The organism is Klebsiella sp. 7-CIP_Kleb. (genome assembly GCF_050378655.1).
GTDB classification, from domain to species: Bacteria; Pseudomonadota; Gammaproteobacteria; order Enterobacterales; family Enterobacteriaceae; genus Klebsiella; species Klebsiella quasipneumoniae.
This window is the reverse complement of record NZ_JBNRLJ010000007.1, coordinates 171,708-227,931: the sequence shown is the minus strand read 5'-3', so window position 1 is coordinate 227,931 and position 56,224 is coordinate 171,708. Positions and strand designations below refer to the sequence as shown.

The following is a 56,224-nucleotide window of genomic DNA, read 5'->3' as shown; positions in this document are numbered from 1 at the left end:
CGCAGCCGCAGCTCATGCTGCTTCTCAGTGCCTTTGGCATTGAGCTGCACCAGGCTGATATTCACCCCCGGCTGGCTGATGCGATCCACCCGTACGTCCAGGTTGCCGCCAATCTGATCGGTGGATTTCACATCCCCTTTGACGTTGACCTGGGCGATGGTCAGCTCCTGCCAGCGCAGCGCCCGGGCGGTGATGTCCGCCAGCAGCTGCGGCGCATCGACAGTGCCGCGCACTTTCACCAGCCCCTTCGCCGTCCCGCCGAGCCCCGGCAGCGCATTATCCAGGTGCGGCGCATCGATGGTGGCGTCGAGATTCAGATCCTTCACCCCCAGCTCGCCTTTGATATCGGCGCTGTTCGGGCCTAACGCCAGATGCAGCCCCGGGATTTTCCACTGCAGATAGCTGTTGCCCTGCAGCGAGCCCGAAACATCCACCTTGTTCTGTTTCACGTTGCCGGTAATTTTCAGCTCCGGCACCGACATCTGCCAGCTGCCGCCGTACAGGCTGCCCTGGGTCTTGATCCTGCCATTGAGCTTCGATGGCCAGTCCGGCACCTCTTTGGCGGTGTTGATGCCGTCGAGGGTCAGCTCGCCGCGCCAGCTGATCGCCTGCTGCCAGTCGAGGAGCGCTTTCAGCTCGGTTTTCCCTTCCAGGGCATTGACCGTCAGCTTGTCGAGATTGATCTGCCGCTCATTGCCTTTGGCGTTGAGGGCGATTTTCGCCGGCGGCAGCGACTGGCCTTTCACCGCGGTGGAGAAGGCCAGCGCATAGTCGGTCATTTTGCCGCTGAACTTCAGCTGGACGTCGTCGGCCTGGAACTGCTTCTCGCCGCTGAACGGCCAGGCGAGCTGCTTACTTTTCAGCTCCATATTGAGCGGCAGCCCGGCCTCCGCCAGCTGCGCGTCCGCCCGCATCGTGGCCGCGACCGGCCCGCTTAAGTCCACTCCGACCTTAAGCGTTTTACGTATCTCGCCGCCCACCTTCAGCTGCACCTTCTCCCCTTTCATCGGGTCGACGTTCAGCGTTCCGGCGAGGGTGATGTCTACCGGCCAGTTATCCTGTAGCTGGGCGCTGCCCGAAGCGCTGACCTTGCCCTGATCGGAGTCGATGTCGAGGGCGTCGAGCTTCATCTGCCCGTCGATACTGCTGACTTTCAGCAGCAGGTTGTACACGGTGATATCGGTATCGCCGGTCAGGCGCAGCTGCTCGCCGCGGAACGCCTGAATATTGAGGTTAAGCGGCAGATGGACATCGGTCATCGCCGGCAGCACCGGCTGCGAGAAGAGGTCGGTCATCGTCTCGCCGAGCGGTTTCTCCTGCGGCCGCGGGTTGTCGATTTTCGGCTCGACCACCTGCTCCTGCGCCACTTTCGCCACCTTCGGCAGAGCGATCAGCAGCCCCTGCAGCGAGGTCGGCGTCAGGGTCAGGTTTTTCTCCTGCCAGTTCAGGCCGGTGGAAAAATCGCGCACGGAGACCGCGGTATCGTCGATTTTGACGTTGATGTTATGCAGCGCGACGCGGCTGAGGGCGATCGGATAAGGGGTGGAGAGATTCAGCGGCCCGCTCTCCTCTTCCTCGACCGGCGCAGAGGGCGGCATCTTCGTCGTATCGACGGCGACGTAAATATCGCGCAGCGCGATGTCGTTTACGCACAGACTGCTGTCCCACAGACAGCGCAGCCTGACGCTGAGATGAAACTGGCCGGCGGTCACCGCCACGCCGGGCTGCTCATAGCGGACATTATCGAGGGTTAAATCACGCCAGCCGCCGGTCACTTTGCCGATTTCCAGCCCCGGTACCCAGCGATCCGCCGCTTTGAACACCAGATGCAAGCCGGTGGTGGTGCCCACCAGGAACCCGACGGTGCCCAGCAGGAGAACCAACACGATTAATACGCCGAGGCTTATCTTCTTCCATAAACTCATAATTCAGGCCCCAGACCGATGTAAAACTGTAAACCATGCTCTTCTTTGTCGCCGATTGGCCGGGCGATATCCAGCTTGATCGGCCCCACCGGCGACTGCCAGCGCACGCCTACCCCGGCGCCGGTTTTGAAATCACTCTCGCGAATATCGCTGACCGCTTCGCCGCTATCGACAAACACGGCGCCCCACCACTTGCCACTGACGTTGTACTGATATTCCAGCGAGCCGGTGGCCAGCTTCGAGGCCCCGATCAGCTTGCCGTCATCGTCCTTCGGCGAGATGGATTTGTATTTATAGCCGCGAATACTGCGATCGCCCCCGGCGAAAAAACGCAGGTCCGGCGGCACCTTGTCAAAGTTATCCGCTTCGATCCAGCCCAGGTTGCCGCGCACCACAAAGCGGTGGCGGTCATAGAGGGTACGGATCCAGACGTCCTGAGCCTGCATCACGATAAAGTTGATGTCCGAGCCCCACATGGTGTTGGAGTAGTCCACCGAGTAGCGCTGGGAATCGCCCCAGGTAGGCATCAGGCCGCCGCGGGAGCGAGTGCGGTTCACCGAGACCCCGGGGTAAATCAGCATGGTGGTGTTGGTGACGTTCGCCTGGGTAAAGTGGTCCAGGCTCCAGCGCAGGTTAATCGCCCGCTGCCAGCCGCTCGACATCTCCCAGAAACGCGAGACCCCCAGGGTGGTGGAGTCGGCCTGGGTGTCATTGAGATCGGTACGCTTAAAGCCGCCCTGCATCAGATAGTACTGCTCGAGCGGGCTCTTGAGCAGCGGGACTTTATAGGTGAAGTCAAACTGCTGCTCCGGGGCGGAGAGGCTGACGCTGGAGGTCAGACTGTGGCCATAGGAGTTCATCCACGGTTTTTTCCACGTGGCTTTCACCCGCGGACCGACGTCTGTGGAGTACCCTACCCCGGTTTCCACGGTGTTCTCTTTGCGTGGCGAGACAACGCCCTGCAGAGGCAGCACCTTGGTTTTCCGTGACTTAGCAAAATCAGGCGCCACCACCACCGAACTGAACCACCCGGTCGCCGCCAGGCGGCGGTTTAGCTCAGCCAGGTCCTGCGAGGTGTAGTAGTCGCCCTCTTTAAACGGCACGAGGTTTTGCAGGTATTCATCGCGAATTTGCGATCCGGAGAAGGTGACGTGGCCAAAGCGATAGCGTTCTCCGCTGTCGTAATCGATATCCCAGAACGCCTGATGACGGTCGAGGGAGACCCCAAGCTGGCTTTTATTGAACTCGCTGTCAAAGTAGCCTTTGCGCAGGGCGACGCGGGTCAATGAGCTCTTGAAACCGTCGTAATCGCCGTGGTTGAGCACCGTCCCGATGGCCGGGCGGGTTTTCAACAGCGCCAGATAGTCGCTGTCGGTGCGGGCGCCGCCGCGCAGAATCACCTCGGTTCCGCCAATGCGCACCGGCTCACCCGGGGTCACTTTGGCGATCAGCACCTGACGGCCCCTTTTCGGCGGCGGACGCAGATCAAATTCAATCGTCGGCTCGTAATACCCCAGCGCTTTCAGACCTTCGCGAATGGCGTCATCGACGCGCGCGCGAAAGCGACGATCCGGCGTGACCTCATCACTCTGGATGGTGGAAAGCTGGGCGCGAACGTTTTTCTCCAGCTCTCCGGATAATCCCTCAACCTGCAAACGCACATTCGCTGCGCTGGCGACCCCGCTGACCAGCAAAAGGCTGGTGACACATAACTGGCGGATTTTTAGCACATTTTCTCCTGAATATCCCTGTTTCCCCCTACAGGAAACACTGGCGCCGCTCCACGGCTTAACAAAACCCTAACAACTTAGGGTTGAAAAAGTGGCAATAACCCAAATAATTCTTATGTATTAATCTAGACGTATTACGCGTATTTATTGTGTTAAAAGACACGCTTCGTTACAACCTTAACGACGATTTCTGTATTGAGAGGCCCACCGTGAGTCTATTTGATAAAACGCATCTTGTCGCCCAGGCGGATGCGCTGCCTGGACGCAATACCCCGATGCCAGTGGCGACGCTCCACGCAGTTAACGGCCACTCGATGACCAACGTCCCGGCGGGGATGGAAGTGGCACTGTTCGCCATGGGCTGCTTCTGGGGAGTTGAACGTCTGTTCTGGCAATTGCCGGGGGTTTACAGCACCGCCGCCGGCTACACTGGCGGCTATACGCCCAATCCGACCTATCGCGAAGTGTGCAGCGGCCAGACCGGTCACGCGGAAGCGGTGCGCGTGGTCTACGATCCGCAGGTCATCAGCTATGAGCAGTTATTGCAGGTGTTCTGGGAAAATCACGACCCCGCGCAGGGCATGCGACAGGGTAACGACCTCGGCACCCAGTACCGTTCGGCGATCTATCCGTTGACGCCGGAACAGACGGAAGCGGCAAAGGCCAGCCTCGCGCGCTTCCAGGCGGCGATGAACGACGCGCACGATACCCGTCACATCACCACCGAGATCGCCACCGCCAAACCGTTCTACTATGCCGAGGACGATCACCAGCAGTATCTGTATAAGAACCCGCATGGCTATTGCGGCATTGGCGGCATTGGCGTCTGCCTGCCGCCTCAGGCGTAATTCTGATTTCCGCCTCAACAGCGAGGCGGTTAATGAACGCTCTGGCGGCTTTACATTCCCTTACGCTATACTACCCAGTGTGACAGCCGGTCCAGCGCCTTCGGACCGGTTTTTTATGTATTCCACATTTAAGTTATCAACTTCCCTTCCGAGGATCTGACCTCAACGGTCAGAAAAGATATGTTAAACAGTATTTTAGTAATACTCTGTCTGATAGCCGTCAGTGCGTTTTTTTCGATATCGGAAATCTCACTGGCCGCCTCACGTAAAATCAAACTGAAACTGCTGGCCGATGAAGGCAACGTCAACGCACAGCGGGTGCTGAAGATGCAGGAGAACCCGGGCACCTTCTTTACCGTCGTGCAGATTGGCCTCAACGCCGTCGCCATTCTTGGCGGTATCGTGGGCGACGCGGCTTTCTCACCGGCGTTTCATAGCCTGCTCAGCGGGTATTTGTCACCGGAGCTCTCCGAGCAACTGAGCTTCATCATCTCTTTTACCCTGGTCACCAGCTTGTTCATCCTGTTTGCTGACCTGACTCCGAAACGCATCGGTATGATTGCGCCCGAAACTGTGGCCCTGCGCATCATCAACCCGATGCGCTTCTGCCTGTTAGTCTTCCGCCCGCTGGTGTGGTTGTTTAACGGCATGGCCAACATGATCTTCCGCATCTTTAAACTGCCGATGGTGCGGAAAGACGATATCACCTCCGACGATATCTATGCCGTGGTCGAAGCCGGCGCGCTGGCCGGGGTGCTGCGCAAGCAGGAGCATGAGCTGATTGAGAACGTGTTCGAGCTGGAGTCCCGCACCGTTCCTTCCTCCATGACCCCGCGTGAAAGCGTCATTTGGTTTGATTTGCATGAAGACGAGCAGAGCCTGAAGAATAAAGTGGCCGAACACCCGCACTCGAAGTTCCTCGTCTGTAATGAAGATATCGACCACATTATCGGCTACGTCGATTCAAAAGATCTGCTGAACCGCGTGCTGGCGAACCAGAGCCTGGTGCTGACCGGCGGCGTGCAGATCCGCAACACGTTGATCGTCCCGGATACCCTGACCCTGTCCGAAGCGCTGGAAAGCTTCAAAACCGCCGGGGAAGACTTTGCGGTGATCATGAATGAATATGCGCTGGTGGTCGGGATCATCACCCTTAACGACGTGATGACAACTCTGATGGGCGACCTCGTCGGCCAGGGGCTGGAAGAGCAGATCGTCGCCCGCGATGAAAACTCGTGGCTAATCGATGGCGGTACGCCGATTGATGACGTGATGCGCGTGCTGGATATCGACGAGTTTCCGCAGTCCGGGAACTACGAGACCATCGGCGGCTTTATGATGTTTATGCTGCGTAAAATCCCCAAACGCACCGACGCGGTGAAGTTCTCCGGCTATAAGTTCGAGGTCGTGGATATCGATAACTACCGTATCGACCAGTTGCTGGTGACCCGCATCGATAACAAGCCCACGGTGCTGGTGCCCAAGCAGGCGGAAGCGGCGGAAAGCCAGAACGCCTGAGCGTAATCCTTTCTCTCTCTTAAGGGCGGATGATCATCCGCCCTTTTTATTGCCCGAATGTGAAGCGGCTCACGCCCCACTGCCGATAGCAGATTATTACTGCTCGATAGCGAAACGTTTATGACTCCCCCGTGCGCAAAAAGGTAACGTTGCTCGCGTCTACACGATCATATTCCTGAATAAAGGAAGCGAGGGTTACCATGATAACGTCGAATAAAAATTACTTTATCAGCTGTCTGTTTTTCCTGTTTTTCTTTATAGGCTGGGGATGCTGCTACCCCTATTTATCACTGTGGTTAACGGAAACCATCGGTATTAACTACACGGACGTCGGTCTGGTTTATTCTTTCACTGCCATTGTGGCCGTCTGCGTTCAGCCATTATTCGGTTTTATATCGGATAAGCTGGTGTATCGTAAGAATCTGATGTGGATGCTGGCGATCATTATCACCTTATTCGCTCCATACTGGATCTATGTCTTCGCGCCTCTGTTAAAAATAAATGTGTTCCTCGGCGCGCTGGCTGGCGGCCTCTATATTGGCATGGCCTACGGCGCAGGCTGCGGTATTTGCGAAGCCTACATCGATAAGGTCAGCCGCGCCTCCGGCTTCGAATTTGGTCGGGCGCGGATGTTCGGCGGCATCGGCGCCGCGATCGGCACCTTTGCGGCAGGAAAGCTCTACGGCATCGATCAGAACATGATTTTCTGGCTGGCCAGCGCAGCAGGCGTCTGCCTGCTGGTGATTGTCTGGAAAATGCAGATCAGCACCCATCAAAAGCAGGGGCTGCTGTCCGGCAAAACGTCGCCGGTTACCCTCCGCGATGCCGTCTCGTTGTTAAAAATTAAAAAATTCTGGTTCTTCGCCCTCTATGTCATTGGCGTCGGGGCGGTCTATGAAACCTATGACCAGCAGTTCGCTATCTACTACAGCCATTTCTTTGAGAGTAAAGCCCGGGGTGCAGAAGTCTTCGGTTATTTAACCACGGGTCAGATTTTCCTTGATGCCATCGTGATGTTCTTTGCGCCATGGTTTGTGAATAAAATCGGCCCGAAAAATGCGCTGTTATACTGCGGGCTGATTATGAGCTTGCGCATTATCGGTTCCGCGTGGGCTATTGGCCCGGTATCCATCAGCCTGATTAAACTACTCCATGGATTTGAAAGCTCGGTGTTACTCGTCGCGGCGCTTAAATACATTACCGCTAACTTTAACCCCCTGCTTTCCGCGACGGTTTACTTAATTGGCTTCCAGTTTTCAAAAAGCTTTAGCTCTATTTTTCTCTCCACCGGCATCGGCCATATGTACCAGAGCATGGGCTTTACCAGCAGCTATATCGTGCTCGGCTGTATCGCCCTGTGCTTCACGCTCATTTCGTTTATCACGCTGGATAAAGCACGCGTGTTCTCTTCACAACCTGTGCCCGCGAATTAATGTCAGGAGGTAGTCTGCATGTCTCAGTTATTTTATGGCGTGGCGTATTACGATGAATATATGCCGGAAGATCGGCTGGCCAGCGATATCGCCTTAATGCGCGAAACCGGCATTAACGTGGTGCGTATCGCCGAGTCCACCTGGAGTACACTGGAGCCCGAAGAGGGCCAGTACAATTTCTACCATATCGACCGGGTGCTCGAGGCGATGCATGAGGCCGGCATTGCGGTCATCGTCGGGACGCCCACCTACGCGGTCCCGGCCTGGCTGGCGGCGAAACATCCCGATATTCTGGTCACCACCGTCGCGGGGCAGCAAAAATATGGTCCGCGGCAGATCATGGATATCGTCAACCCGACCTTTCGCCGCTATGCCGAAAAAATTATCCGCACGCTGATGGCCCATGTGCAACACCATCCGGCGATTATCGGCTGGCAACTGGATAACGAAACCAAGCATTACGACAATATTGGCCGCTATATGCAGGAGGGCTTCGTGCGCAGCCTGCAGGAGAAATATCCAGACCTCCGACAACTGAATCACGATTTCGGTCTGGATTACTGGAGCAACCGCATTGACCGCTGGCAGGATTTTCCGCCGGTGGAAAACACCATCAACGCCAGCCTCGCCTGCGCCTTCTCCCGCTATCAGCGCCAGCAGGTCACCGAGTATCTGGCCTGGCAGGCGGAGATTGTGCGCGAGTACGCCCAACCGCACCAGTTCGTCACCCACAACTTCGATTTTGAATGGCGCGGTTACTCTTACGGCGTGCAGCCGCGGGTCGACCATTTTGCGGCGGCGCAGGCGCTGGATATCGCCGGCGTCGATATCTATCACCCGAGCCAGGCACACCTGACCGGGCGGGAAATCGCCTTTGGCGGCGCCATCACCCGCTCGCTTAAGCCGGGCCAGAACTACTTCGTGCTGGAAACCCAGGCGCAGGGCTTCGCCCAGTGGACTCCCTACCCGGGCCAGCTGCGCCTGCAGGCGTTCAGCCATATCGCCTCCGGCGCCGCCATGGTCTCCTACTGGCACTGGCATTCGATTCATAACGCCTTCGAAACCTACTGGAAGGGGCTGCTCAGCCACGACTTCTCGCGTAACCCGACCTGGCAGGAGGCCACCACTATCGGGGCTGACTTTGCCCGCCTGTCGCCGCAGCTGGCGGAGCTGAAGGCCGAAAACGACGTTGCGCTGCTGATAAGCAATGAGGCAATGGACGCCCTCAATCACTTCCGTCCTGGCGATGCCGAGGGCAACATTTATAACGATATCTTTCGCCGCTTCCACGATGCGCTGTATGACCACAATATCAGCCTCGACATCATCCACGATGTAAACGAGGAAACCTCGCGCTACCGAGTGCTGATCGTTCCCGGCCTGTACGCTGCCGATGATGGCCTGCTGGCGCGGATCAATCACTATATCGCCGAGGGCGGCAGAGCGCTTATCGGCTTTAAATCGGGCTTTAGCGATGAAAACGTCAAGGTACGCCGCAGCGCGCAGCCTGGGATCCTGCGGCAGAGCTGCGGCGTCAGCTACAGCCAGTTCACCCTGCCGGAAGGGACGACGGTAAGCTCTTGCTGTGCAGAGATTGATTGCCGCAATGACAATCAGGCTGAGCTGTGGATGGAATTGCTGACGCCCGATAATGGGACCCGCACCTTGCTGCGCTATCAGCATCCGGCATGGGGCGAATACGCCGCCGCCACCGAAGCGGATTATGGCCGGGGACGAGCGATGTATGTTGGCTTCCTGCCGCAGAAGGGATTGATTAGCCAGCTGTTTGATATACTAACCGCCGATATCGCATTGCGCTCGCGCACTTCCGCCTATCGCTTCCCATTAGTGGTCAAAAAAATGCGTAATCGCGCCGGGAAAACCACCCACTTCCTGTTCAATTACTCCGGCGAGACGCTGGAATTTGTCAGCGAGACCGCGGGTAGCGCGCTGCTGAGCGGGGAGACAGTATACGTCGGCCAGCCGTTGCGCCTCAGGGCCTGGGAATTTACTATCATCGAAAGCTAACGACGCGGCGGCGCTCAGGTGGGAGAGAGAATGGAACTGGATATCAATGAGCTACTCAATTTCTCGCCATTGATGAAGACCTTTACCTTCAATGCCTGGGTCGTCGCAGGCTTCACGCCGATTACCCGCGGCTCCACGCTGGACTACTACATTAACCGCCCGCAGGGGATGAAAGGTTACATCATTAATCTGACCCTGCGCGGCCAGGCGCGGGCGAAGGCGGGCGATGGCTTCCTTCTGTGCCGGGAAAACGATCTGCTGCTGTTTCCTCCCGGGGTGCCCCATCACTACGGCAGGGACGAGCACAGCGAGTATTGGGACCATCTGTGGATCTACTTTATCCCCCGCCCCTACTGGATAGACTGGCTAAAGTGGGACCAAACTACTCACGGTATCGGCAAAACAACCATTAACGATCCCGAACAGCTCCAGCAGCTGCGCGATCTGTTCTACGAAGTGATACGCCATCACTCGGCATCCGCGCCGCTGTCGGAAGCGCTGGCGATGAACGCCCTGGAAAGATTGATCCTTCACTGTTTTCAGCGACAGCCCATCAGCAACCGTCACGCCCACGACCCACGGATTAACGCCGTCTGCGACTACCTCAACGCCCATATTGCGCAGGAGGTAAAAATCGAGACCCTGGCGGCGATGGTATTTATCTCCCCTTCACGTCTGGCGCACCTTTTCAAAAATGAACTGGGGCAAACGGTTTATGCATGGCGGGAAACGCAACGCATCAACCGCGCCAGGTGGCTTATTCAGAGCACCTCGCTCCCGCTTAACAAAATTGCTTTATCGGTAGGCTACAGCGATCCGGTCTATTTCACCCGCTTGTTTCGTAAACATAACGGTATTCCACCGGGCGAATATCGCAAACGCTATGCGGAAATGAAGGGTTAAAAACATCAACGGCTCCCATCGGGAGCCGTCTTTTACCTACTACGTACTGCTACGTTTCAGGTTATGCCATCTCAGTTTGCAGACGCAACACCTGACGATTGACTTCGGACATCACTGACAGATGCAGCTTGTCCTTGACCTTCGGGATAAGGATTTTGCCCTTATCAAATTCAAATGCGCCAACGTCCTTGATGTACAACCGTCCACGAAACAGGATCTTCACGTACTTCGCCACTTGCAGCGGATTGTAGCGTTGGAAAATTTTCATTCTTCTCTCCTGCCAGGGTTACGCTCCTGTGGTGCCACAGTTAGCCCACGTATCGGGAGCGCAAATTTTAATGCCCTAAAACTATAGTCCAGAATCTCAGAGGGACCCAGTATGTATAAGTTTATTTACCCTTTGATGACAATAATTCAGAATTTTCGTTTCAGACATACGATGAAGTAAGTATAAGTCGCCGTTTTTCGACTAATTTGTGCGTCAACACGCAAACTGGCATCCTCATTGCGGGTAATCACCACCAATCGCACTTATGATTAAACGAGACCAAGTGGTCGGATCACCTGCACAAAAAATGATTAAGGAAACCGTATGACCCTACGTAGCATACTGGCCGCCTCGTTACTCCTCGTGCCGCTGCTGGCCTCAGCGCATAACTTTGTCGATGGCCAGCGCGTGGCGCCGGTCGGCGTCGCGGATCGGGGCGAATTAATTCTGGATAATGATAAGTTTAGCTATAAAAACTGGAATAGCTCGCAGCTGGCGGGAAAAGTGCGCGTCGTCCAGCACATCGCCGGACGCTCGTCAGCAAAAGAGAAAAATGCCAATCTGATCGAGGCGATTAAAGCGGCGGGCTTCCCGCACGATCGCTATCAGACCACCACCATCGTCAATACCGACGATGCCATCCCGGGCACCGGTATGTTTGTGCGCAACAGTATCGAAAGCAATAAAAAGCTCTTCCCATGGTCGCAATTTATCGTCGACAGCAATGGATTGGTGCGAAAAGCCTGGCAGCTGGACGAGAAGAGCTCGGCGATTGTGGTGCTGGATAAGAGCGGGCGCATCCAGTGGGCCAAAGACGGCGCGCTCACTCAGCAAGAGGTGCAGCAGGTGATCGACCTGCTGCATAAATTGCTTAATAAATAGAGACCCGGAAGCCGGGATTGAGGAAGGATTCACGCGGCGTGTAGTCGAGGGTTTTGCCCTGCCAGTCGTGAACATGCGCCCCGGCGGCGACCGCGACGGCATGGCCGGCGGCGGTGTCCCAGGTGCTGGTCGGCCCGAAGCGCGGATAGAGCTGGGCCTGGCCTTCCGCCACCAGGCAGAACTTCAGCGAGGAGCCGATGGAAGTGGTCTGGTGCTCGCCCAGTTGCACAAGGTACTCCTGCAGCTCCGGATCGTTGCCATGGGAGCGGCTGATCACCACCAGCGGTGGACGGGCATCGCGGACCTGGATCTGCTTGCGCACGCCGCACTCTTCTTTCCAGGCTTTGCCTTTTTCCGCGCTGTACATCACCTTCATCACCGGCGCATAGACCACGCCCAGCGTCGGCTTGCCGTTTTCAATCAGCGCGATATTAACGGTGAACTCGCCGTTACGCTTAATAAATTCTTTGGTGCCGTCCAGCGGGTCGACCAGCCAGTAGCGCTGCCAGTGCTGGCGCACTTCCCAGGCCGGCGGGTCCTCTTCCGACAGAATGGGAATGGTGGCATCCAGCGCCTGCAGGCCGCTGACAATGACTTTATGCGCCGCGATATCCGCCGCCGTGACCGGAGAATCATCTTTCTTGCTGGCGACGTTGATCGGCTGGTTTCCATCGTAGACTTCCATGATGGCATCGCCCGCGTTCCGTGCAAGCTGACATACTTGTTCTAACATTCTCCACCTCGTCTGGTTACAGTGGCGTTAACTTGTTGTTTTATTTATATCGCATCACCGCAAGTTCCGCTATCTGTGATAACGATGGCGGTTTCTCTGCCCGCTTTTCTGGCAAGATTCACATTTCTGTAAGCAACAGAATATAAATACATTTTCTTCTGTGCTATCGCTCATAAAAAAGGACGCCTCTGATGATTAAGTTTAGCGCAACGCTCCTGGCCACGCTGATCGCCGCCAGCGTCAACGCCGCAACGGTCGACCTGCGGATCATGGAAACCACCGATCTGCACAGCAATATGATGGACTTTGACTATTACAAAGATGCCGCCACGGAGAAATTCGGCCTGGTGCGTACCGCCACCCTGATTGAACAGGCGCGGGCAGAAGCGAAAAACAGCGTACTGGTGGATAACGGGGATGTCATCCAGGGGAGCCCACTGGGCGACTACATGGCCGCCAAGGGACTGAAAGAGGGCGATGTTCATCCGGTGTATAAGGCGATGAATACCCTGAATTATGCCGTCGGCAACCTGGGCAACCATGAATTCAACTACGGCCTCGACTTCCTGCACAAGGCGCTAGCCGGGGCGAAATTCCCCTACGTGAACGCCAATATCATCGATGCCAAAACCGGCAAACCGCTGTTCACCCCGTACCTGATCAAGGATACCCCGGTTCAGGACAGCGAAGGTCAATCCCACACCCTGCGCATCGGCTATATCGGCTTTGTGCCGCCGCAGATCATGACCTGGGATAAAGCCAATCTTAGCGGCAAAGTGACGGTCAACGACATTACCGAAACCGCGCGCAAATATATCCCGGAGATGCGGGCGAAAGGGGCTGATGTGGTGGTAGTGGTCGCTCACTCCGGCCTCTCCGCCGACCCGTATCAGGCGATGGCCGAGAACTCAGTCTACTACTTAAGCCAGGTGCCCGGCGTTGACGCCATCATGTTCGGCCACGCCCACGCGGTATTCCCAGGCAAAGACTTCGCCACCATTAAAGGCGCGGATATCGCCAGAGGGACGCTGAACGGCGTACCGGCGGTAATGCCGGGAATGTGGGGCGATCATCTCGGGGTGGTCGATCTGGTGCTGAACAACGACAGCGGCAAATGGCAGGTGACTCAGAGTAAAGCGGAAGCACGGCCAATCTACGACGCGGTGGCGAAGAAATCGCTGGCGGACGAAGACGGTAAGCTGGTGGCGGTGCTGAAAGCCGATCACGACGCTACTCGCGAGTTCGTCAGTAAGCCGATCGGCAAGTCCGCCGACAACATGTACAGCTATCTGGCGCTGGTGCAGGACGACCCGACGGTGCAGGTAGTCAACATGGCGCAGAAAGCCTACGTCGAACACTACATTCAGGGCGACCCGGATCTGGCGAAACTACCGGTACTCTCCGCTGCCGCGCCGTTTAAAGTCGGCGGGCGTAAAAACGATCCGGCGAGCTTCGTGGAAGTGGAAAAAGGCCAGCTTACCTTCCGCAACGCCGCCGACCTCTATCTCTACCCGAACACCCTGGTGGTGATGAAGGTCAACGGGAAGGAGGTCAAGGAGTGGCTGGAGTGCTCTGCCGGGCAGTTTAACCAGATTGACCCGACCAGCAGCAAGCCGCAGTCGCTGATCAACTGGGACGGCTTCCGCACCTATAATTTCGACGTGATTGACGGGGTGAACTACCAGATCGACGTCACTCAGCCGGCCCGCTACGACGGCGAATGTCAGATGATCCATCCGCAGGCAGAGCGTATTAAGCACCTGACCTTCAACGGCAAACCGGTCGATCCGCAGGCCACTTTCCTGGTCGCCACCAATAACTATCGCGCGTACGGCGGTAAATTCGCTGGCACCGGCGAAAGCCATATCGCCTTCGCCTCACCGGATGAAAACCGTTCAGTGCTGGCGGCGTGGATTGGCGCGCAATCGAAGAAGGATGGCGCGATCCATCCGGCGGCGGATAACAACTGGCGTCTGGCGCCGATCCACAGTAAGACGTCGCTGGATATCCGTTTTGAGACCTCGCCTGGCGACAAAGCCGCGGCGTTTATCAAAGAGAAAGCCCAGTATCCGATGCGTCAGGTGGCCGCCGATGATATCGGCTTCGCCATTTATCAGCTGGATTTGAGTCAGTAATCCCTGTTCCCCGGTGGCGCTGCGCTTACCGGGGCTACAGGGAGTGATACATTTTCACTCCTCGTGGCTAGCCAGCACCGCCGGCAGATTAACCTCGATCCAGTCCGCCAGGGCCGCCACCTTCTCGCTCACCTGCAGGCCGAGCGGCGTCAGGCTATATTCAACGTGCGGCGGCACCACCGGATAAGAGACGCGGTCGATAAAACCATCCTGCTCCAGGGCCTGCAGCGACTGCGCCAGCATCTTTTCGCTGACCCCGCCCATTTTGCGCCGCAGATCGCTGAAGCGATGGGTTCCTTCGCGCAGCGCCACCAGAATCAACACGCCCCAGCGGCTGGTGACATGTTTAAGCACATCGCGCGACGGGCACTGTTCCGCAAACAAATTGCCATTGCGCAGTTTCTCGCTCAGCGTCGGTTCGGCCATTTTCACACTTACCTTTTTGTACGTACTTACTAAAAGTTAGTTAAGGTGTTAGCTTACCACAACTGCCACTAAACACGAAGGAGAAGACTAATGATCGCTCTTACCGGTGCCACCGGCCAGCTTGGCCACTACGTTCTGCAAGATCTGCTTAAAACCGTCCCTGCCGGCCAGATTGTGGCGATTGTCCGCAACCCGGCCAAAGCCCAGACTCTCAGCCAGCAGGGCGTTGTCGTCCGCCAGGCCGACTATAGCGACGAAGCGGCGCTGACCGCCGCGCTGCAGGGCGTGGATAAACTGCTGTTAATCTCCTCCAGCGAAGTCGGCCAGCGCGCCGTACAGCACCGCAACGTCATCAACGCCGCCAAAGCCGCTGGGGTGAAGTTCATCGCCTACACCAGCCTGCTGCACGCCGACACTTCGCCGCTGGGCCTGGCCGCAGAGCATATTGCAACTGAGCAGATGCTGGCCGACTCGGGTATCGCTTACGCCCTGCTGCGTAACGGCTGGTATACTGAAAACTATCTGGCCAGCGCGCCGCCGGCGCTGGAGCACGGCGTGTTTATCGGCGCCGCCGGCGAAGGTAAAATTGCCTCCGCTACCCGCGCAGATTATGCCGCCGCGGCCGCCCGCGTTATCGCCGGTGAAGGCCATGCAGGGAAAGTTTATGAACTGGCGGGTGATAACGCCTGGACGCTGAGCGACCTGGCTGCTGAGCTGAGCAAGCAAAGCGGTAAAAACGTGGTCTACCAAAACCTCAGCGAAGCCGACTTTGCCGCCGCGCTGAAAAGCGTCGGCCTGCCGGCGGGTCTGGCCGATATGCTGGCAGACTCCGACGTCGGCGCCTCGAAAGGCGGGCTGTTTGACGACAGCCGCACCCTGAGTACGTTGATCGGCCGTCCGACCACCTCCCTTGCCGAAAGCGTGAAAGGCATTCTGTAACCGCCCCTCTCAGCTTTTGCGGTTGCGTCCCGGCGGTTCCTCTCTCATATTGAAGAGATTAATCGTCGGGAGGCAGGCATGCAGGGCGTACCACCCCAATTTAGTGATGAAAAAGATCGCGCGCGCTTTCGCCATCTCGAACAGCTGCCCGGGGTAGAGCTTTACCACGCCCATATCTCCCGCTACGCCTTTGAACCCCATACCCACGAAGCTTTCGGCATTGGCGTGATTGAGCAGGGCGCCGAGCGCTTTCGCTACCGCGGCAGTCAGCACATTGCCGCCGCCAACGCCATTGTCACCATGAATCCCGACGAGCTGCACACCGGCGAAGCGGAAACCGCCGACGGCTGGCGCTACCGGATGATTTATCTGGAGCCCGACCGTCTGGAAGCCATCACCGGGGTGCGCGACTGGTGGTTCAGCGAGGTGGTTCGCGAGGATCCCCTGCGGTCCCGGCGGATTGGCCAGCTGATTTACGGTCTGTGGCACAGCGAAGATGCGCTGGCCCAGCAGGGAATGCTACTCGACCTCATCGACGCCTTCCGCCCTCTGGCCCACCATGCCTCGGCGCAGGGTGAGGCCGGGCATCGCTTCGACCGCGTGCGCGACTACCTGCATGATAACTATATGCGCCCCATCACCCTCGACGAGCTGGCGCAGGTGGCGGCGCTGAGCCCGTACCACTTTCAGCGCCAGTTTAAAGCCCACTATCACGTAACGCCCCATCAGATGCTGATGGCCATCCGCCTGTGGCGCGCCAAAGCGTTTCTCACCCACGGCATGCCCGCCGCCGAAGTGGCGATAGCCGTCGGCCTCACCGACCAGTCTCACCTGACCCGCGCCTTCACCCAGCGTTACGGCATTACGCCGGTACGCTATCAGAAGCAGGTCGCCAGGCGCTGATGCGCAATCTCATACAATATTCCCGCCCGGCCTCCTTCTACACTGCAGACAACAGTGATGACAATGGATGCAATGATGATTAGTGGTGTGTTGTATGCCCTGCTGGCGGGGCTGATGTGGGGTTTAATTTTCGTCGGGCCTTTGCTGGTGCCAGAGTATCCGGCGATGCTGCAGTCGATGGGACGCTATCTGGCGCTGGGTCTGATCGCCCTGCCGCTGGCATGGCTCGGGCGCGCGCGTTTGCGCCAGCTGAGCCGGAACGACTGGTGGACCGCGCTGGGTCTGACGATGATGGGAAATCTTATCTATTACGTCTGCCTGGCCAGCGCCATTCAGCGTACCGGGGCGCCGGTCTCCACCATGATTATCGGCACGCTGCCGGTGGTATTGCCGGTCTTCGCCAATCTGCTCTACAGCCAGCGCGACGGAAAGCTGCCATGGCGGCGCCTGTTTCCGGCGCTGGTCTGCATCGCCGTCGGCCTGATCTGCGTTAACGTCGCGGAACTGCGCCAGGGGCTGCCTGATTTTAGCCCGTGGCGCTACGGCTCCGGCATTGCGCTGGCGCTGGGGTCGGTGGTCTGCTGGGCCTGGTATGCCCTGCGCAACGCCCGCTGGCTTCGGGAGAACCCGCATCAACCGCCGATGATGTGGGCTACCGCTCAGGCGCTGGTGACGCTTCCGGTTTCGCTGGCCGGCTATCTCGCCGCCTGCGCCTGGCTGCACGGTCAGCAGGCCGGGTTCCCCCTGCCCTTCGGCCCGCGCCCGGCGGTGTTTATTACGCTGATGCTGGCCATCGCGGTGCTCTGCTCATGGGTCGGCGCGCTGTGCTGGAATATTGCCAGTCAACGATTACCGACGGTGATCCTCGGGCCGCTTATCGTTTTCGAAACCCTGGCCGGGCTTCTGTATACCTTTCTGTTGCGGCAAAGTTTACCGCCGCTGCTGACCCTGAGCGGTATCCTGCTGCTGGTGCTCGGCGTGGTCTCCGCCGTCCGCGCCAGGCCGGAAAAACCGACGTTGCAACCGCTGACGAACGAAAAAAAGTAGCCGGGCCCTATTAAGGGGTATTCCCTCGCCATAAAGATGCATTTAAAATACATCTTATATTCCTGATGACGAGGTAACTGCTATGGCTTTCCGTGACCAACCTTTAGGCGAGCTGGCGCTGACCATCCCGCGCGCCTCCGCCCTGTTCCGTCAATACGATATGGATTACTGCTGCGGCGGCAAACAGACGCTGGCGCGCGCCGCATCGCGCAAAGCGCTGGATGTCGCGGTGATTGAGGCCGAGCTGGAGAAACTGGCCGGGGAGCCTATCACCCGCGACTGGCGCGCGGCGCCTCTGGCGGAGATCATCGACCATATCATCGTTCGCTATCATGACCGGCACCGCGAACAGCTGCCGGAGCTGATCCTGCAGGCCACCAAGGTTGAACGGGTCCACGCCGATAAGCCGAATGTGCCGAAAGGTCTGACGAAGTACCTGACCATGCTGCAGCAGGAGCTCTCCAGCCACATGATGAAAGAGGAGCAGATCCTGTTTCCGATGATCAAACAGGGGATGGGCGCCCAGGCCGGGGGCCCGATCGGCGTAATGGAAAGCGAGCATGATGAAGCGGGCGAACTGCTGGAGGTAATCAAACATATCACCCATAACGTGACGCCGCCGCCGGAAGCCTGCACCACCTGGAAGGCAATGTATAACGGTATCAACGAGATGATCGACGATCTGATGGAGCATATCAGTCTGGAAAATAACGTGCTGTTCCCGCGTGCGCTCGCCGGTCAGTAAAGAAAAAGGCGCCCGCAGGCGCCCTCGACATTGTCCGTCTTATTTGGCCACTTTGAGTGGCCTTTTTTATGACGATCCGTTGCAAGCAACGTTAAAATTTTCGTTTATTTCGCCAGACGTTTTTTGCCGGCAAACAGCCAGCCCGCACCCAGCAGAACAAACCACAGCGGGGTGACCATCAGCGCTTCACGGGTATCATCTTCGAGGGTCAACAGCACCAGTACGAAGACGAAGAAGGCCATGCACACCCAGCACATTAATTTGCCCAGCGGCATCTTATACTTGGACTTCTCGTGCAGCTGCGGACGCTTTTTACGATAGACCAGGTAAGAGCAAAGGATAATCGTCCAGACGAACATGAACAGGATCGCCGACACCGTGGTGATCATGGTGAACGCGGCGATCACGCTCGGGTTGACCATCAGCATCACCACACCGCCCAGCAGGCACATGCAGGAGAAGGTTAAGCCCTTCGCCGGCACCGCACGCTTCGACAGCTTGGCGAACATCTTCGGCGCCTGACCATCCTGCGCCAGACCGAACAGCATACGGCTGGTGGAGAAGACGCCGCTGTTGGCTGAGGAGGCTGCGGAAGTCAGCACCACGAAGTTAATCAGGCTCGCCGCCGCCGGCAGACCGACCAGCACGAACAGCTCAACGAACGGGCTCTTGCTCGGCACCACGGAGCTCCACGGCGTCACCGACATAATCACAATCAATGCGAAGACGTAGAACATAATGATACGCAGCGGGATGGAGTTAATCGCCCGCGGCAGGGATTTTTCCGGGTCTTTGGTCTCAGCCGCAGTGGTACCGACCAGCTCAATCCCCACGAAGGCGAATACCGCAATCTGGAAGCCGGCGAAGAAGCCGCTCAGCCCTTTAGGGAACCAGCCGCCGTCATTCCACAGATGCGCGAAAGAGGCTTCGACGCCGGTCGGCGATTTAAAATGCATCATGACCATCACCAGGCCGACCACGATCAGCGCCACGATGGCGACGATTTTGATCATCGCGAACCAGAACTCCATTTCGCCAAACATTTTGACGGTGGCAAGGTTCAGGCCCAGCAGCAGCAGGATCACCGCCAGCGACGCGACCCAGTCGGAGAGTCCGGGAAACCAGAACTGCGCGTAGGCGGTGATCGCCACCACGTCCGCCATCCCCGTCACCACCCAGCAGAACCAATAGGTCCAGCCGGTAAAGTAGCCCGCCCAGGGGCCCAGCAGATCGGCCGCGAAGTCGCTGAAGGATTTATATTCGAGGTTCGACAGCAGTAATTCGCCCATGGCTCGCATAACGAAAAACAGCATAAAACCGATAATCATATAAACAAAAATAATGGATGGCCCGGCAAGGCTGATGGTTTTGCCAGAACCCATAAATAATCCAGTGCCGATCGCCCCGCCAATTGCAATCAGCTGAATATGTCGGTTTGTGAGATTTCGCCGTAGCGATTGTTCAGTCGGCTCCTGCTCGATAGCAGCGACTTTAACCTGATCTACCATGTGATTTCTTCCTGTTGTACCTGTCTGTGTTGTTCAGGCTCTGATGGCCTGTCGTCTGTCATTAACCCCAGCAAGGGCTAGTCGATATTAGGTAAGAATCGGAGGGATGAATACTATGATTTAGATATAATGTTAATTTTATGTTTAAAGTGAGTGTTATATCACTCATCTAACGCGAAATAGCTCACAAAAATACACCCATATGCGATGAATGCAAAACATAATTCCAATTAATTTTTAACTTAAGGATTTTACGCTATTTTTGTGGCTTCCCCCGCCGCTGGGGAAGAGGAAGCCTCTGCTGTTTAGATAATATCCAGCAGTTCAACTTCGAAGATCAGGGTGCTGAACGGAGGGATCGACGCGCCAGCGCCGCGCTCGCCGTAGGCCAGGTTGTGCGGGATGGTCAGTTCCCATTTGGAACCTACCGGCATCAGGGTCAGCGCTTCAATCCAGCCGCCGATTACGCCGGTCACCGGGAACTCTGCCGGTTCGCCGCGGGCGACGGAGCTGTCGAAGACGGTGCCGTCGATCAGTTTGCCGGTGTAGTGCACGCGTACGCGGTCGGTACGGGCCGGGATCGGGCCTTCGCCCTGGGTCAGCACGCGGAACTGCAGGCCGGACTCGGTGCTGTTCACACCCTCTTTCTCGCGGTTTTCATCAAGGTACTTCTGGCCGTCAGCGGCCATCGCCTGGAAACGCTCGCGACGCACGGCGTCGGCGCGCTCGTGGATTTCACGCAGCGCACGGTGGACGGCTTCTACCGGCACCTGCGGCTGGTTACCTTCCAGCGCATCGGCGATACCCGCCACCAACGCTTCCGGCAGCAGCCCCTGCAGGCCGGATTCGCTCAGCTGTTGTCCAACCTGCAAGCCGATACCGTAACTTGCCTGCGCTTCGATAGTGTCAAAAGTTGGGGTTGCCATCTTTGTTCCTTTTTTGGGTGATAAACATCAAGAGAAAAGCGTCCGGAAGCATAACAGCCATAGCGAAATGGGTAAAACTTTGTCGGCGGATGATGACAAATCTCAGCGAAAAAGAAACAATAGGCGGCATCAGGTTAACTTCACTTTGTTCCGGTCATCAGGACGTTAGCCATCTATACTCATATGCAGGATAAAAATATGCGGAGCAGGAGGAAAGCCATGCCCGGGCGCTTTGAACTGACATCTACCCTGGCGAAAATCTGGCACGCCCCGGATCATTTTCGCCTCCTGGACCCACTGCCCCCGATGCACCGCCGGGGAATTATCGCTGGCTTCCTGTTGGTTATCATCGGCATTCTGCTTCCCTCAGACGATAGCCAAAACCCGGCGTCCGCCAGCCGTGAAGCAAACCTGAATCTGCAGTCGCAGTCCCAGCCGCAAGCTGGCGGCAATCAGGCTGTTCCCCTGCCGCCGATCACCAATACGCCTACCGTGAGCGATGCCGACCAGATGGCACCGGTCGCCCCGGAGCCGATTCAGGATGAGCAACCGGACCAGGCGCAAACGCAGCAGCCCGCCGCCTCCCAGCCCTATCAATCCTCATCGCAGCAGTCCGCGCCGGGCATTGAGCAACAGTGGCGAACCTATCGCATCGAGTCAGGCAAAACCCTGGCCCAGCTGTTCCGCGATCATGGGCTGCCGGCCACCGACGTCTACGCCATGGCGCAGGTTGAAGGCGCTGGTAAACCATTAAGCACGTTGCAGAGCGGACAGACGGTGCAGATTCGGCAGAACGCCAACGGCGTGGTCACCGGGCTCACTATTGATACCGGCAATGGTCAGCAGGTGCTGTTTACCCGCCAGTCGAATGGCAGTTTTGTGCGTGCGCGCTAGCAGAGAAGACGACAGCGAGCGTTACGCCGCCGCAAAATGAAGGGCTCTGGAAAGCAAAACGCCGGCACAAGGCCGGCGGTTTGTTGTTACCAGAACGTCAGATGCCGATTACTCAGCAACCACGTTGATGATAACTTTAGCGAATACTTCGCTGTGAACCTGGAAGTCCACTTCGTGCTCGCCAACGTTACGCAGAACGCCGTTCGGCAGGCGAACTTCGCTCTTAGCAACTTTAACGCCTGCTGCAGTGACAGCGTCGGCGATGTCGCGAGTACCGATGGAACCGAACAGTTTACCTTCGTCGCCAGCTTTAGACGCGATGGTTACGGATTCCAGGGCGTTGATCTGCGCAGCACGAGCTTCAGCAGCTGCCAGAACGTCAGCCAGTTTGGCTTCCAGTTCAGCGCGACGCGCTTCGAAGAATTCAACGTTTTTCTTGGTAGCAGGAACAGCTTTACCCTGCGGGACCAGGAAGTTACGAGCATAGCCCGCTTTAACGTTAACCTGATCACCCAGGCTACCCAGGTTTGCTACTTTATCAAGCAGAATAACTTGCATTACCTTATCCTCTCAAAGTCGTATTAATGGACCGTGACCGATTACTGATGACGATCAGTGTACGGCAGCAGGGACAGGTAGCGAGCGCGTTTGATAGCGCGTGCCAGCTGACGCTGATATTTTGCACGGGTACCGGTGATACGGCTCGGGACAATCTTACCGCTTTCGGTGATGTAGTTTTTCAGCGTAGCGATATCTTTATAGTCGATCTCTTGAACGCCTTCCGCGGTGAAACGGCAGAACTTGCGACGACGGAAATAACGTGCCATATGGCTAGTCTCCAGAATCTATCAATTCAATCTGCTCGGCATGCAGAACCATTTTGCTCAAGCCGTTCTTTGCCTTATGGCAAGAGATGAACCCTCGAACGGTTACTGCGCTACCGACCGTTATACTGTGAGTAATGGCCTGGTTCTCGTGACCGCTAATAATAACGGGCATCTGACACCATGCCTGCCGGTGAAAACCGGCTTCCTCCTGCACTGAACGATGCTCAAGCACGAACTGGCAGTGAGGAATTCCTGACGGGCTGACCTTACGAAGTGGAGTCCTGCAAATAATGCCGGACAGCTCCAGACGGTTGGTCATCAGGATTACTCTTCAGAATCCCCAGCTTCAGAATCATCTGCGGTTTCGTTGGCGAAATCTTCGCGACGCTCACGGCGCTCGTCTTTCGCTTTAACCATCGGAGATGCTTCGGTAACAGCGTGCTTAGTACGCATTACCATGCTGCGGATAACGGCGTCGTTGAAGCGGAAGTTAGTTTCCAGCTCATCGATCGCTTCCTGCGGCGCTTCAACGTTCATCAGAACGTAGTGAGCTTTGTGCAGTTTGTTGATCGGATAAGCCAGCTGACGGCGGCCCCAGTCTTCCAGACGGTGGATCGTACCTGCTGCTGCAGTGATTGCACCAGTGTAACGTTCGATCATGCCCGGAACCTGTTCGCTCTGGTCAGGATGGACCATAAAAACGATTTCGTAATGACGCATCGAATTGCTCCTTACGGATTATTCAGCCTCCTGTCTGGGTCAGCCGCGGCCCATGGAGGCAAGGAACGTGTTAAAGGGCGGCTGAAAAATTGACGCGTCATTCTAATGGCGGCCCCCCAGGAACACAAGCGCATTTGCACAAATAATTCGCACTATGCGTCAAGTTGCGCTAAGTGGGTGATTTAAAATTAACCAGCAAAGGAAGCGGCATTTTTTTGAACAACTGCATCAGAAAAGGTCGCCATGCGACGAACGCGCAGCGATTACACTTATATCAAAGCCCAACGACCACAGGAGAGCCCCCGAGTCAGCGTCAGGACTGTCAGTCAGGAGCGTAGTATATGAAACTGAAAATCATCGCCATGATGGCTGCGCTTTTCTTCAGCGCCAACGCGCTGGCAGCTATCCAAATCACCGAACGACAGGCCCGCAACATGGACGACGTGCAGAGCCTCGGCGTTATCTATATCAATCATAATATGGCCACTGAGCACGAGGCTGAACAGGCCCTTAGCCAGCTGAGCGATGCGCAGGGGGCGAAATACTTCCAGCCCATCCTGATGCATGAACCAGAAACCAACGGCCCGCTTCGCGCCAGCGCGGTGATATACCGCTAACGCCGGGCCCATTCTTCGCCTCTCCTCGCGAGGGGCGAAGCGAAACCCTCACCTAAACGCAATTGAGAATTATTTTATAAATCGACTTATCAGCGTCATTGCAACCTGATTTAATCATCAGTCTGTTTTTTGATAATCAGGAGTAATGGATGGTTCCGCGTTTCGCCACCTTAGGCCGCATCCCCAAAGGCGTTTGGGTGCTCGGCGGCGTCAGCCTGCTGATGGATGTGTCGTCCGAGATGATCCACAGTCTCTTACCGCTGTTTATGGCCACCACCCTCGGCGCCAGCGTGATCATTATCGGTCTTATCGAGGGGCTGGCGGAAGCCACCGCCCTGATCCTGAAAGTCTTCTCCGGCGCGATCAGCGACTACGTCGGCAAGCGCAAAGGGCTGGCGCTGCTGGGCTACGGCCTGGGCGCGCTCAGCAAGCCGCTGTTTGCCATCGCCCCGACCGCCGGCGTGGTGTTTAGCGCCCGCATGATAGACCGCGTAGGCAAAGGCATTCGCGGCGCGCCGCGAGACGCGCTGGTCGCCGACGTCACCCCACCGGAGATCCGCGGCGCTGCCTACGGGCTGCGTCAGGCGCTGGATACCATTGGCGCCTTTCTCGGCCCGCTGCTGGCTGTGCTGCTGATGTTTCTCTGGGCCAACGATTTTCACGCCATATTCTGGGTGGCGGTTATTCCCGCCGTGCTCTCCATTCTCCTGCTGGGTTTTGGTCTGCAGGAGCCAAAATCCGCCATCGGTCATAAACGCAGTAATCCGCTGAAGCGCGAAAATCTGCAAAAGCTCTCCGCCGCCTACTGGTGGGTGGTCGCCATCGGCAGCATCTTCACCCTTGCCCGCTTCAGCGAAGCCTTTCTGGTGCTGCGCGCCCAGCAGATGGAGATCCCGCTGTTTACTATTCCGCTGGTGATGGTGGCGATGAACCTCGTCTACAGCGTTACGGCCTACCCGTTCGGCAAGCTCTCTGACAGCATGAGCCACAGCAAACTGCTGCAGTGGGGACTGCTGGTGCTGATCCTCGCCGATATCGTGCTGGCCCTCAGCGGCCACTGGAGCACGCTGCTGGTCGGGGTCGCGCTATGGGGAATTCACATGGGGATGACCCAAGGGCTGTTGGCGGCGATGGTCGCCCATACGGCGCCGCCGGAGCTACGCGGCACGGCGTTCGGTATGTTCAACCTGATGAGCGGCCTGGCGCTGTTGCTGGCCAGTACCTGCGCCGGAGTGCTGTGGGAAACCTTCGGCGCCGCTTCGACGTTTTACGCTGGCGCGATAATTTGCGTGGTCACGCTCATCGGCATGCGCGCTATGCCCTCAGCTTATCGTCAGGGCTAAAAAACAGCTCCGGGGCCAGACCAGTTGTTTCACCGTGACGGTGAAAGCCCCGGAGCGCGTCGTTTACTTCTGCCCGTAGTAGGCGTTCGGCCCGTGTTTACGCAGAAAATGTTTTTCCATCAGCCAGCTATCAATCGGCTGCAGCTGCGGATTAATGCCGCGGGCAATCCACGCCATGCGCGCCACCTCTTCCATCACTACCGCGTTGTGCACCGCCTCGTGGGCGTCTTTCCCCCAGGAGAACGGCCCGTGCTGATAGACGACGATCCCCGGCGTATGCAACGGGTTTGCCTCGCCCAGCGTTTCGATAATCACCTTCCCGGTGTTCAGCTCGTAGGCCTCATCCACCTCCTGCGCGCTAAGCGCCCGGGTGCAAGGGATATCGCCGAAGAAATAGTCCGCATGAGTGGTGCCGAGCGCCGGGATCGCCAGCCCCGCCTGCGCCCAGGCGGTAGCGTGCGTCGAATGGGTATGCACCACCCCGCCAAGGTCGGGATAACGGCGATAGAGCGCCAGATGGGTGGCGGTATCAGAGGAGGGACGCCAGCGCCCTTCCACCACGTGCCCCTGCAGATCAACCACCGACATGTCATCGACGGTCATTGACTCGTAGGCGATGCCGCTGGGCTTAATCACCACCAGCCCACGCTGCCGATCAATGGCGCTAACGTTACCCCAGGTAAAGGTCACCAGGCCGTAGCGCGGCAGATCCATATTGGCCTCGAACACCTGCTGTTTCAGTTGTTGCATTACGCCGCCTCCATCAGCCCGGCGCGGGCCATCCGCGCTTTCACCCAGTCGCGCGCCTTCGCCACTTCCGCTAGCGGATCCGCGCTGCTTTCACTCCACATCTCAATCAGATACGGGCCGCAGTAGCCGGTCTGTTTGAGGGTTGCGAAGCAGCGTTCAAAATCGACGACCCCTTCGCCGAACGGCACGTTTTTAAAGACGCCGGGCCGGGTATCTTTGACGTGCACCGCCACGATGTGCCCCATGCCGGCCTGCAGCTCCATCTGGACGTCGTTATCCCACGCCGACAGATTGCCGATATCGGGATAAAGCTGGAACCACGGATTATTCAGGTAATGGGCGTAGCCCAGCGCTTTGCTGATCGAGTTCATCAACGGGTAGTCCATAATCTCCATCGCCAGGGTTACCTGGGCCCGGCTGGCCATCTCGACGCTCTCTTTCAGGCCATCGCGGAAGCGGCGCCGCGTCTCATCGTTCGCCTGCTGGTAATAGACGTCGTAACCTGCCAGCTGGATCACCCGGATCCCGACATCCTGCGCCAGCTGGATGGCTTTGCGCATGATTTCCAGCCCCTGAAGACGCACCGCGTCATCTTCGCTGCCCAGTGGAAAACGGCGATGGGCGCTCAGGCACATCGATGGCACCCGGACGCCGGTTTCGGCCACCGCCTTGACCAGCGCCAGACGCTGCTCCGGGCTCCAGTCCAGCCGCGCAAGGCGAGCGTCCGTTTCATCGAGGGACATTTCCACAAAATCAAAGCCCAGCGCTTTCGCCAGCTTTAGCCGCTCCAGCCAGCACTCCCCGGCGGGGAGCGCTTTTTCATAGATGCCGAGCGGAATTTGTTTCGCCAACATAGCCGCTCCTTAACCCCACAGCTGGGCGATAGAGCGTTTAAACTGGCGCGCCGCTTCCACCGGCGAAGCGGCATCGCGGATGCTGCGCCCGGCAATAAAGACGTGGATGGGGATGCCAGCGAACAGCGGCAGGTCCTCCAGCGCCAGGCCGCCGGTGACGGTCACTTTGAAGCCCATATCGGACAGACGCTTAATTGCGCTGATATCCGCCTCGCTCCACGCCACGCCCGCCGCCTGCGCGTCGCGGCTGCGGTGATAGACCACCTGCTGGATGCCCGCCTCGCGCCATGCCTGCGCCTGCTCCCAGGTCCAGAAGCCGGTTAGCTCGATCTGAACGTCGCCGTTGAACTCTTTGGCGACATCCAGCGCCCCTTTGGCGGTATTGATATCGGCGCAGCAGATCACCGTGACCCAGTCGGCGTTGGCTTCAAAGCACATCCGCGACAGAATCTTGCCGGCGTCGGCGATTTTGGCGTCCGCCAGCACAATTTTATGCGGGTACAGCGCTTTCAGATCGCGCACCGCACGCACCCCTTCCCCGACGCAAAGGATGGTGCCGACTTCAATGATATCCACCTCTTCGGCGATCAGGCGGGTGGTCTCGTAGGCGCTGGCCAGCGTTTGGTTGTCCAGTGCGACCTGTAACATAGGTAATGACATGATAGTGTTCCTTTTAAACAGCCGCCGCGGTGGCGTTTTTAATTAAATCCAGCACTTCCTGCTCGCTGCGGCAGGCGCGTAAACGGTCGAAATTGGCTTCATCATCAAACAGATTAACGATCTGCATGATGCCCACCTCCTGGTGAGTGGTGGCGTCAACCGCCGCCATGGTGATCAGAATGTCGACCGGGTCATTATCTTCGTGGTTGAAAATCAGCGGTTTTTTCAGGGTCACCAGCGCAAACCCGGTTTTCCTGACGCCCTCTTCCGGCCGCCCGTGCGGCATCGCCAGCCCGGGGGCGATCACAAAATAGGGGCCGTGCTCGGCCACGCCGTCGAGAATGGCCTGGTAATAGCGCGGTTCCACGACGTCGGCGGCCACCAGCAGATCGACGCCGATTTTTACCGCCTCCTGCCAGGTTTCCGCTTCCGCCTGCAGGCGGATGGAGTGGTTCTGCGCCAGCGATTCATGAAGTTTCATGGCCGCTCCTTATTTCACGTCCTGCGGGAAGTGAGCTTTAATCACCTCCAGCAGCTTGGGACCGAAATCCGCTGGCGAAAGCATGTTACGCACGCCCACCACATGTTTATTACCGGAGACGGTAATCTCCCCCGCGATATGGGTTGAAGCGATGATGATATCCGCGCCGTTCAGCTCGCTTTTGTATTCACCTACCGCGCAGCTGTTTACCGTGTGGTCGATGTTGGATTGCGTCAGAAACTGGTCCACCTTCATTTTCATGATCATGGAACTGCCTTGCCCGTTACCACACACAGCCAGAATACGTACGGTCATAATCAGAACTCCTTATTGGGCAGAGGCCTCTGCCAGTTTTTTTTCCGCGTCCTCCTCGGCGCGCAGCGCGCGGCCGGCGAAGAACATATAAGCCAGTGCAATCAGGATGATGACGGCCATAAACGCCAGCCCGACGGAGGCGAAGCCCTGCATCATCGGCGGCGCCAGAATCGACCAGTCCGCCATCCCCATCCAGGCGCTCATGCCGGTGAGTTTCACCGCCCATACGCAACCGAATATTTCAATCATGCCCATCACCAGGCAGATCTTGAGCGCCGCGCGCCAGCCGCCAAAGTGGTTGGCAAAAACGCCAATCGTCGCGTTGGAGAAGAACATAGGGATAAAGCCTGGAATAATCAGAATCGGGGAGCCGACGCCGACCAGAATGCCGACGGCAATCAGCTGACCGATGGTGCCCCACATAAAGCCCCAGACCACCGCATTCGGCGCGAAGCTATAGATAGCGGCGCAGTCGATCGCCAGCACCGCCCCGGGGATCAGACGCTGCGAGATACCGTTGAAGGCTTCGGACAGCTCGGCGACGAACATCCGCACGCCCTGAGTGATGATGAAAATCGCCACCGCGAAGGAGAAACCGGTCTGCAGGATATAGACCGTCCAGTGGGTTTTACCCGCCATCGCCTGCACCACGTCAATGCCGAAAGAGAGCAGGATCGCACCGAAGAAGATAGTCATCACAATCGCGGTGGAAACGATGTTGTCGTGGAAGATGTTCAGCCAGCCGGGCAGCTTGAGGTCTTCGACGCTCTCCTCTTTTTTCCCCAGCCAGGGCGCCACTTTGTAGGCAATCCACGAGGCGAACTGCTGCTGGTGCCCGATAGAAAAACCGCAGCCGTCGGTGACCAGCTGAGTAGGCTTGTACATCATATTGGAGGTAATGCCCCAGTAGAGTGACACCAACACCGCGGTGCAGATGATGGTGGTCCACATGGAGTAGCCGAAAATAAAGAACGAGACCGCAATCAGCCCCGCCTGCTGAAACATGATATGGCCCGTCAGCATGATGGTGCGGATGCCGGTAATCCGGCGCAGCAGGACGTAACAGATATTCAGCGCCAGCGCCAGCAGCACCGCGTAGCCCACCCAGCTATAGGCCTCGCCCATCCGGTCGATGGTCGCCATCATCGAGGCATAGGTGTCAGAGATGGCGCCGTTAATGCCGTACACCTCTGACATTTTCGCCACCACCGGCTTAAAGGTGCTGGTGAGGATACCGGAGCCGGCTTGTAACAGCATGAAACCGATAATGGTTTTGATGGTGCCTTTGATAATCACGCTGACGCTTTTACGCAGCAGGATATAGCCCAGGCAGGTCACGATACCCAGCAGCAGCGGGGCATTAGTCATCACCTGATTAAAGAAAACGGTAAAGATGTTGTAGAGGATTGCCATAACACACTCCCGATGGTGAAGGCGCTGAACGCGCCTTACGCTCAGCATTTCTCGTTGCTCACTCTAATAATCAAAAATAATCACAACAAGATTAAATTTGATTAAATGTGACGCACACCGCAATAATCCTTTCCTTCACTCAGGTTATTTCCATTCATTTATAATGAAACATAAATAAACATTTTAAATCATATAGATAAAACAAAAACCAAGGCACGTAAGCTGTGAAAAAGATGGGAGATCATGCGTATCAGATCGCAAAAGGGGTGGAAAACATGGTTGCAATCCTGGAAGCACAGTGACAACATAAATCAAAACCAATCAAATAATGATTATTTTTGAAAATGCACGAGGAAGACCGCGATGAGTAAAGTACAGACCATCACCCGTGAATCATGGATCCTGAACACCTTTCCGGAATGGGGTAGCTGGCTGAATGAAGAGATTGAGCAGGAGCAGGTTGCGCCCGGCACCTTCGCCATGTGGTGGCTGGGCTGTACCGGCATCTGGTTGAAATCCGAAGGCGGCGCCAACGTCTGCGTCGATTTCTGGTGCGGCACCGGCAAGCAGAGCCACGGCAATCCACTGATGAAAACCGGCCATCAGATGCAGCGGATGGCAGGGGTGAAGAAGCTCCAGCCCAATCTGCGCACCACCCCGTTCGTGCTCGATCCATTCGCCATTCGCCAGATTGACGCGGTCCTCGCGACCCACGATCACAACGATCATATTGACGTCAACGTCGCCGCCGCCGTCATGCAGAACTGCCCGGCCGATGTGCCGTTTATCGGCCCGAAAACCTGCGTCGATATGTGGATCGGCTGGGGCGTGCCGAAAGCGCGCTGTATCGTCATGAAGCCCGGCGATGTCGTGAAGATTAAGGACATTGAGATCCACGCGCTCGACGCGTTCGACCGTACCGCGCTGATCACCCTCCCGGCGGATCAAAAAGCCGCCGGCGTGCTGCCGGACGGGATGGACCAGCGCGCGGTCAACTATCTGTTTAAAACACCGGGCGGCAACCTGTACCACAGCGGCGATTCCCACTACTCCAACTATTACGCGAAGCATGGCAACGAGCATCAGATTGACGTCGCCCTCGGCTCGTATGGCGAGAACCCGCGCGGGATCACCGACAAAATGACCAGCGCCGATATCCTGCGCATGGCAGAGTCGCTCAACGCGAAGGTGGTGATCCCGTTCCACCATGATATCTGGTCGAACTTTCAGGCCGATCCGCAGGAGATCCGCGTCCTGTGGGAGATGAAAAAAGATCGTCTGAAGTACGGCTTCAAGCCGTTTATCTGGCAGGTCGGCGGCAAATTTACCTGGCCGCTGGATAAAGACAATTTCGAATATCACTACCCGCGCGGCTTCGACGACTGCTTCACCATCGAGCCGGATCTGCCGTTCAAATCCTTCCTGTAAACCGCCTCCGGCAGGCACTGCCTGCCGGAAATACCCCGCCTGAGGGTTAGTATTTTCACATGATTTCAAATATCATCTTTGCCGTTCACTTTTAATCGGATTCGCTCATGACGGAAGCGCAAAGGCACCAAATTCTGCTGGATCTGCTCGCCCAAACGGGGTTTGTTACCGTAGAGCAGGTGATGTCGCGGCTCGGGATCTCACCCGCAACGGCCCGACGTGATATCAACAAGCTGGATGAAAGCGGCAAACTGAAAAAGGTACGCAATGGCGCGGAAGCCATTAGCGAGCAGCGCCCCCGCTGGACGCCGATGAATATCCACCAGGCGCAGAATCTGGATGAAAAAGTGCGTATTGCGCGCGCCGCTTCGCAACTGATCGCGCCGGGTGAGAGCATCGTCATCAACTGCGGCTCCACCGCCTTTCTGCTGGGGCGTGAACTGTGCGGCAAACCGGTGCAGATCATCACTAACTATCTGCCGCTGGCCAACTACCTGATCGACCAGGAACACGACAGCGTGATTATCATGGGCGGGCAGTACAACCGCAGCCACGCCATCACCCTCAGCCCCCACGGCAGTGAAAACAGCCTCTATGCCGGGCACTGGATGTTCACCAGCGGCAAAGGGTTAACCGCCGAGGGGTTATACAAAACCGATATGTTGACCGCCATGGCCGAGCAGAAGATGCTCAGCGTGGTCGGCAAGCTGGCGGTGCTGGTCGACAGCAGCAAGATCGGCGAGCGCGCCGGAATGCTATTCAGCCAGGCCGGGCAAATTGACGTGGTGATCACCGGCAAACAGGCCGATGCCGCGATCCTCAAGCAGCTTGAGGACCAGGGCGTCAGCGTGATCCGCGTTTAAAGATGCTGCTGAAAAAAGGCGACCGTCGTGGCCAGCGCCTCCGGGGTGATGCGATGGCGGACGCCTTTCTGCCAGACGCAGGTCAGCCTGGCTGCAAGGTCGCTCTGCCTGAGCGCTTGCTCAAGACGGAAGGTCTCTTCCGGCGGCACCACGTCGTCGGCATCGCCATGCCAGAGCAACAGCGGCCGCCGGGCGAGCGACGCCAGCTGATGGCTGACATCCCATTCGCTGAGGCTGTCGCCATCAAAGCCAGGCGAGGGAAACAGGGTTTGCGACAGCGAACGAAAATAGCCTGATCCCATCAGGCAGGCGACGCTGTTCAGCTCGGGATGGTGCGTCATGATACCCAGGGCCGTCATTCCCCCCATCGACGCCCCCGCCACCGCCAGTCGCTCTCCTTCCAGCCAGCCTTCGGCGATAATCGCCTCGCGCAGCGCGGGAAACTCGCTGAAATTCTGCTGCAGGATCGGCCAGAAGCGCTGCATCCGCCCGGTCTCATCACCGTGATAGCGCGCGCCATGCTCCGGCGCGTCCGGCATAATCACCCGGAAACCCGCCTGGGCCAGCGCCACCGCAAAGTAGCTGTAAACCAGTTTCGACGAGGTAAAGCCATGATAAAAGACGATACAGGGCAGTGGTTTGTCCAGACTCTCCTGCGGGCAGGCATGCAAAATTTCGCCACCGCCGAGGTTGCGCATTTCTAGTGCAATCATTTATCGTCTCCCTTCTCTATTGTGGTTAGGCGGCATGGGAAAATGCATTCACCAGGCAACCCAGTTTGCTACGATTCATAATGTTGAGAACCCGGTTACGCTTTCACAACATTTTCATTCGAAAATCGCGTCAGAGATAACAGTTCGGGAACATTCCCCGGAAATCCTGTTAAGGCTACCACTACACTATCACTATCAGGAAACGAGATATGGTTATGCGCAGGTTGTCTCCGTGGTTACTGGCTATCGTCCTCAGCGGGTGTAGTGCTCTGCAGGGAACGCCGGAAGCCCCGCCGCCCGCCACCGACCATCCGCAGGAGATCCAGCGCAACCAGACGGCTGGCCTGCAGAAAATGGCCACGGTGAGCGTACTGATTTACGGTTCGCCGATGGATGTCGAAGCGGCGCTGAAGGCCAAAGCAGAAGCGGCCAAAGCCGATTACTACGTCATCATCATGATCGATGACACCATGGTACCCGGCCAGTGGTATTCGCAGGCGATCCTCTATCGTCGATGACGAGGCGGCGTCTTTAAATCTGCTTTACACAGCTTTGCGTCCATTCACGTTCTCCTGTGCATAATAACGTTCGGCCAGCCACCTGGCAGGACGTTAGCAACGGACTGCCCTTGGGACTACGTGAAATGGAGCTGACGATGAAACGATCTTTTACCCTATCCAGCCTGCTGTTAACCACTGCGACGGCCAACACGTCCGCGCAGTCAGCCGAATTCGCCAGCGCGGATTGCGTTACCGGCCTGAATGAAATCGGTCTGATCTCCGTCGCTAATCTTTCCGGCAGCCAACAGGATGTGGAGCACGCCATTGCCCGCAAAGCGGACGAGCAAGGCGCCTCCTGGTATCGCATTATTCAGATGTACGAGGAACAACAGCCGGACAGCTGGCGCGTGCAGGCCATTCTCTACGCCTGAGGCGCCTGGCGCCCCCGCCCCATGGCCCGCAGCAGCAGGTCGTCGAGGGTCGGCGCGTCAAGACGTATGCCGCCGCGCGTGTCGAGCATCATCCGGCACCAGGCTTCGGCCAGCGGCGGCGAAGCGAAACGCAGCATCTGCGCCCCCGCCCCCAGACGATAGACCAGCCGGGCAATCTCTCTGCCCTGCTCTTCGGCGGGTCGTTTCAGCAATTGCTGCAGCTGACGCCATGCGCGGTCGAGATGGCGGTTTTGTCCTTTCACCTCCGCACACTCCGCGGCCAGCAGCTCCATCGCCGCCGGCTGCTTGCTCAGTACCCGCATCACATCGAGGCACATAATATTGCCGGAGCCTTCCCAGATGCTATTGACCGGCATCTCGCGATACAACCGCGGCAACTCACTCTCCTCGCAATAGCCGATCCCTCCCAGGACTTCCATCGCCTCAGCGACAAACGGGATACCGGCCTTGCAGATGGCAAACTTGGCCGCAGGCGTAAACAGACGCGCCCAGGCGCTTTCCCGGGCATTATCCCGACGGTCCCAGGCTCGCGCCAGACGAAACAGAAACGCGGTCTGTCCTTCAAGACGGAGCGCCATTTGCCCCAGCAGCTGGCGCATCATCGGCTGATCGACCAGATTTTTACCGAACGCCTGACGCTGTAGCGCATGATACAGCGCTACGGAGAAGGCCCGGCGCATCAGGGCATGGCTGCCCAGCGCGCAGTCAAAGCGGGTGAGACCGCCCATCCTGAGGATCTGCCGCACGCCGTCGCCCTCGTCGCCCACCAGCCAGCCGCAGGCGTCATAAAACTCCACTTCGCTACTGGCGTTGGAGCGGTTGCCGAGCTTCTCTTTTAAGCGCTCCAGACGCACCCCGTTGCGCTGCCCGTCGGGCAGCAGGCGCGGCACAAAGAAGCACGACAGACCCGCAGGCGCCTGGGCCAGCACCAGGTGCGCATCGCTCTGCGGCACCGAGAAGAACCATTTGTGTCCCACCAGCCGGTAAAACCCTTCCGCTGTTTTCTCCGCGCGGGTGGTATTGCTCAGCACATCGGAGCCCCCTTGCTTCTCGGTCATCCCCATGCCAATCAGCAGACCGCGCTTCTGGTCGCCCGGCGCGAGGTGGGGATCGTAACGGTCGCTCAGCAGCGGCGACAGCCAGTCGCCAAAAGGCGCGGGCAGGGCGCGCTGCAGCAGGGGCGTCGCGGCGAAGGTCATGGTTATCGGGCACAGCGTTCCGGCCTCTACCTGGGCGTGAAGCAGAAAGCGAGCGGCGCGCGCGACAAACGCGCCTTCACGGGCATCCTCCTGCCAGGCGAGATTATGCACCCGGTTCGCGCACAGCCCCTGCATCAGCAGGTGCCAGGCGGGGTGGAAGCGAACGTCGTCCAGTCGGGCGCCGGTGGCGTCATAGCGCAGCAGCTCCGGCGGGTTGCTGTTGGCCAGGCGTCCCAGCTCCAGCGATTCTGCGGTCCCCAGCTGCTGGCCAATGCTGGCGAGCAGATCGCCATCCCAGCCGGCGCCTTCACGGACCACCGCTTCACGTAGGGCGGTATCGGACAGGAACAGATTGCTGTTATTCAGCGGGGTCGGTTGATTAAAAACGGTGTGGGTTTGCCAGTGCATCGTGTCTCCCTCCATCAATGGCGATAAGCCTAAGTATGGTTATCCGGGGGGATACTCGCCCGCGAGAGCGGTCACAAAAAAGCCATCCCGAAGGATGGCTTTTCAGTTTCGTCAGCGGGTCAGCTTAGCTGCGCTGGCGTACCGCCTCAAACAGGCAGATGCCGGTGGCCACCGAGACGTTCAGCGAGGAGACGCTGCCCGCCATCGGAATGCTGATCAGCTCATCGCAGTGCTCGCGGGTCAGGCGGCGCATGCCTTCGCCTTCCGCGCCCATCACCAGCGCCATCGGCCCGGTCATTTTGCTCTGGAACAGCGTATGGTCGGCTTCACCTGCGGTTCCAACGATCCAGACGTTCTCCTCCTGCAACAGACGCATGGTGCGCGCCAGGTTGGTGACACGGATCAGCGGGACGTTCTCCGCCGCGCCGCAGGCCACTTTCTTCGCCGTCGCATTCAGCTGCGCGGAACGATCTTTTGGCACAATCACCGCGTGCACGCCGGCAGCATCGGCGCTGCGCAGGCAGGCGCCGAGGTTATGCGGATCGGTCACACCGTCAAGGATCAACAGGAACGGCTGATCGAGCTGCGCCAGCAGATCCGGCAGATCATTCTCTTGATACTGACGCCCCGGCTTCACGCGGGCAATGATCCCCTGGTGTACCGCGCCTTCGCTCTTCTCATCGAGAAACTGGCGGTTGGCCAGCTGAATCACCACGCCCTGCGCTTCCAGAGCGTGGATCAGCGGCAGCAGGCGCTTATCCTCACGGCCTTTCAGAATATAAACTTCCTGAAAACGCTCAGGTGCGCGCTCCAGCAGTGCCTGCACCGCATGGATGCCGTAAATCATTTCACTCATTGATGTACTCGTTTTAGGTTCTGTTATCCGCCCTTCACCCCGTCCTGCGTCAGCAGACTTCAGGATGAAGGGTGGTCAATCACTCGGCGCTTTTCTTCTTTGCCGCGCGCTTGGCTTTGGTGGCGGCGGCGATTTTCTGCGTTTTCGCCGACGGTTTTTTCGCTTTCTTCTCGCCTTTCGGCTTCGCTTTCGCCTGGTCTTTTTCTTTGCGGAACGCGCTGTCCGGCTCGAAGTTCACCTGCTTACCGACCTGACGACGACGGCCGCCCGGTTTGCCGGAGGTGCTCTTTTTCGCTTTCTCACGGGCGGTTTTGCCGACATTACGCGGCGCGCGCTCGCTGGAGATTAGGGTAAAGTCGATTTTACGCTCGTCCATGTTGACCGCTTCCACACGGACTTCCACGCGGTCGCCCAGGCGATAAGTCTGCCCGCCGGACTCGCCGATCAGACGCTGCCCCACCTGGTCGAAACGATAGTAGTCGTTATCCAGAGAGGAAACATGCACCAGGCCGTCGATAAACAGATCGTTGAGACGGACGAAGAAGCCAAAGCCGGTCACGCTGGCGATAACCCCGGAGAAGATGTTGCCTACCTGATCCTGCATGAAGTCGCACTTCAGCCAGTCGGAGACTTCGCGCGTCGCTTCATCAGCGCGGCGTTCGGTCATCGAGCAGTGCTCGCCCAGCTGCAGCATCTCTTCCATGCTGTAGTGCCAGCCGCCGGTCTCCGTGCTGTTGCCTTTATGCCCCTGCTCTTTGGCCAGCAGATATTTGATGGCGCGGTGCAGCGACAGATCCGGGTAACGACGGATCGGCGAGGTGAAGTGGGCATAGGACTGCAGCGCGAGGCCAAAGTGCCCGCGGTTTTCCGGATCGTAGACCGCCTGCTTCATCGACCGCAGGAGCATCGTCTGAAGCATTTCCGCATCCGGGCGATCGGCGATGGAGGTCAGCAGTTCGGCGTAATCGCGCGGCTCCGGCTTGTTGCCGCCAGGCAGTTCCAGCCCCAGCTCCGCCAGCACGCTGCGGAACGCGGTAATCGCCTCGGTGCTCGGTTTATCGTGGATACGGAACAGCGCCGGCTCCTGCGCCTTCTCAACGAAGCGCGCGGCGGAGATGTTCGCCAGGATCATGCACTCTTCAATCAGCTTGTGCGCATCGTTCCGCTGGGTCTGTTCGATACGCTCGATACGGCGCTCGGCGTTGAAGATGAATTTAGCTTCTTCACTTTCAAATGAGATACCGCCGCGCTCTTCGCGGGCGCCATCCAGCACCTTGTAGAGGTTATGCAGTTCTTCAATATGCTTCACCAGCGGCGCGTAGTGCTCGCGCAGCTCCTGGTCGCCCTGCAGTATATGCCACACCTTGGTATAGGTCAGGCGAGCATGTGAACTCATCACCGCTTCATAGAATTTATAACCGGTCAGACGGCCTTTTGACGAAATCGTCATCTCGCATACCATGCACAGGCGATCGACCTGCGGGTTCAGCGAGCACAGACCGTTAGACAACACTTCCGGCAGCATCGGTACCACCTGCGACGGGAAGTAGACCGAGGTTCCACGGCTGCGCGCTTCCGCGTCCAGCGGCGTCCCCGGACGCACGTAGTAGCTGACGTCGGCAATGGCTACCCACAGGCGCCAGCCGCCGCCGCGTTTCTTCTCGCAGTACACTGCGTCATCGAAGTCGCGGGCATCTTCACCGTCAATAGTGACCAGCGGCAGGGAGCGCAGATCGACGCGCCCGGCTTTCGCCTCTTCCGGCACCTGCTCTTTCAGGCCGGAAACCTGATTTTCCACCGCCGGCGGCCAAACGTACGGAATTTCATGGGTGCGCAGCGCCATATCGACAGCCATGCCGGTACCCATGTTGTCGCCCAGCACTTCGACGATTTTCCCCACGGCTTTGGTGCGGCGGGTCGGGCGCTGGGTCAGCTCGACCACCACCACGTAGCCCATCCGCGCGCCCATAATCTCTTCCGGCGGGATCAGGATATCGAAGCTCAGGCGACTGTCGTCCGGGACAACGAAACCGACGCCAGCGTCGGTAAAGTAGCGGCCAACAATCTGGCTGGTTTTCGGCACCAGGACGCGGACGATGCGCGCTTCGCGGCGGCCCTTGCGGTCCGCGCCCAGCGGTTGGGCCAGCACCTGATCGCCATGAATACAGGTTTTCATCTGCTCTGACGACAGATACAGATCGTCTTTGCGCCCTTCAACACGCAGGAAACCATAGCCATCACGGTGACCAATAACGGTTCCTTTGAGGAGATCAAGGCGCTCCGGCAGCGCATAGCACTGACGGCGGGTGAAGACCAGCTGACCGTCGCGTTCCATCGCGCGCAGGCGGCGGCGCAGCGCTTCGGTTTGCTCTTCGCCCTCAATATTTAACTCGATGGCCAGCTCATCGCGGCTGGCGGGCTTTTCCCGTTTGGTTAAATGTTCGAGGATAAATTCCCGGCTCGGGATTGGGTTCGCGTACTTCTCAGCTTCGCGTTCCTGGAATGGATCTTGTGACATATCGGTTCCTCCGTTGTCATCTCCGGCAGAGTGGCGTCACTCCACCAGCAATAATTTATAAAGCGGTTGATTCTTCTCAACCAAATCAGCCAGCGTATAGTTATCCAGTTCCTTGAGAAAACTCTGCGCGGCTTCAGCTAGTGCCTGTTTCAGACGACAGGCTGGAGTAATGTGGCAAAACTCGCTGCTGCAGTTGACCAGCGATAAGGGTTCCAGGTCGCGTACCACGTCACCGACGCGGATCTGTCCAGCTGGTTTGCCGAGGCGAATGCCCCCGTTCTTCCCCCGCACGGCAGTCACATAGCCCATGCGACTTAACTGATTGATTATTTTAACCATATGATTACGGGAGACGCCATAGACCTCGGTTACTTCCGAGATACTGGTCATCCGTCCTTCCGGCAGCGACGCCATATAAATCAGCGCCCGTAGTCCGTAATCGGTGAAACTCGTTAACTGCACATAAACCTCAGGGAAAAGAAAACAGGGTATGTCGAGCGACATCATTATTATTGATGATAAACCAGCCAGCGCTCAGGCCGCTAATTTATTTAAAATGGGGCGGGCGAACAGCAAAAACAAGGGCGCCTGAACGGCGCCCCTTGCGAGTGATTATGCGTCGAACGGGTCGCGCAGAATCATGGTCTCGGAACGGTCTGGACCAGTAGAGATGATATCAACCGGTACGCCGGTCAGCTCTTCAATACGCTGGATGTAGTTCAGCGCTGCCTGCGGCAGGCCGCTGCGCTCTTTCACGCCGAAGGTGGTTTCAGACCAGCCCGGCATGGTTTCGTAGATAGGCTCGATACCTTCCCAGTTGTCGGCTGCCAGCGGAGTGGTGGTCACTTCGCGGCCATCCGGCATACGGTAGCCGACGCAGATTTTCACTTCTTTCAGGCCGTCGAGGACGTCCAGTTTAGTCAGGCAGAAGCCGGACAGGGAGTTAATCTGCACCGCGCGACGAACCGCGACAGCGTCCAGCCAGCCGGTACGACGACGACGACCGGTGGTGGCGCCGAATTCGTTACCCTGCTTGCAGAGGAACTCGCCGGTCTCATCAAACAGCTCGGTCGGGAACGGACCCGCGCCGACGCGAGTCGAGTAAGCTTTGATGATACCCAGAACGTAATCCACATAACGCGGGCCCAGGCCGGAGCCGGTCGCCACGCCACCCGCGGTGGTATTGGAAGAGGTTACGTACGGATAGGTACCGTGGTCGATATCCAGCAGCGTGCCCTGTGCGCCTTCGAACATTACGAAGTCGCCACGTTTACGCGCCTGATCCAGCAGGTCGGAAACGTCTACCACCAGGCCGGTCAGGATGTCGGCAATCGCCATCACATCGTCCAGCACTTTCTGGTAGTCAACCGCTTCTGCTTTGTAGAAGTTCACCAGCTGGAAGTTGTGATATTCCATCACTTCTTTCAGTTTATCGGCGAAGGTTGCTTTATCGAACAGATCGCCAACGCGCAGACCGCGACGAGCGACTTTATCTTCGTAAGCCGGGCCGATGCCGCGACCGGTGGTGCCGATCGCCTTCGCGCCGCGCGCTTTTTCACGCGCCACGTCCAGCGCCACGTGATAGTCAAGGATAAGCGGGCAGGCTTCAGAGAGCAGCAGACGCTCGCGAACCGGGATACCACGGTCTTCCAGGCCCTTCATCTCTTTCATCAGCGCAGCCGGAGACAGCACGACGCCGTTACCGATGATGCTGGTGACGTTTTCACGCAGAATGCCTGATGGAATAAGATGGAGAACGGTTTTTTCACCGTTGATTACGAGAGTATGGCCGGCGTTGTGACCACCCTGGTAGCGCACAACATATTTAGCCCGTTCTGTCAGGAGATCGACGATCTTCCCTTTACCTTCGTCACCCCATTGGGTGCCCAGTACGACGACGTTGTTACCCATTTTTCAAAATCACCGTTTGCTTAAAAATGGATTCTACCATCGCTTTTTCAGAGTTACAGCACTTTTTGCATCCAAAATAAGGCAAATCCGACCACTTTTTGATCAGCCAATCGATTTCCTCAACATGTAGTAGATCACAATCCCGGCAACCACAAGTCCGCCGCCAAAGCGCCGCAATAAATTATCCGGAAGCTGGCTCAGGCTGGCGACCATCTTGCGCCAGGCTCGCGGATAAAGTAGCGGGCCAAGCCCTTCGAGTACTAAAACCAGCGCCAGCGCCAGCCAAATGGTGGAGTTCATCGTCAACCCTAATTGAAAATTATTATCGCCGCCTTCGCAGGCGTCATCGGCCAGCATAGTGAATGCATTCACTCAATTCACATTGTCCCGTATTTCCTCTTCATTATGAACCGGAAAGGTGAAACAAAATTCATAACCATTTGTATTGCTGTCTATTTTTTAAATTGCAACTATGCCGTCGCGTACTACAACCCGGTACGTCTACATAATCAGGAAGATTATCATGAGAGAATTAACCGCAGTTGAAATCGAAAATGTGAGCGGCGCTGGCTGGTTACAGGATGGCCTGGCAACCTTAGGCAGTAAGGTTGGTGCCGCCGTATGGACGATGGGCACCGATGCCCTGAGCATCAACCTGCCGCTGATTGGCACCATTAATCTGGCCGATCTGGCGCCGGACCTGGGGCAAACTCTGGGCAAAAGCGTTGGCACCACCATCGGCGGCACCATCGAAAGTACGCTGGCGAGCCTGCCGCTGATCGGTGGCCTGCTGAACAAGCTGCTCGGCAATTAATTCCGCCCTCAGAGTATGAAAAAGGCGCCTGTTTCAGGCGCCTTTTCGCGTTGACACTTCAGGTTTACACCCTCTCCGGCTTATTTACGCGCCGAATCCGGTGAACGCATATAGCGGAAGAAATCGCTATCCGGGCTCAGGACCATGACATCCTGATTGCTCTGGAAGCTCTTCTCATAGGCGCGCAGGCTACGAATAAAGGAATAGAAGCCTGGATCCTGACTGAACGCGTCGGCAAACAGTTTTGCCGATTCCGCATCGCCTTCACCACGCAGGATACGACCCTGTCGCTCGGCTTCCGCCAGCGTCTTGGTGACTTCATAGTCCGCGGTCGCGCGCAGTTTTTCTGCCTCTTCCTGGCCCTGTGAACGGTGACGACGGGCAACCGCTTCACGCTCCGCGCGCATACGGTTATAGATCGCTTCCGACACTTCCGCCGGCAGGTTGATCTGTTTGATACGCACGTCGACCACTTCAATACCCAGCGCCGCCATACTGTTCGGGTTGATCACCTGCACTTTGCCGTTGGTTTCCGCCTCCACGCGCTCTGCCGCTTTGGCAATCGCATCGTCAGCCGCCGGCGTGCTAACCTCGTCTTCCGTACCGGCCGACCCTGAGTTCAGCGCATCACGCACTTCCAGCGTCAGGCGGCCACGGGAATCGGTGACGATGTCTTTCACATCCAGACGACCAATTTCAGAACGCAGACGGTCCGAGAATTTACGCTTCAGCAGCACCTCGGCCTGGGAGACGTCGCCGCCGCCGGTGGCCAGGTAGTAACGGCTGAAGTCGCTGATACGCCATTTGATGTAGGAGTCGACGATCAGGTCTTTCTTCTCTTTGGTGACGAAACGGTCAGCCTGGTTGTCCATGGTCTGAATACGCGCATCCAGCATCTTCACCGATTCGATAAACGGGATCTTGAAGTGCAGGCCTGGCGCATACACCAGCGGCTTATTTTCGTCGTCGCGCAGAACTTTACCGAAACGCAGCGTGATACCGCGCTCGCCTTCCTTCACGACAAAGACTGACATGTAGAGCACTACCAGCACGATGACAATGATCGCGATAACAGATTTACGCATCGTTATTCCCCCTGACGCTGGTAGTCGTTACGCTGCGCGTTAGCGCGGCGTTGGTCCATAATGCTACCCCCGGTTGAGCTCGAGGTTGATGAGGTGCTGGCGCTGCCAGTGCTGGATGCAGGCGGCAGGCGCAGCAGATCGCTGGCGTCACTGCTATCGCTCTTTGCAGCCGGCGCAGCGGCGCCTTTCAGCATCTGGTCCAGCGGCAGAACCATCAGATTGCCGTTTTTGCTGTCATTGACCAGCACTTTACGGGTGTGGCTCAGCACTTTTTCCATGGTTTCGATATACAGACGCTCGCGGGTAATTTCCGGCGCGGCTTTGTATTCCGGCAGGATCTTCGCAAAGCGAGCCACTTCACCCTGGGCTTCCAGAACGGTCTGGGTCTTATAGGCGCGTGCCTCTTCGAGGATACGCTGCGCCTGACCATTCGCCCGCGGCTGGACTTCGTTGGTATACGCTTCCGCTTCACGAATGTACTGCTGCTCGTTCTCACGCGCGGCAATGGCATCGTCAAACGCGGCCTTCACCTCTTCCGGCGGACGCGCCGTCTGGAAGTTGACGTCCAGCAGAGTGATACCCATGTTGTACGGGCGAATCGTCTCTTCCAGCTCACGCTGGGTATCGCTACGGATCACGGTACGGCCTTCGGTCAGAATGCGATCCATGGTATATTTACCGATCACCCCGCGCAGCGCGCTGTCGGTAGCCTGACGCAGGCTGTCATCCGCGCTGGTGACGCTAAACAGGTAGCGCTCCGGATCGGTGACGCGGTACTGCACGTTCATCTCAACGCGTACCACGTTTTCGTCAGAGGTCAGCATGACGCCGGACGCCGCCAGTTCGCGTACTGACTCCACGTTCACCGCCTGCACGTTATCGATAAAGGTCGGCTTCCAGTTCAGGCCCGGCTCAACCAGATGGCTGAACTTACCAAAGCGGGTGACCACGCCGCGTTCGGCTTCTTTAATAGTATAGAAACCGCTGGCCGCCCAGATAATCACTGCCGCCGCGGCAACGATGCCGACAATACGCCCGCCCATCGGTCCGCGAGGTCCCTGCGCGCTATTGCCGCCGCCCAGTCCGCCCTTGCCGCCGCCGAGCCCGCCAAGTTTTTTACTTAACTTGCGGAAGATATCATCCAGATCCGGCGGCCCCTGCTCGCGACCGCCTTTGTTGCCATTTCCCTCAGAGTTGCCGCCAGGTTTGCTGCTCCCCCACGGGTCGCGGTCCTGTCCGTTATTACCGGGCTGATTCCACGCCATGTATATGCTCCATATTTGTTTTTGATATCCCCACAGGGGTCAATATCTTCAGGCAAGCTGCAAGGTCAAACCACATAGTCAACAAGCGTTGGCTCTTGCTTACAGAGGCGCCGCCAGTCAACGATCGGCATGCGCACCTGCAGACTCACGCTGCCGTCATCCTCCATCCACTCTTTTTCTATCGCCTGAAGCTGATAGAAACGGCTTCTCAGTCGCCCTTCTTTCGGCGGTAAGCGCAGCGTATGCTGGGCCACTTCACCGGAAAGGCGCTCCGTTAACGCCTGAAAAAGCAGTGGTACGCCAACCCCGGTCTGAGCGGAAAGCCAGACCCGAATCGGTTTATTTTCATCGTTGCGATCGATGCGCGGTTCAAAATCGTCCAGCATGTCGATTTTGTTCATCACCAGCAGCGCCGGGATCTCATCGGCCTCAATTTCAGCGAGAACCGTATTTACCGCATCAATGTTTTCCTGCACGCGGACATCCGCAGCGTCAATCACATGCAGCAGCAGCGTCGCCTGACGCGTCTCCTGCAACGTCGCTTTAAACGCGGCCACCAGATCGTGCGGCAGGTGGCGAATAAAGCCGACGGTATCGGCCAGCACCGTTTCGCCGACGTCAGGGACGTCAATGCGGCGCAGCGTCGGGTCCAGGGTCGCGAACAGCTGGTTCGCGGCATAGACCTCGGCGGCGGTGATCTGGTTAAAGAGCGTTGATTTTCCGGCGTTGGTGTAGCCCACCAGCGACACGGTTGGAATATCGGCTTTCGCGCGCGACCGCCGCCCCTGCTCACGCTGTTTTTCGACTTTTTCCAGCCGCGACAGGATCTGCATGATGCGGTTACGCAATAAACGACGGTCAGTTTCGAGCTGGGTTTCACCCGGGCCACGCAAACCGATCCCGCCCTTTTGTCTTTCAAGGTGGGTCCAGCCGCGGACAAGGCGGGTCGCCATATGGCGCAGCTGCGCCAGCTCGACCTGCAGTTTCCCTTCATGGGTGCGCGCGCGCTGAGCGAAAATATCTAAAATAAGACCGGTACGATCGATAACCCGGCATTCGCACAGGCGTTCCAGGTTGCGTTCTTGCGCCGGACTCAGGGCATGATCGAAGAGCACGACCGAAGCGCCGGTCGCTTTAACGGCTTCCGCAATTTCGACTGCCTTACCTTCACCAACAAAATACTTCGGGTGCGGTGCTTTACGGCTACCGGTAATCACCTGCATTGCTTCGACACCGGCGGAAGAGGCCAGAGTTTCAAACTCCTGGAGATCTTCCATATCTTTGTCTTGCGAAAAATAGATGTGTACCAGTACCGCCTGCTCACCGGCGTCATAACGGTCAAACAAGCGTAAACCCCTTATAAAATACCAGCGGGGAACGCAGAAAACCTGGCTCCCCGGCGTGGAAAAACAGCACTAGCCTTATTCGGCGTCGTCGCTGTCTTGTTGCGGCGCAGAAGAGCTCTGCGCGCTACCACCGTGGTGATAGTTACTGGAACCGCCGCCAGCATTGTTGCTGTGGTGAGACACCGGGCGAGACGGGACAACAGTAGAAATTGCGTGCTTATAGACCATCTGGCTGACCGTGTTCTTCAACAGGATCACGAACTGATCGAAAGACTCAATTTGCCCTTGCAGCTTGATACCATTCACCAAATAAATAGAAACCGGAACGCGTTCCCGACGCAAAGCGTTCAGGAACGGATCTTGTAAAGATTGCCCCTTAGCCATTCTCTCTTTTCCTTATATGTATGCTTGTTTTGTACTCAGAACCTTACGATTCTCAAAAAAAATTACGCACGATACCGTTTAATTGTACACGTTCAGTTCTGGCTCGCACCAACAACCTGTAATACTTTGTTGAGCGCTTGTTCAGGTTGTTCACTGTCTAACCAATGCACACCTTCCCAACCGCGCAGCCAGGTGACCTGACGTTTGGCTAACTGTCTCGTGGCGCAAACACCTCGATAAACCATCTCATCATATGGGATCTCGCCATTGAGATATGACCACATCTGGCGGTATCCGACACAACGGATGGAAGGCATATCCGTATGCAAATCTCCGCGGGCAAAAAGCGCCCGTACTTCTGCTTCAAAACCTGAAGCTAACATCTGATGAAAACGCTGTTCTATGCGTTGATGGAGCAGTTCACGGCTCGCCGGGGCGATGGCGAACTGATGCACCTGATATGGCAGAGCGTCTCCTGACGTTTGCGTCAGTTCCGTTAAAGTTTTACCCGAAATGAAAAAAACTTCCAGTGCCCGGGAAAGCCTTTGCGGATCATTTGGATGAATACGCGCAGCCGCTACGGGATCGATCTCCTGTAACTGCTGATGTAACGCGTTCCACCCCTGCTCTGCGGCCTGTTGCTCAATCCGCGCTCTGACCTCTGGGTCAGCGGACGGTAAGGGCGACAATCCTTCCAGCAACGCTTTGAAATACAACATCGTCCCGCCGACTAACAGCGGAATTCGCCCGGCGGCGACAATTTCCGCCATCGCCGCCAGCGCATCGCGGCGAAAATCCGCCGCGGAATAGGCCTCTGCAGGATCCAAAATATCCAGCAGCCGGTGCGGCGCAGCGCTAAGCTCTGCGGCATCCGGTTTGGCGGTGCCAATATCCATTCCCCGATAAATGAGGGCGGAATCAACACTAATCAACTCTACTGGCAAAACTTTACGTAAGGCTATCGCCAGCGCGGTTTTGCCGGAGGCCGTCGGGCCCATTAAAAAAATTGCCTTGGGCAGGCTCGCCTCGGTTACATCATTCATCTTTCAGGGCATTCATCGCCGAATGGAGATCTACAGGTTGTAACAGGCCACCCGGCGGCGTTCTCACCAGCTGCGGGCAAAGACGCTCAACGTCCGCCAGCAGCGCAATCGCCTGCGCCATATTCCATGACGTCTGTTCGCTCGTCAGATTACGCGCCATCCATTGGGCGATATTGCCGACGTCGAATGCGTTTTGCTGCGCCAGGTAGCCTATCAGTTCAGGAATCAAGATTTGTAAATTTTGTTGTCTTAAGGGTAAAGGGACCGCGCGCACCGTCACGTGCAGGGCATCGGTATGCATATCGATCCCCAGCTGCGTCAGCGCCGGATGCGCGGCGGCCAGCGCCTGTTTTTCCCCTTCCGTCACTTTTAACCGCAGGGGGATCAGCAGCGGCTGGGCACAGACGGCCTCTGCTCCCGGGGTCAACTGCGCCTGGCGCAGCCAGCGCTCGGCAACGGTCAACGACAGCAGCGCCAGGCCGCCCTCGCGCTCGAGCAGCGCGCAGTCGCGGCTCACAATCGTCAGCACTCTGCCAAAGCTCTGGCTGTGACCGGCCAGTTCCGCCGTGGCCGGAGTCTGTAACGCGGGCTTTGGCGCCGTTGGCGTGTCGAGCAACTGACGATAAAGCGCCCCTTGCTGCTTCTGGTAACCCGGCTGCGCGTGCGGCCAGCTCGCGCCGCCCGGCCTGCCGCTGGAGGCCGCAGACTCACGCGATGGCGTGATGCTGAAACGGGTTGCCGGTTCACGCGCTTCCGACGGCCGCGCAAACTGGTTGCCGCCCGCCGCGATCCGGTTCTCCGGCATCGCACGGGGCGCCGGCGGGTCGTCTTTTTCCGCCAGCGGCGCGTCAAGCTGCTGCTGCAGCACGCTCAGTACGCCCTGGTAGATAAAGTCATGCACCAGGCGCGACTGATGGAAACGCACCTCATGCTTGGCCGGGTGGACGTTCACATCCACCTGATGGGGATCGATCTCCAGATACAGCACAAACGCCGGCTGCTGATCGGCCCCCAGTTTGTCTTCACAGGCCTGGCGGATAGCGTGGTTGATCAGCCGGTCGCGCATCATCCGCCCGTTAACGTAGCAATACTGAATTTCCGCCAGCGCAGGGGTGGTATGCAGCGGATCGGCGACCCAGCCGCGCAGGGTCAGATCGCCATGCTGCCACTCGATCGCCAGGGCATGTTCAAGAAAGGCGGCGCCACAGATGGTTCCCAACCGCCGCTCCCGCTGGCCATCCTGAGCGACTGCCCGATACTGGCGCATCACCTTGCCGTTATGGCTGAGGTTGATGGTGACGTCGAATCGCGCCAGCGCAATGCGGCGCACCACCTCGTCAATGTGGCCGAACTCGGTCTTTTCGGTGCGCATAAATTTGCGCCGCGCCGGGGTGTTGTAGAACAGATCGAGGACTTCAAGGGTAGTGCCGACCGGGTGCGCCGCCGGCTTCACCGTCACCGCCTGATCGCGGCCTTCGGCATACGCCTGCCAGGCTTCCTGCTGTTCCGCCGTCCGCGAAGTGAGCGTCAGGCGCGCCACCGAACTGATACTGGCCAGCGCTTCGCCGCGAAAACCGAGGCTGATAATGGCTTCGAGATCGTCGAGCGAGGCGATCTTGCTGGTCGCATGACGAGCCAGGGCCAACGCCAGCTCGTCTTTTTTGATGCCGCTGCCGTTATCGCGGATGCGAATAAGCTTCGCGCCGCCGCGTTCGATATCAATGTCAATCCGCGTGGCGCCCGCATCAAGACTGTTCTCAACCAGCTCTTTCACCACCGACGCGGGCCGCTCCACCACCTCGCCGGCGGCAATCTGGTTGGCGAGCTGCGGCGGCAGAACCTGAATCGGCATCCCCTGCTCCTTAGTTAATCAACATCCCGCCCGGCGAGGCGGCGCTGGCGGTCTGCGCCGCCTCGCCGCGAGGCGCCGACTGCAGCGGATGCTGCATAAAGTAGTTGCGCAGACCGTTATAAATCGCCTCCGCAATCTGCTCCTGGTAATCATCGCTGCCCAGCAGCCGTTCTTCCCCGTTGTTACTGATGAAGCCCGTTTCCACGAGGATCGACGGAATGTCCGGCGAGCGCAGTACGCCGAGGCTGGCATGCTCCGGACGGCGTTTATGCAGATTGCCAATCCGCTGCAGCTGGCTGAGCACGTTGGTCGCGACATCGTAGCCGACGCGTTGGGAGTGACCGAACTGCAGATCCAACACCGCCTGGCTCAGGTAGGGATCGGCCTGGCTGTTCGCCAGCACATCGCCCGCGCCGCCGAGCAGTTCAGACTGTTTCTCATGCTGTTCCAGCCAGCCGGCCATTTCACTGTTGGCGCGACGGTTAGAGAGCACCCATACCGAGGCGCCGGTGGCGTCGCGGTTTGGCGCGGCGTCAGCATGGATTGAGACGAGGAAGTTGGCATTTTGCTTACGCGCCACATCCGAGCGTCCCATTACCGAAATAAAGTAATCCCCGTCACGGGTCAGCACCGGCTTAAACTGCGGATCGGCGTTCAGCAGCGCCCGCAGCTTGCGCGCGATAGCGATAGTCACGTTCTTCTCTTTGGTGCCGTTCGGGCCAATCGCGCCAGGATCCTGGCCGCCGTGCCCGGCATCGATGGCGATAATGACTTTGTCATCCGCCGACACCGTGCGGGCCGCCGGACGGGTCACGGTCTGATTGTTGGTCATCGCCGGCTGAGAGGAGGTCATCACCGTCTGCCGTTCATGACCCGACGAGCTGAACGGGTTACGCCCTGACGTCACCGTCCGGGAAGGCATCACCGGCGGCGGGTCGGCCCGTTTCACCACCACAGGAGGTGGCGGCGGCGGCGGCGGCGCGTCGGCGTTGATGGTAAAGACCACCGTGTAATTCGCCCCGTTCTGTTGCTTCACCGCCCGGGTTTTGCCATCTTCCGTCAGATCCACCAACAGACGCAGCGTCTGCGAATCCTGCGGCGTACCGGCACGAATGCTCTTCACCAGGTTGCTGCCGCTAAATTTCAGCGGCAGTCCCTGCAATACGCCGGTCTGTTTGATATCCAGCGCCACCAGTCGTTTGCCCTGGGGGGTAAAAGAGTACTCCGGTTCACCGACAAAGCTAAGAGTAATACGGGCCTGCTGGTCTCCGTTGGAGACCTGGATATCGGATAAACTCGCCGCAGTGGCGTGAAGACTCGACAGCATCAGCGCAGCGGCAAGCCAGGTGGTTATGCGATACTTCATCCCGTCATCCTTCAGGCTAAATGGCTAAACGTGCCAGTAAAGACTCACCCCGTGAGGAGATCGCGGTAATGCGCGCCTCACGCCCTTGTGCCTGGTAATCAAGGTGAATTTCAACGTCCGGGTCAGGCAGGACACCTGCGCCTTGCTGCGGCCATTCCACCAGGCAGATGGCATCGTCGGCAAAATAATCGCGGATCCCCATAAATTCCAGCTCCTCAGGATCCGCCAGGCGGTAGAGATCGAAGTGATACACCATCAGCTTGTCGAGGGTATACGGTTCCACCAGGGTATAAGTTGGGCTTTTGACATTGCCGCGGTGACCGAGCGCCTGTAAAAAGCCGCGGCTAAAGGTGGTTTTTCCCGCGCCTAAGTCACCATAAAGGTAAATCACGGTGGCGCCGGTACAGGCCTGCGCAATACGGTCGCCCAGGGCCAGCGTGGCCTGCTCATCGGGTAAAGGAATCACTCGGTTAATCATGGTCTACGTCAATCACATCCGGGTTAACAACACGCTTGAGCGTGGAAAAGAGATCGGTCGCCAGCATGCCGCGGGTGCCCTCGCGGGCGGCCAGTCGGTCGGCGGCATCGCCATGAGCGACGCACCCGGCACAGGCAGCATCATACGGCGTCAGGTGCTGTCCTAACAATGCGGCGATGATGCCAGTGAGCACATCGCCCATGCCGCCGCTGGCCATCCCGGCATTGCCGGCGTCGATAATGCCCATCGCCCCGCTTTCACTGGCCACCACCGTGCCCGCGCCTTTCAGCACGACCACGCCGCCATACCGTTTTACCAGACGCTGCGCAGAAAGTAAGCGATCGCTTTCAATTTCTGCCACGCTGATATTCAGCAGACGGGCCGCTTCGCCGGGGTGCGGCGTCAGCACGCGATTGTGACGTTTATCGGGATTGAATGCCAGCAGGTTCAGCGCATCGGCGTCCCAGACCATCGGTTTGTTAACCCTTTCCACCATGCGCAGGGCGCTGCGTCCCCACTCGTTCTGCCCCAGACCTGGGCCAATCGCCACCACCTCCGCCCATTCCAGCGCGGCTTTCAGGGTCTGCGGCGTCAGCTCATCCACCATTAATTCCGGCCGGGCGGTGATAATAGGCGCCACGTTCTCCGGGTGAGTAAGTACTCGCACCAGCCCTGCGCCGGCGCGTAAAGCCGCTTCACCGCACATGCGAATCGCGCCTGCCGTGCCGCGATCGCCGCCGACGATCGCCAGCTTGCCGTGATCGCCCTTATGGGAGGTGGCCCGGCGCGGCGGCAGCCAGTCGGCAAGGTGGGCGGCGCAAAACCGCGTCAGGGGGGTACTTTGCCCGGCGAGCCAGCGCTCAAGCCCCAGCGCATGATGGTGGAGCTGCCCGACGACATCCCGCGCCTTGCCGGTCAGCAGCCCCGGTTTGAGCGCGATAAACGTCAGCGTATGGTCGGCCTGAATGACCGCCCCCGGCGTCGCGCCGGTCTGCGCGTTCAGGCCGGAAGGGATATCCAGAGCCAGCACCGGCGCAGGATGGTGGTTCGCCTGGTGAATGAGCACCGCGACGTATTCACGCGGCGCACTGCGCAACCCGGTGCCGAGCAGGCCATCAATAATCAGTGAGATATCGTCTGGCCAGGGGACAGTGGCCGCATGGATCACGCCGCCGGCGTTAAGCCATGCCTCCCGCGCCGCCTGCGCCTCTTCCGGCAGCGGGCTGTCACTCTCTACCGCCAGCAGCGTCACCCTCCGCCCGGCGGCCTGGGCCAGACGCGCGACGACATATCCGTCACCGCCGTTGTTGCCATGCCCGCAGAGGATCAGCCAGTGCGCGCTGTCAGGAAAAGCGCGGCTGGCCAGTTGGAACGCCGCCTCGCCCGCGCGCTGCATCAGTTCAAACAGCGTCAGTCCCAGGCTGTCCGCCGCCTCTCGTTCGGCCAGGCGCAGCGCCTCCGCAGGCCAAATGTTGTATGGTATACTGTCAGGGTTTTTCGTCATTGTATGGTCCATCATGTCACAGCCCCTCGATCTCGTTCAGTTAGCGCAACAAATCAAACAATGGGGCACAGAGCTCGGGTTCCAGCAGGTCGGTATCGCTGATACCGACCTCAGCGCCAGTGAACCCAAACTGCAGGCATGGCTGGATAAACAATACCACGGCGAAATGGAGTGGATGGCCCGTCACGGTATGATGCGCGCCCGCCCCCACGAACTGCTGCCCGGTACGTTACGCGTCATCAGCGTGCGGATGAATTATCTGCCCGCCAACGCCGCCTTTGCCCGCACCCTGAAAGATCCCGCGCTGGGTTACGTCAGCCGTTATGCCCTCGGGCGTGATTATCATAAGCTGCTACGTAATCGCCTGAAAAAACTGGGTGAGAAGATTCAGGAACAGTGTGCTTCGCTCAATTTTAGACCTTTTGTCGATTCCGCGCCTATCCTGGAACGGCCCATTGCAGAAAAAGCGGGCCTTGGCTGGACAGGTAAGCACTCACTTATCTTAAGCCGCGACGCCGGATCATTCTTTTTTCTCGGCGAACTGCTGATTGACCTGCCCCTGCCGGTCGACAGCCCGGTCGCGGAGGAGTGTGGACGCTGTGTCGCCTGCATGACTATCTGCCCCACCGGGGCCATCGTTGAGCCCTATACCGTCGACGCCCGCCGCTGCATCTCCTATCTCACCATCGAACTGGAAGGCGCTATTCCGGAGGAGTTCCGTCCGCTCATCGGCAACCGGATCTATGGCTGCGACGACTGCCAGCTTATCTGCCCGTGGAACCGTTTCTCACAGCTCACCGATGAAGAGGATTTCAGCCCGCGCCAGGCGCTGCATGCCCCGCCGCTGGTGGAGCTGTTCGCCTGGAGCGAAGCGTGGTTTCTGAAGGTGACCGAAGGGTCGGCGATTCGTCGCATTGGTCACCTGCGCTGGCTGCGTAATATCGCCGTCGCGCTGGGCAATGCGCCCTGGGATGAAGCCCATCTTCGCGCACTGGAGAGTCGCCTGGGCGAGCACCCGCTTCTCGACGAGCACATTGAGTGGGCGATTGCCCAGCAACTGAAAAAGCGCAGCGTCGACGCCGTCGAAGTACAGCTGCCGAAAAAATTACGTCTGGTCAGGGTGGTAGAGAAAGGCCTGCCGCGCGACGCCTGATTCATTCACAGGCTGTGAATAAAATCTAAAACACATTGAGTTTCAAGGCGCAGACCGAGGTCAAGTGATCGGATTAACATTTCGAAATGAAATTTAATTGTTAAATTTCAATTAGATATAAAGATATTATTTACAAAGCGAAGCATTTACGCCGTCAGAAGCGAAACGACAACCTGTGGATAACTCTGTTTACAGTATTTCTGCAGACCAAACGAAAATCATCCCCGGCGCTGGATTGCACTGTGGATAAATAAGAGATGGAAGAAAATTTGGAGCGGGAAACGAGACTCGAACTCGCGACCCCGACCTTGGCAAGGTCGTGCTCTACCAACTGAGCTATTCCCGCTTAATCATCGTCATTCAAGCTACCGTGTAGCAACCTGAAAACTGCGACTGGTGTGGTGTGTCATTCAAATTTTGGAGCGGGAAACGAGACTCGAACTCGCGACCCCGACCTTGGCAAGGTCGTGCTCTACCAACTGAGCTATTCCCGCTTAATCTTCGGCTTTCGCCCCGCATCTGCGAGATGAAATCCTTTGATCAGGATGGTGCTTTCAAATTTTGGAGCGGGAAACGAGACTCGAACTCGCGACCCCGACCTTGGCAAGGTCGTGCTCTACCAACTGAGCTATTCCCGCGTTACTGCATTTTTTGCCATATTTCGATGGCGTCGTAATTTGCATTTCTGCGTCGTTACGGGAGGCGCATTATACGAGAATTCGATGCCCCTGCAACCCCCTGTTCATCACTTTTTTGCGTTTTTTGTTTAAATGGATATTTTCTCGCCACCTACGCCGCTGAATTGTATAAATAAGCGTCATTTCGGGCAAAATCGCTTTTTCCGCCCGCCTGAATGACGCAAAATCGCTCGCATCATACAGCGGTGGCGCGGCGTAAAACGAGGCCACCACGCCGCCAAACAGGGAATTAGCATGAGAAAAGTCCTCACCGTCCTGCTGCTGAGCACGCTGGCTATCGGAACCGCGTCAGCCGAGACGCTCCATTTTGGCACCAGCACGGCCAATCCGCCGTTTGTCACTGCCAACGGCAAGAATCAGCCTGTCGGCTTCGATATCGATCTTGCCCAGGCCCTGTGCCAGCAGATGCAGGCGCAGTGTCAGTTCACAGCGCAGCGTTTCGATACGCTGATCCCGGCTTTACGCTTCAAGAAATTTGACGCGGTGATTGCCGGCATGGAAGTGATCCCGATGCGTGAGAAGCAGGTCGCCTTCAGCCGTCCCTATCGCCAGGCGCTCTCCGGGGTGGTGATCGTCAACAAAGATGTCGCCCATACCTTTGCCGACCTGAAAGCCAAAAAAGTCGGCGTGGTGAAAGGCACACTGCATCAGCACTATCTGCGTGATAAACAGAAAGCCGTACAGGCTGTTCCTTACGACGATGTCGCCAGCGCCCTGGCGGCGCTAAAAGCCGGGCAAATAACCGGCGTTATGGGCGACTTCGCCACCCTCGACGCCTGGCAGCAGGAGAACCCTGACTACGCCATCATGGATGAACGGGCCACCGACCCGGCCTATTACGGTAAGCAGTATGCGATTGCGGTGCGCAAAGACGATCCGGAGCTGCTGAATGCGATCAACGATGCCCTGACCTCGGTCATGGCGACGCCTGACTTCCAGCAGATGCAGCAGAAGTGGTTTAAATAACGCAGAAAGGTGTACCGGGCCGCGCACAGGGCCCGGTCGCGGTTTACAGCTTGATGAAATGCTCGCGGTAGTAAGCCAGCTCGGCGACTGACTCGCGGATATCGTCCATCGCCTGGTGGGTACCCTGCTTTTTAAAGCCGTCGAGAATTTCCGGCTTCCAGCGGCGCGCCAGCTCTTTCAGCGTGCTAACGTCCAGATAGCGATAGTGGAAATAGGCTTCCAGTTGCGGCATGTACTTAAACAGGAAGCGACGATCCTGGCCGATGCTGTTGCCGCAGATCGGCGATTTACCCGCCGGCACCCACTGCTTAAGAAACTCAATGGTCGCCAGTTCGGCGTCGTGCTCGCTGACGGCGCTGGCCTTCACGCGATCCACCAGCCCGCTGCCGGTATGCGTCCGCACATTCCACTCGTCCATCAGCGCCAGCTGGGCATCCGATTGATGCACCGCGATGGTCGGCCCCTCGGCCAGAATGTTCAGGTTGGCATCGGTCACCAGGGTGGCGATTTCGATAATGCGATCGCGCTCCGGATCCAGCCCTGTCATCTCAAGATCGATCCAAATGAGGTTGTTTTCATTTGCACTCATGCTATTTTCCACCCTTCTTGCGTGACTATATTCATCTAAAATAGCGTGTATCATAGAGGTTTTGCCCCATCAGGGCGACCAGGAGCCAGTTCGATTGAGTAAAAATAAACTCTCCAAAGGCCAGCAGCGCCGCGTCAAAGCCAACCACCAGCGCCGTCTGAAAACCACTGCGGAGAAGGCCGACTACGATGACAACCTGTTTGGCGACACGTCGGAAGGCATTGTCATCAGTCGCTTTGGCATGCATGCCGACGTCGAATCCGCTGACGGCAGCGTGCATCGCTGCAATATCCGCCGGACGATCCGTTCGCTGGTCACCGGCGACCGCGTGGTCTGGCGGCCGGGTAAAGACGCTGCCGACGGCGTAAGCGTCAAAGGGATCGTCGAAGCGGTTCACGATCGCGCCTCCGTCCTGACGCGTCCGGATTTTTACGACGGCGTGAAGCCTATCGCCGCCAATATCGACCAGATCGTGGTGGTTTCCGCGATCCTGCCTGAGCTGTCGCTGAATATTATCGATCGCTATCTGGTGGCCTGCGAGGCGCAGGATATCGAGCCGTTAATCGTCCTGAACAAAATCGATCTGCTGGATGACGATGGCCTGCGCTTCGTCAATGAGCAAATGGACATCTACCGCAACATCGGTTACCGCGTACTGCTGGTCTCCAGCCGTACTCAGGACGGCCTCAAGCCGCTGGAAGCGGCCCTGACCGACCGCATCAGCATCTTTGCCGGGCAGTCCGGGGTGGGTAAATCGAGCCTGCTGAACGCCCTGCTGGGGCTGAATGAGGATCAGATCCTCACCAATGATGTCTCGGACGTTTCCGGCTTAGGCCAGCACACCACCACCGCGGCGCGCCTCTACCACTTCCCGCACGGCGGCGATGTGATTGATTCACCGGGGGTACGTGAGTTCGGCCTGTGGCATCTGGAAGCGGAACAAATCACCAACGGCTTTGTCGAATTCCATGATTATTTAGGCCGTTGCAAATATCGCGACTGTAAACACGATACCGATCCTGGCTGTGCGCTTCGTGAAGCGGTAGAGAACGGCAAGATCGC

Annotated in this window: 56 protein-coding genes and 3 tRNA genes (2 of these 59 only partly in view); 22 read left to right on the top strand and 37 right to left on the bottom strand. The window is 57.8% G+C overall.

Annotated features, from left to right (window positions below; all coding sequences use genetic code 11):
* On the bottom strand, positions 1–1,925 hold the 5' portion of the coding sequence (gene tamB, locus ACQUTI_RS21510; RefSeq protein ID WP_186602564.1) for an autotransporter assembly complex protein TamB. The gene continues 1,852 nt to the left of window position 1, outside the view; 1,925 of the gene's 3,777 nt are visible here — the first part of the coding sequence; it begins with the start codon at positions 1,923–1,925; its stop codon lies off the left edge, out of view.
* Positions 1,922–3,655 carry an autotransporter assembly complex protein TamA gene (gene tamA, locus ACQUTI_RS21505; RefSeq protein WP_023319583.1) on the bottom strand — a complete coding sequence of 578 codons (1,734 nt, stop codon included), beginning with the start codon at positions 3,653–3,655 and terminating at the stop codon, positions 1,922–1,924. The genes tamB and tamA overlap by 4 nt, the downstream gene beginning before the upstream one ends.
* Positions 3,656–3,864: 209 nt before the next feature.
* Here tamA and msrA point away from each other — a divergent pair, with 209 nt between their 5' ends.
* The 5 genes from msrA to araC all read left to right on the top strand — a co-directional run bounded on the left by msrA (position 3,865) and on the right by araC (position 10,385).
* Complete coding sequence (msrA, locus tag ACQUTI_RS21500; protein ID WP_032456893.1) at positions 3,865–4,503, top strand: peptide-methionine (S)-S-oxide reductase MsrA; 639 nt, start codon at positions 3,865–3,867, stop codon at positions 4,501–4,503.
* Between the two features lie 180 nt (positions 4,504–4,683).
* Complete coding sequence (locus tag ACQUTI_RS21495) at positions 4,684–6,021, top strand: hemolysin family protein (protein ID WP_004206485.1); 1,338 nt, start codon at positions 4,684–4,686, stop codon at positions 6,019–6,021.
* Between the two features lie 200 nt (positions 6,022–6,221).
* Positions 6,222–7,454 carry an oligosaccharide MFS transporter gene (locus ACQUTI_RS21490; RefSeq protein WP_186602566.1) on the top strand — a complete coding sequence of 411 codons (1,233 nt, stop codon included), beginning with the start codon at positions 6,222–6,224 and terminating at the stop codon, positions 7,452–7,454.
* 18 nt (positions 7,455–7,472) lie between these two features.
* Positions 7,473–9,482 (top strand): beta-galactosidase, encoded by a 2,010-nt coding sequence (locus ACQUTI_RS21485; RefSeq protein WP_186602568.1) that lies wholly within the window; start codon positions 7,473–7,475, stop codon positions 9,480–9,482.
* A gap of 30 nt (positions 9,483–9,512) precedes the next feature.
* Positions 9,513–10,385, top strand: a complete 873-nt coding sequence (gene araC, locus ACQUTI_RS21480) for an arabinose operon transcriptional regulator AraC (RefSeq protein WP_004206480.1) — start codon at positions 9,513–9,515, stop codon at positions 10,383–10,385.
* Positions 10,386–10,446: 61 nt separating this feature from the next.
* Here the strand turns inward: araC and ACQUTI_RS21475 are convergent, their stop codons facing one another.
* Positions 10,447–10,653 (bottom strand): DUF1107 domain-containing protein, encoded by a 207-nt coding sequence (locus ACQUTI_RS21475; protein ID WP_002886707.1) that lies wholly within the window; start codon positions 10,651–10,653, stop codon positions 10,447–10,449.
* A 324-nt stretch (positions 10,654–10,977) separates the two neighbouring features.
* Between ACQUTI_RS21475 and ACQUTI_RS21470 the strand changes: the two genes are divergently transcribed.
* A complete protein-coding gene (locus tag ACQUTI_RS21470) occupies positions 10,978–11,535 on the top strand; it encodes a YtfJ family protein (protein ID WP_004206478.1) in 558 nt (185 codons plus the stop codon).
* Here the strand turns inward: ACQUTI_RS21470 and cysQ are convergent.
* Positions 11,525–12,268, bottom strand: coding sequence for a 3'(2'),5'-bisphosphate nucleotidase CysQ (gene cysQ, locus ACQUTI_RS21465; protein WP_428923361.1), 744 nt, complete (start codon positions 12,266–12,268; stop codon positions 11,525–11,527). The two genes, ACQUTI_RS21470 and cysQ, sit on opposite strands and share 11 nt — an antisense overlap.
* 191 nt (positions 12,269–12,459) lie before the next feature.
* Here cysQ and cpdB point away from each other — a divergent pair, with 191 nt between their 5' ends.
* Positions 12,460–14,403 carry a 2',3'-cyclic-nucleotide 2'-phosphodiesterase gene (gene cpdB, locus ACQUTI_RS21460; protein WP_186602570.1) on the top strand — a complete coding sequence of 648 codons (1,944 nt, stop codon included), beginning with the start codon at positions 12,460–12,462 and terminating at the stop codon, positions 14,401–14,403.
* A 54-nt stretch (positions 14,404–14,457) separates the two neighbouring features.
* Here the strand turns inward: cpdB and ACQUTI_RS21455 are convergent, their stop codons facing one another.
* Entirely contained in the window at positions 14,458–14,829 is a 372-nt protein-coding gene (locus ACQUTI_RS21455) for a winged helix-turn-helix transcriptional regulator (RefSeq protein WP_004206475.1), read from the bottom strand.
* A gap of 90 nt (positions 14,830–14,919) precedes the next feature.
* Here ACQUTI_RS21455 and ACQUTI_RS21450 point away from each other — a divergent pair, with 90 nt between their 5' ends.
* The 4 genes from ACQUTI_RS21450 to ytfE all read left to right on the top strand — a co-directional run bounded on the left by ACQUTI_RS21450 (position 14,920) and on the right by ytfE (position 18,463).
* Positions 14,920–15,768, top strand: coding sequence for an SDR family oxidoreductase (locus ACQUTI_RS21450; protein WP_048294053.1), 849 nt, complete (start codon positions 14,920–14,922; stop codon positions 15,766–15,768).
* Between the two features lie 78 nt (positions 15,769–15,846).
* The gene (locus ACQUTI_RS21445) at positions 15,847–16,671 is read left to right on the top strand and encodes an AraC family transcriptional regulator (RefSeq protein ID WP_004206473.1); all 825 of its coding nucleotides are present in this window, start codon (positions 15,847–15,849) and stop codon (positions 16,669–16,671) included.
* 75 nt (positions 16,672–16,746) lie between these two features.
* Positions 16,747–17,718, top strand: a complete 972-nt coding sequence (locus ACQUTI_RS21440; RefSeq protein WP_004206472.1) for a DMT family transporter — start codon at positions 16,747–16,749, stop codon at positions 17,716–17,718.
* Positions 17,719–17,800: 82 nt separating this feature from the next.
* Entirely contained in the window at positions 17,801–18,463 is a 663-nt protein-coding gene (gene ytfE, locus ACQUTI_RS21435; RefSeq protein WP_004206471.1) for an iron-sulfur cluster repair protein YtfE, read from the top strand.
* Between the two features lie 104 nt (positions 18,464–18,567).
* On the opposite strand, the gene cycA is transcribed toward ytfE, so the two are convergent.
* Both cycA and fklB read right to left on the bottom strand, forming a co-directional pair.
* Positions 18,568–19,971: a D-serine/D-alanine/glycine transporter gene (gene cycA, locus ACQUTI_RS21430; RefSeq protein ID WP_004206470.1), complete on the bottom strand. Its 1,404-nt coding sequence runs from the start codon at positions 19,969–19,971 to the stop codon at positions 18,568–18,570.
* A 305-nt stretch (positions 19,972–20,276) separates the two neighbouring features.
* A complete protein-coding gene (gene fklB, locus ACQUTI_RS21425) occupies positions 20,277–20,897 on the bottom strand; it encodes an FKBP-type peptidyl-prolyl cis-trans isomerase (protein WP_002886687.1) in 621 nt (206 codons plus the stop codon).
* 219 nt (positions 20,898–21,116) lie between these two features.
* On the opposite strand from fklB, the gene ACQUTI_RS21420 reads away from it, so the two are divergent.
* Positions 21,117–21,791 carry a LysM-like peptidoglycan-binding domain-containing protein gene (locus ACQUTI_RS21420; RefSeq protein WP_004206465.1) on the top strand — a complete coding sequence of 225 codons (675 nt, stop codon included), beginning with the start codon at positions 21,117–21,119 and terminating at the stop codon, positions 21,789–21,791.
* A gap of 108 nt (positions 21,792–21,899) precedes the next feature.
* Here the strand turns inward: ACQUTI_RS21420 and rplI are convergent, their stop codons facing one another.
* Genes rplI through rpsF form a run of 4 tightly spaced genes read right to left on the bottom strand, consistent with a single transcriptional unit; the run spans position 21,900 to position 23,338 of the window.
* Complete coding sequence (gene rplI / locus ACQUTI_RS21415; protein WP_004206464.1) at positions 21,900–22,349, bottom strand: 50S ribosomal protein L9; 450 nt, start codon at positions 22,347–22,349, stop codon at positions 21,900–21,902.
* A 41-nt stretch (positions 22,350–22,390) separates the two neighbouring features.
* Positions 22,391–22,618 (bottom strand): 30S ribosomal protein S18, encoded by a 228-nt coding sequence (gene rpsR, locus ACQUTI_RS21410; protein WP_000135199.1) that lies wholly within the window; start codon positions 22,616–22,618, stop codon positions 22,391–22,393.
* Between the two features lie 4 nt (positions 22,619–22,622).
* Positions 22,623–22,937 (bottom strand): primosomal replication protein N, encoded by a 315-nt coding sequence (gene priB, locus ACQUTI_RS21405; RefSeq protein ID WP_002885722.1) that lies wholly within the window; start codon positions 22,935–22,937, stop codon positions 22,623–22,625.
* Between the two features lie 5 nt (positions 22,938–22,942).
* A complete protein-coding gene (gene rpsF / locus ACQUTI_RS21400; protein ID WP_002885691.1) occupies positions 22,943–23,338 on the bottom strand; it encodes a 30S ribosomal protein S6 in 396 nt (131 codons plus the stop codon).
* Positions 23,339–23,679: 341 nt separating this feature from the next.
* Here rpsF and ACQUTI_RS21395 point away from each other — a divergent pair, with 341 nt between their 5' ends.
* The gene (locus ACQUTI_RS21395) at positions 23,680–23,955 is read left to right on the top strand and encodes a DUF1471 domain-containing protein (RefSeq protein WP_004206463.1); all 276 of its coding nucleotides are present in this window, start codon (positions 23,680–23,682) and stop codon (positions 23,953–23,955) included.
* Positions 23,956–24,104: 149 nt separating this feature from the next.
* Positions 24,105–25,298, top strand: a complete 1,194-nt coding sequence (locus ACQUTI_RS21390; protein ID WP_032456882.1) for an MFS transporter — start codon at positions 24,105–24,107, stop codon at positions 25,296–25,298.
* 63 nt (positions 25,299–25,361) lie between these two features.
* Here the strand turns inward: ACQUTI_RS21390 and ACQUTI_RS21385 are convergent, their stop codons facing one another.
* Genes ACQUTI_RS21385 through ulaA form a run of 6 tightly spaced genes read right to left on the bottom strand, consistent with a single transcriptional unit; the run spans position 25,362 to position 29,771 of the window.
* On the bottom strand, positions 25,362–26,048 hold the full coding sequence (locus tag ACQUTI_RS21385) for an L-ribulose-5-phosphate 4-epimerase (protein WP_108433168.1): 687 nt from the start codon (positions 26,046–26,048) through the stop codon (positions 25,362–25,364).
* On the bottom strand, positions 26,048–26,902 hold the full coding sequence (locus tag ACQUTI_RS21380; RefSeq protein WP_017900591.1) for an L-ribulose-5-phosphate 3-epimerase: 855 nt from the start codon (positions 26,900–26,902) through the stop codon (positions 26,048–26,050). Before ACQUTI_RS21380 ends, ACQUTI_RS21385 begins: the two co-directional genes overlap by 1 nt.
* Before the next feature lie 9 nt (positions 26,903–26,911).
* Positions 26,912–27,562 (bottom strand): 3-keto-L-gulonate-6-phosphate decarboxylase UlaD, encoded by a 651-nt coding sequence (ulaD, locus tag ACQUTI_RS21375; RefSeq protein ID WP_008807179.1) that lies wholly within the window; start codon positions 27,560–27,562, stop codon positions 26,912–26,914.
* Between the two features lie 13 nt (positions 27,563–27,575).
* Positions 27,576–28,043 carry a PTS ascorbate transporter subunit IIA gene (gene ulaC, locus ACQUTI_RS21370; protein WP_023319570.1) on the bottom strand — a complete coding sequence of 156 codons (468 nt, stop codon included), beginning with the start codon at positions 28,041–28,043 and terminating at the stop codon, positions 27,576–27,578.
* Positions 28,044–28,052: 9 nt separating this feature from the next.
* A complete protein-coding gene (gene ulaB, locus ACQUTI_RS21365; protein WP_002885682.1) occupies positions 28,053–28,358 on the bottom strand; it encodes a PTS ascorbate transporter subunit IIB in 306 nt (101 codons plus the stop codon).
* Between the two features lie 12 nt (positions 28,359–28,370).
* Positions 28,371–29,771, bottom strand: a complete 1,401-nt coding sequence (ulaA, locus tag ACQUTI_RS21360) for a PTS ascorbate transporter subunit IIC (RefSeq protein WP_108433166.1) — start codon at positions 29,769–29,771, stop codon at positions 28,371–28,373.
* Positions 29,772–30,134: 363 nt separating this feature from the next.
* On the opposite strand from ulaA, the gene ulaG reads away from it, so the two are divergent.
* On the top strand, positions 30,135–31,199 hold the full coding sequence (gene ulaG, locus ACQUTI_RS21355) for an L-ascorbate 6-phosphate lactonase (protein WP_048294047.1): 1,065 nt from the start codon (positions 30,135–30,137) through the stop codon (positions 31,197–31,199).
* Positions 31,200–31,306: 107 nt separating this feature from the next.
* A complete protein-coding gene (gene ulaR / locus ACQUTI_RS21350; RefSeq protein ID WP_004206453.1) occupies positions 31,307–32,062 on the top strand; it encodes an HTH-type transcriptional regulator UlaR in 756 nt (251 codons plus the stop codon).
* Here the strand turns inward: ulaR and yjfP are convergent.
* Positions 32,059–32,775: an esterase gene (gene yjfP, locus ACQUTI_RS21345; RefSeq protein ID WP_004206452.1), complete on the bottom strand. Its 717-nt coding sequence runs from the start codon at positions 32,773–32,775 to the stop codon at positions 32,059–32,061. The two genes, ulaR and yjfP, sit on opposite strands and share 4 nt — an antisense overlap.
* A 209-nt stretch (positions 32,776–32,984) precedes the next feature.
* On the opposite strand from yjfP, the gene bsmA reads away from it, so the two are divergent.
* Both bsmA and yjfN read left to right on the top strand, forming a co-directional pair.
* Positions 32,985–33,293, top strand: a complete 309-nt coding sequence (gene bsmA, locus ACQUTI_RS21340) for a biofilm peroxide resistance protein BsmA (protein ID WP_428923360.1) — start codon at positions 32,985–32,987, stop codon at positions 33,291–33,293.
* Positions 33,294–33,430: 137 nt separating this feature from the next.
* Positions 33,431–33,706: a DUF1471 family protease activator YjfN gene (gene yjfN, locus ACQUTI_RS21335; RefSeq protein ID WP_004206450.1), complete on the top strand. Its 276-nt coding sequence runs from the start codon at positions 33,431–33,433 to the stop codon at positions 33,704–33,706.
* On the opposite strand, the gene ACQUTI_RS21330 is transcribed toward yjfN, so the two are convergent.
* The 6 genes from ACQUTI_RS21330 to ACQUTI_RS21305 form a co-directional block, all read right to left on the bottom strand.
* Positions 33,697–35,334, bottom strand: coding sequence for an isovaleryl-CoA dehydrogenase (locus ACQUTI_RS21330; RefSeq protein ID WP_049092062.1), 1,638 nt, complete (start codon positions 35,332–35,334; stop codon positions 33,697–33,699). The genes yjfN and ACQUTI_RS21330 overlap by 10 nt on opposite strands.
* A 124-nt stretch (positions 35,335–35,458) precedes the next feature.
* Entirely contained in the window at positions 35,459–36,190 is a 732-nt protein-coding gene (rlmB, locus tag ACQUTI_RS21325) for a 23S rRNA (guanosine(2251)-2'-O)-methyltransferase RlmB (RefSeq protein WP_002885669.1), read from the bottom strand.
* Positions 36,191–36,269: 79 nt separating this feature from the next.
* Complete coding sequence (gene rnr / locus ACQUTI_RS21320) at positions 36,270–38,708, bottom strand: ribonuclease R (protein WP_004206447.1); 2,439 nt, start codon at positions 38,706–38,708, stop codon at positions 36,270–36,272.
* Between the two features lie 36 nt (positions 38,709–38,744).
* Positions 38,745–39,170 carry a nitric oxide-sensing transcriptional repressor NsrR gene (nsrR, locus tag ACQUTI_RS21315; protein ID WP_002885667.1) on the bottom strand — a complete coding sequence of 142 codons (426 nt, stop codon included), beginning with the start codon at positions 39,168–39,170 and terminating at the stop codon, positions 38,745–38,747.
* A 150-nt stretch (positions 39,171–39,320) separates the two neighbouring features.
* Positions 39,321–40,619, bottom strand: a complete 1,299-nt coding sequence (locus ACQUTI_RS21310) for an adenylosuccinate synthase (protein WP_114508596.1) — start codon at positions 40,617–40,619, stop codon at positions 39,321–39,323.
* 102 nt (positions 40,620–40,721) lie between these two features.
* A complete protein-coding gene (locus tag ACQUTI_RS21305; protein WP_002885664.1) occupies positions 40,722–40,919 on the bottom strand; it encodes a DUF2065 domain-containing protein in 198 nt (65 codons plus the stop codon).
* A gap of 223 nt (positions 40,920–41,142) precedes the next feature.
* On the opposite strand from ACQUTI_RS21305, the gene ACQUTI_RS21300 reads away from it, so the two are divergent.
* Positions 41,143–41,433, top strand: a complete 291-nt coding sequence (locus ACQUTI_RS21300) for a hypothetical protein (protein WP_023319562.1) — start codon at positions 41,143–41,145, stop codon at positions 41,431–41,433.
* An 80-nt stretch (positions 41,434–41,513) separates the two neighbouring features.
* On the opposite strand, the gene hflC is transcribed toward ACQUTI_RS21300, so the two are convergent.
* From hflC to nnr, 9 genes are all read right to left on the bottom strand, one after another.
* On the bottom strand, positions 41,514–42,518 hold the full coding sequence (gene hflC, locus ACQUTI_RS21295) for a protease modulator HflC (RefSeq protein WP_002885662.1): 1,005 nt from the start codon (positions 42,516–42,518) through the stop codon (positions 41,514–41,516).
* 2 nt (positions 42,519–42,520) lie between these two features.
* Positions 42,521–43,783 carry an FtsH protease activity modulator HflK gene (gene hflK, locus ACQUTI_RS21290; protein WP_004206443.1) on the bottom strand — a complete coding sequence of 421 codons (1,263 nt, stop codon included), beginning with the start codon at positions 43,781–43,783 and terminating at the stop codon, positions 42,521–42,523.
* A gap of 65 nt (positions 43,784–43,848) precedes the next feature.
* Positions 43,849–45,129, bottom strand: a complete 1,281-nt coding sequence (hflX, locus tag ACQUTI_RS21285; protein ID WP_021312665.1) for a ribosome rescue GTPase HflX — start codon at positions 45,127–45,129, stop codon at positions 43,849–43,851.
* 75 nt (positions 45,130–45,204) lie between these two features.
* Complete coding sequence (gene hfq, locus ACQUTI_RS21280) at positions 45,205–45,513, bottom strand: RNA chaperone Hfq (RefSeq protein ID WP_043519288.1); 309 nt, start codon at positions 45,511–45,513, stop codon at positions 45,205–45,207.
* 92 nt (positions 45,514–45,605) lie between these two features.
* Positions 45,606–46,556, bottom strand: a complete 951-nt coding sequence (miaA, locus tag ACQUTI_RS21275) for a tRNA (adenosine(37)-N6)-dimethylallyltransferase MiaA (protein WP_004206442.1) — start codon at positions 46,554–46,556, stop codon at positions 45,606–45,608.
* Entirely contained in the window at positions 46,549–48,408 is a 1,860-nt protein-coding gene (gene mutL / locus ACQUTI_RS21270; RefSeq protein ID WP_049092065.1) for a DNA mismatch repair endonuclease MutL, read from the bottom strand. Before mutL ends, miaA begins: the two co-directional genes overlap by 8 nt.
* Before the next feature lie 10 nt (positions 48,409–48,418).
* A complete protein-coding gene (gene amiB, locus ACQUTI_RS21265) occupies positions 48,419–49,774 on the bottom strand; it encodes an N-acetylmuramoyl-L-alanine amidase AmiB (protein WP_064795176.1) in 1,356 nt (451 codons plus the stop codon).
* Positions 49,775–49,790: 16 nt separating this feature from the next.
* On the bottom strand, positions 49,791–50,252 hold the full coding sequence (gene tsaE, locus ACQUTI_RS21260) for a tRNA (adenosine(37)-N6)-threonylcarbamoyltransferase complex ATPase subunit type 1 TsaE (RefSeq protein WP_004206439.1): 462 nt from the start codon (positions 50,250–50,252) through the stop codon (positions 49,791–49,793).
* Complete coding sequence (gene nnr, locus ACQUTI_RS21255) at positions 50,245–51,756, bottom strand: bifunctional ADP-dependent NAD(P)H-hydrate dehydratase/NAD(P)H-hydrate epimerase (RefSeq protein ID WP_162994600.1); 1,512 nt, start codon at positions 51,754–51,756, stop codon at positions 50,245–50,247. Before nnr ends, tsaE begins: the two co-directional genes overlap by 8 nt.
* A gap of 13 nt (positions 51,757–51,769) precedes the next feature.
* Between nnr and queG the strand changes: the two genes are divergently transcribed.
* Entirely contained in the window at positions 51,770–52,909 is a 1,140-nt protein-coding gene (gene queG / locus ACQUTI_RS21250; RefSeq protein ID WP_017900602.1) for a tRNA epoxyqueuosine(34) reductase QueG, read from the top strand.
* A gap of 270 nt (positions 52,910–53,179) precedes the next feature.
* Here the strand turns inward: queG and ACQUTI_RS21245 are convergent.
* The 3 genes from ACQUTI_RS21245 to ACQUTI_RS21235 all read right to left on the bottom strand — a co-directional run bounded on the left by ACQUTI_RS21245 (position 53,180) and on the right by ACQUTI_RS21235 (position 53,547).
* A tRNA-Gly gene (locus tag ACQUTI_RS21245) sits at positions 53,180–53,255 on the bottom strand.
* Between the two features lie 72 nt (positions 53,256–53,327).
* Positions 53,328–53,403: transfer RNA gene (locus ACQUTI_RS21240), tRNA-Gly, on the bottom strand.
* Positions 53,404–53,471: 68 nt separating this feature from the next.
* A tRNA-Gly gene (locus ACQUTI_RS21235) sits at positions 53,472–53,547 on the bottom strand.
* Positions 53,548–53,841: 294 nt separating this feature from the next.
* Between ACQUTI_RS21235 and ACQUTI_RS21230 the strand changes: the two genes are divergently transcribed.
* Complete coding sequence (locus ACQUTI_RS21230; RefSeq protein WP_043519279.1) at positions 53,842–54,573, top strand: transporter substrate-binding domain-containing protein; 732 nt, start codon at positions 53,842–53,844, stop codon at positions 54,571–54,573.
* Between the two features lie 43 nt (positions 54,574–54,616).
* On the opposite strand, the gene orn is transcribed toward ACQUTI_RS21230, so the two are convergent.
* Positions 54,617–55,162 carry an oligoribonuclease gene (orn, locus tag ACQUTI_RS21225; protein ID WP_004206435.1) on the bottom strand — a complete coding sequence of 182 codons (546 nt, stop codon included), beginning with the start codon at positions 55,160–55,162 and terminating at the stop codon, positions 54,617–54,619.
* A gap of 94 nt (positions 55,163–55,256) precedes the next feature.
* On the opposite strand from orn, the gene rsgA reads away from it, so the two are divergent.
* Positions 55,257–56,224, top strand: the 5' portion of a protein-coding gene (gene rsgA, locus ACQUTI_RS21220; RefSeq protein ID WP_053810855.1) for a small ribosomal subunit biogenesis GTPase RsgA. 94 nt of this gene lie beyond the right edge of the window; 968 of the gene's 1,062 nt are visible here — the first part of the coding sequence; the start codon lies at positions 55,257–55,259; the stop codon falls past the right edge of the window.

Coding starts and splice junctions, on each gene's coding strand:
- ACQUTI_RS21310 (WP_114508596.1), bottom strand. CDS start 40,619: ATGGGTAACAACGTCGTCGTACTGGGCACCCAATGGGGTGACGAAGGT.
- ACQUTI_RS21475 (WP_002886707.1), bottom strand. CDS start 10,653: ATGAAAATTTTCCAACGCTACAATCCGCTGCAAGTGGCGAAGTACGTG.
- rnr (WP_004206447.1), bottom strand. CDS start 38,708: ATGTCACAAGATCCATTCCAGGAACGCGAAGCTGAGAAGTACGCGAAC.
- ulaR (WP_004206453.1), top strand. CDS start 31,307: ATGACGGAAGCGCAAAGGCACCAAATTCTGCTGGATCTGCTCGCCCAA.
- bsmA (WP_428923360.1), top strand. CDS start 32,985: ATGGTTATGCGCAGGTTGTCTCCGTGGTTACTGGCTATCGTCCTCAGC.
- ACQUTI_RS21300 (WP_023319562.1), top strand. CDS start 41,143: ATGAGAGAATTAACCGCAGTTGAAATCGAAAATGTGAGCGGCGCTGGC.
- hflK (WP_004206443.1), bottom strand. CDS start 43,783: ATGGCGTGGAATCAGCCCGGTAATAACGGACAGGACCGCGACCCGTGG.
- ulaC (WP_023319570.1), bottom strand. CDS start 28,043: ATGAAACTTCATGAATCGCTGGCGCAGAACCACTCCATCCGCCTGCAG.
- ACQUTI_RS21470 (WP_004206478.1), top strand. CDS start 10,978: ATGACCCTACGTAGCATACTGGCCGCCTCGTTACTCCTCGTGCCGCTG.
- ACQUTI_RS21450 (WP_048294053.1), top strand. CDS start 14,920: ATGATCGCTCTTACCGGTGCCACCGGCCAGCTTGGCCACTACGTTCTG.
- fklB (WP_002886687.1), bottom strand. CDS start 20,897: ATGGCAACCCCAACTTTTGACACTATCGAAGCGCAGGCAAGTTACGGT.
- ulaA (WP_108433166.1), bottom strand. CDS start 29,771: ATGGCAATCCTCTACAACATCTTTACCGTTTTCTTTAATCAGGTGATG.
- queG (WP_017900602.1), top strand. CDS start 51,770: ATGTCACAGCCCCTCGATCTCGTTCAGTTAGCGCAACAAATCAAACAA.
- ACQUTI_RS21420 (WP_004206465.1), top strand. CDS start 21,117: ATGCCCGGGCGCTTTGAACTGACATCTACCCTGGCGAAAATCTGGCAC.
- ulaD (WP_008807179.1), bottom strand. CDS start 27,562: ATGTCATTACCTATGTTACAGGTCGCACTGGACAACCAAACGCTGGCC.
- hflC (WP_002885662.1), bottom strand. CDS start 42,518: ATGCGTAAATCTGTTATCGCGATCATTGTCATCGTGCTGGTAGTGCTC.
- ACQUTI_RS21305 (WP_002885664.1), bottom strand. CDS start 40,919: ATGAACTCCACCATTTGGCTGGCGCTGGCGCTGGTTTTAGTACTCGAA.
- rpsF (WP_002885691.1), bottom strand. CDS start 23,338: ATGCGTCATTACGAAATCGTTTTTATGGTCCATCCTGACCAGAGCGAA.
- rplI (WP_004206464.1), bottom strand. CDS start 22,349: ATGCAAGTTATTCTGCTTGATAAAGTAGCAAACCTGGGTAGCCTGGGT.
- ACQUTI_RS21390 (WP_032456882.1), top strand. CDS start 24,105: ATGGTTCCGCGTTTCGCCACCTTAGGCCGCATCCCCAAAGGCGTTTGG.
- priB (WP_002885722.1), bottom strand. CDS start 22,937: ATGACCAACCGTCTGGAGCTGTCCGGCATTATTTGCAGGACTCCACTT.
- miaA (WP_004206442.1), bottom strand. CDS start 46,556: ATGAATGATGTAACCGAGGCGAGCCTGCCCAAGGCAATTTTTTTAATG.
- ulaG (WP_048294047.1), top strand. CDS start 30,135: ATGAGTAAAGTACAGACCATCACCCGTGAATCATGGATCCTGAACACC.
- yjfN (WP_004206450.1), top strand. CDS start 33,431: ATGAAACGATCTTTTACCCTATCCAGCCTGCTGTTAACCACTGCGACG.
- tsaE (WP_004206439.1), bottom strand. CDS start 50,252: ATGATTAACCGAGTGATTCCTTTACCCGATGAGCAGGCCACGCTGGCC.
- hfq (WP_043519288.1), bottom strand. CDS start 45,513: ATGGCTAAGGGGCAATCTTTACAAGATCCGTTCCTGAACGCTTTGCGT.
- ACQUTI_RS21495 (WP_004206485.1), top strand. CDS start 4,684: ATGTTAAACAGTATTTTAGTAATACTCTGTCTGATAGCCGTCAGTGCG.
- ACQUTI_RS21230 (WP_043519279.1), top strand. CDS start 53,842: ATGAGAAAAGTCCTCACCGTCCTGCTGCTGAGCACGCTGGCTATCGGA.
- cysQ (WP_428923361.1), bottom strand. CDS start 12,268: ATGTTAGAACAAGTATGTCAGCTTGCACGGAACGCGGGCGATGCCATC.
- ACQUTI_RS21395 (WP_004206463.1), top strand. CDS start 23,680: ATGAAACTGAAAATCATCGCCATGATGGCTGCGCTTTTCTTCAGCGCC.
- amiB (WP_064795176.1), bottom strand. CDS start 49,774: ATGAAGTATCGCATAACCACCTGGCTTGCCGCTGCGCTGATGCTGTCG.
- ytfE (WP_004206471.1), top strand. CDS start 17,801: ATGGCTTTCCGTGACCAACCTTTAGGCGAGCTGGCGCTGACCATCCCG.
- yjfP (WP_004206452.1), bottom strand. CDS start 32,775: ATGATTGCACTAGAAATGCGCAACCTCGGCGGTGGCGAAATTTTGCAT.
- ACQUTI_RS21455 (WP_004206475.1), bottom strand. CDS start 14,829: ATGGCCGAACCGACGCTGAGCGAGAAACTGCGCAATGGCAATTTGTTT.
- cpdB (WP_186602570.1), top strand. CDS start 12,460: ATGATTAAGTTTAGCGCAACGCTCCTGGCCACGCTGATCGCCGCCAGC.
- ulaB (WP_002885682.1), bottom strand. CDS start 28,358: ATGACCGTACGTATTCTGGCTGTGTGTGGTAACGGGCAAGGCAGTTCC.
- ACQUTI_RS21380 (WP_017900591.1), bottom strand. CDS start 26,902: ATGTTGGCGAAACAAATTCCGCTCGGCATCTATGAAAAAGCGCTCCCC.
- ACQUTI_RS21330 (WP_049092062.1), bottom strand. CDS start 35,334: ATGCACTGGCAAACCCACACCGTTTTTAATCAACCGACCCCGCTGAAT.
- mutL (WP_049092065.1), bottom strand. CDS start 48,408: ATGCCGATTCAGGTTCTGCCGCCGCAGCTCGCCAACCAGATTGCCGCC.
- ACQUTI_RS21485 (WP_186602568.1), top strand. CDS start 7,473: ATGTCTCAGTTATTTTATGGCGTGGCGTATTACGATGAATATATGCCG.
- ACQUTI_RS21440 (WP_004206472.1), top strand. CDS start 16,747: ATGATTAGTGGTGTGTTGTATGCCCTGCTGGCGGGGCTGATGTGGGGT.
- cycA (WP_004206470.1), bottom strand. CDS start 19,971: ATGGTAGATCAGGTTAAAGTCGCTGCTATCGAGCAGGAGCCGACTGAA.
- orn (WP_004206435.1), bottom strand. CDS start 55,162: ATGAGTGCAAATGAAAACAACCTCATTTGGATCGATCTTGAGATGACA.
- araC (WP_004206480.1), top strand. CDS start 9,513: ATGGAACTGGATATCAATGAGCTACTCAATTTCTCGCCATTGATGAAG.
- nnr (WP_162994600.1), bottom strand. CDS start 51,756: ATGACGAAAAACCCTGACAGTATACCATACAACATTTGGCCTGCGGAG.
- ACQUTI_RS21385 (WP_108433168.1), bottom strand. CDS start 26,048: ATGCAACAACTGAAACAGCAGGTGTTCGAGGCCAATATGGATCTGCCG.
- ACQUTI_RS21445 (WP_004206473.1), top strand. CDS start 15,847: ATGCAGGGCGTACCACCCCAATTTAGTGATGAAAAAGATCGCGCGCGC.
- ACQUTI_RS21490 (WP_186602566.1), top strand. CDS start 6,222: ATGATAACGTCGAATAAAAATTACTTTATCAGCTGTCTGTTTTTCCTG.
- rlmB (WP_002885669.1), bottom strand. CDS start 36,190: ATGAGTGAAATGATTTACGGCATCCATGCGGTGCAGGCACTGCTGGAG.
- rpsR (WP_000135199.1), bottom strand. CDS start 22,618: ATGGCACGTTATTTCCGTCGTCGCAAGTTCTGCCGTTTCACCGCGGAA.